Origin of the sequence: Actinomyces sp. AC-20-1 (genome assembly GCF_023369555.1) — a bacterium.
GTDB lineage: Bacteria > Actinomycetota > Actinomycetes > Actinomycetales > Actinomycetaceae > Actinomyces.
The window spans coordinates 1-57,671 of sequence record NZ_JACJVC010000010.1; the positions used below are offsets into that span (position 1 = coordinate 1).

Here is a 57,671-nt window from a genome sequence, read left to right on the forward strand (position 1 = left end):
CCACCCACCACGGGTGAACCGGCTCTCGCTCTACACCCACACACCAACAACACAACCCCACAACGGGGGCGCGCGCGAACAGACACGACACCACCACAGCCAGTCCACCAACGAACCACCACACACCCGAGCACATCCGCCGTCGAGTGCACTCAACACCACAGGCACCAGACCACCAGTCGGCCATCCGAGGTCGATAGTCTGTGGCCAGACGCCTGTTGACGGGCACCACCACACACGTGAATGAGAGATAAGCATGGCTGACGACAGGGGACAGGGCGCCCGTCGACCGAGGCAGAACGGGAACAGGGACCGCCACGGTTTCACTCCCCGTCGTTCCAGCGACTCCGGACAGGGACGTTCCTACGGCGAGCGTCGGTCCTACGGTGACCGCGACGGTCAGCGTCGCTCCTATGGTGACGGTGAGCGCCGGCCCTACGGCGGCGATGGCGGCCGGCGCCGCTCCTATGAGGACCGTGAGGGCCAGCATCGCTCGTACGGTGATCGCGACGGTCAGCGTCGCTCCTACGGCGACCGGGACCGAGGTCAGGAACGCCCATACGGTAACCGGGACGGCGGCCAGCGTCGGTCCTACGGCGACGGCGAGCGTCGCTCCTATGGTGACGGTGAGCGCCGGCCCTACGGCGGCGATGGCGGCCAGCGCCGTTCCTACGGCCGACGCGACGACCGCAAGGGCGGGCCGCGCGGAGGCCGCTTCAGCCGCGACGACCGCCGTGGCTCCCGTCCTCCCCAGCGTCAGCGAGTCCCGGAGCCCCGCGTCCCGGAGGACGTCGTGCCCCAGGACCTCGACCCCTCGGCACGGCGCGAGCTCCGCGCACTCGGACGCGCCAACGCCGAGAACGTCTCCCGGCACCTCGTCATGGTCCAGCGCCTGCTCGACACCGACCCCGAGCTTGCCTACCAGCACGCCCGCTACGCCGCCTCCCACGCCGGACGCATCGCCGTCGTCCGCGAGTCGGCAGGCATCGCGGCCTACCTCTCCGGCCACTACGTCGAGGCGCTGCGAGACATCCGCGCCGCGCGCCGCCTCTCCGGCCTCGACCTCCACAGGGCCATCGAGGCCGACTGCGAGCGCGCCCTCGGCCACCTCGGCCGGGCACTCAAGGCCGCAGCCGAGGCGGACCCCAGCCAGCTCGACGACGTCGAGGAGGCCGAGATCGCCATGGTCGTCTCGGGCGTCAGGCACGAGATGGGCGAGACCGAGCTCGGTCTCGTCGTCATCGAGGAGGCCATCATGATGTTCCGCGGAGACCGCGAGACCCTGCGCCGCCTCCACTCCGTGCGCGCCGACCGGCTCGAGGAGCTGGGGCGCGTCGAGGAGGCGCAGGCGGTGCGCGAGCGCATCGGCGAGGGCCCCGAGGCCCAGCCCGAGGACGTCGCCGTCTACGACATGGAGGACGAGTCCGACGACGAGACCCCGGACCCCGCCGGCACCGCTGAGGCCATGGCCCCCGAGACCGCCCCGGACGCACAGGCTGCCGAGCCCTCGGACGAGGACGCCGCCGCCACCGAGGCCGACTCCGACGAGGAGAGCAGCCTCCCCTCCGAGGAGGTCTCCGACGATGAGGACGAGGCCTGGACAGGCTCCTTCGCCCAGCGGGTCGAGGCGGAGATGGCCGAGCTGCTCGGCGAGGACGGTCCCGACGCCGAGGTCGCCGACGACCGCCCGCACGACGAGGACTGACCCGATGACCGGCGTCCAGTCCCTCAGCGCCCCCGGCGCACCCAGCGGGCCAGCCGTCCTGCTGGGCTCCGCACTGCCCCTCGCACAGGCCTACGACTGCGCCCTGCTCGACCTCGACGGCGTCTGCTTCGCCGGCGAGGCCGAGGTCCCCCACGCCGCCGACTCGGTCAACGGGGCACGAGCCTCAGGCATGCGGCTCACCTTCGTCACCAACAACGCCTCCCGCGCCCCGCAGACCGTCGTCGACAAGCTCGCCCGCAACCGCATCCAGGCCCAGACCACCGAGGTCTTCTCCGCCGCCATGGACGCCGCGGCGCTCCTGCGCGAGCACCTGGAGCCCGGCGCCAAGGTCCTCGTCGTCGGCGGCGAGGGCGTGCGCCAGGCACTGACCGACGAGGGCTTCGTCGTCGTCGGCTCCGCCACTGACGCACCCGCCGCCGTCGTCCAGGGCTGGGACCCCGCCGTGGACTGGGCCATGCTCTCCGAGGGCTGCTACGCCATCACCGCCGGAGCGCTCCACGTCGCCACCAACACGGACGCGACCCTGCCCACCGAGCGCGGCTTCGCCCTGGGCAACGGCAGCCTCGTGCGGGCCGTCGCCAACGCCACCGGCAAGGACTTCCTCTCCGCAGGCAAGCCCCACCCCGGCATCTACCAGCGCGCTCTGCGGCGCTCGGGCGGCACCCGGCCCCTCGCCGTCGGCGACCGCCTCAACACGGACCTCACGGGCGCACGCGCCTGCGCCATCCCCGGCATGCACGTGCTCACCGGAGTCAGCTCCGCCCGCGACGTCATCCTCGCCGACCCCGCCGAGCGCCCCTCCTACGTCCACACCGACCTCAGAGGCCTGCTTGAGCCCCACCCGCAGCCCAGCCGGGACCCCCAGGGCACCTGGCACTGCGCCGCCTCCACCGCACGCGTGACCGACGACGGCGTCCTCGAGGTCGACGGCACCCCCCTGACCGGTGCCAGCGCCACCCTCGGCCTCAACGCCTACCGCGCCCTCATCAGCGCCGCCTGGGAGCGCCAGGACACCGCCCGCGCCACGGGCTCCACCACCGGCGTCATCACGGTCCCCCGGATCACCGTCACCCACGAGGTCGGCCAGCCGTGAGCCCCACGGCGTCGGGCCCCCGCCCGGCTCCACCCACCGGAGCACCACGTCCCGTCCCCGCCCCACCGCGCGCGGCCGCGGCCCACGCGACCGCCTCCCGGCTCGACCAGGCGGGCGAGCGCCTGAGGCAACGGCTCGCCGAGATCAGCGACCTGCCCCTCGAGGAGCGGGCCGCCGTCCTCGCCTCCGTCCACGAGGACCTCACCGCCGTCCTGCGCGGGGCGGAGGACTGACATGGCCAGGCTCATCCGCATCGACTCCGAGCTCGTGCGCCGCGGCCTGGCGCGCTCACGCGCCCACGCCGCCCAGATGGTCACCGACGGCCATGTCACCCTCGACGGCGCAGTCGTCACCAAGCCCGCACGGCAGGTCGACCCCGCACAGGCCATCGAGGTCGTCACCCCCAGCGGGGACGACTACGTCTCACGCGGCGCCCACAAGCTCGCCGGCGCCCTCGACGCCCTCACCGAGCGCGGTACCGCCCCTCGCGTCGAGGGCCGCAGGTGCCTCGACGCCGGAGCCTCCACCGGAGGCTTCACCGACGTGCTCCTGCGCCGCGGCGCCGCCCACGTCGTCGCCGTCGACGTCGGCTACGGACAGCTCGCCTGGTCCCTGCAGTCCGACGCGCGCGTCACCGTCCTGGACCGCGCCAACGTCCGTACCCTCGACCCGGCCGCCGTCGCGCCCGCACCGGAGCTCGTCGTCGGCGACCTCTCCTTCATCTCCCTCACCCTCGTCCTGCCCGCCCTCGTGGCCGCCGCTGCCGATGACGCCGACCTCCTGCTCATGGTCAAGCCCCAGTTCGAGGTCGGCAAGGAGCGCCTGGGCCACGGGGGAGTCGTGCGCGACCCGGAGCTGCACGTCGAGACCGTCCTGACCGTCGCCGGGGCCGCCCACGGCCTCGGGCTGGGGGTTGAGGCCGTCGTCGCCTCCCCGCTGCCCGGCCCCGCAGGCAACGTCGAGTACTTCATCTCCATGCACGCCGGGCGCCTCGGCGGCGACGACGACCTCACCGGCGAGGCCCTGAGGGCCGAGGCCCGCCGCGCCGTGGAGCAGGGCCCAGCCGGGGGCGCCGGCCACCGTGCCCGTGACAGGAGGAACCCGTGACCGCCACCCCGACCCCCCGCCGCGTGCTCGTCCTCCAGCGCGAGCACAACGACCAGCCCGTCCCCGCCTCCCGCCGCACCGGCTCCACCGCCCTCGTCGGGGAGCGGGTGCGCCGGGCCCTGCGCTCCCACGGCGTCCAGCCCGTCGCCCCCGGGGACGGCGGCGCCGACCTCGTCCTCGTCCTCGGCGGTGACGGCACGATCCTGCGCGCCTGCGAGATCGCCCGCGACCTCGACGTCCCGCTCGTCGGCATCAACACAGGGCACGTCGGCTTCCTGGCGGAGGCGGACCCGGACGACGTCGAGCAGGTCGTCACCGACCTCGTCGCCGGCCGTTACACCGTCGACGAGCGCATGACTATCGAGGTCGAGGTCGAGACCCCCGACGGCAAGGTCACCCACGGCTGGGCGCTCAACGAGGCGGCCCTGGAGAAGCGCGACCGCGCCCGCATGCTCGAGATCGCCGTCGGCGTCGACGGCCAGGCCGTGTCCTCCTTCGGCTGCGACGGCCTGCTCCTGGCCACACCCACCGGCTCCACCGCCTACGCCTTCTCCGCCGGCGGCCCCGTCATCTGGCCCGAGGTCGAGGCCCTGCTGCTCGTGCCCATCGCCGCCCACGCCCTGTTCACCCGCCCCCTCGTCGTCGGGCCCCGCTCCTGCCTCGAGGTCAGGGTCCGGGAGACCGGCCTGCAGCAGGCGGAGATCTGGTGCGACGGGCGCCGGATGCTGCCCGTGCCGCCCCACAGCGTCATCCGCGTGCGCCGAGGCGAGCGCAACGTGCGCCTGGCCCGTCTCAACGACGCCCCCTTCTCCGAGCGCCTCGTGCGCAAGTTCTCCCTGCCGGTGGCCGGGTGGCGGGAGACCACCGGGGCCGTCCCCTCCCACGAGGACGGCGCCTCGTGATCGAGTCCCTGCACATCGAGGACCTCGGCGTCATCGAGCGGGCCGACCTGCGCCTGAGCCCCGGCCTGACCGCTCTCACCGGTGAGACCGGCGCGGGCAAGACCATGGTGCTCACCTCCCTGGGCCTGCTGCTCGGCCAGCGCGCCGAGAGCACCATCGTGCGCACCGGCACCGAGCGCACGCTCGTCGAGGGCACCTTCGCCCTCGACCCGGGCTCCCGCGCCGCCCAGCGCGCCCTCGACGCCGGCGCCGAGCTCGACGACGACCTCCTCATCGCCTCACGCACCGTCCCCGCCACCGGGCGCTCGCGCGCCCACCTCGGCGGACGCTCCGTGCCCTCCGGCATCCTGACGGAGGTCGGGGCCCAGCTCGTGAGCGTCCACGGCCAGGCCGACCAGCTGCGCCTGCGCTCGGCCTCCGCCCAGCGCGCCGCCCTCGACTCTCTCGGCGGCAGCGGCCACACCGCCCTGTGCCGCCGCTACGCCGAGGCCTACCGCGCCCTCCAGCGCTGCGAGCAGGACCTCGCCGACTGGCAGGCCGACGCCGAGGACCGGGCCGCCGAGGCCGCCCGCCTGCGCCACTGGCTCGAGGCCGTCGAGGAGACCGCCCCCCAGCCCGGGGAGGATGCCGCCCTCACCCTCGAGGCCGAGCGCCTGGACCACGCCGAGGACCTGCGCCTGGCCGCCGGGTCCGCCCGCACCGCGCTGGCCGGCGACGAGGACCTGCCCGGGGAGTCTCCCGACGTCCTCGCCCTCATCGCCCACGCCGAGCGGGCCCTGGCCCCCGTCGCCGACATCGACCCGGTCCTGGCCGAGTTGGCCGGGCGCGCCCGGCAGCTGTCCGTCCTCGCCGCCGACACCGCCTCCGACCTGGGCGAGTACCTCGCCTCCCTCGACGCCGACCCCGCCCGCCTTGCCTGGGTCCAGGACCGTCGCGGCGAGCTCGCCCGCCTGCTCAAGGAGGTCGGCGGCCCCGAGGACCAGGTCGACGACGTCGACACCCTCCTCGCCTTCTGCGAGCGCGCCGCCGAGCGCCTGGCGCGGATCGACGGGCCCGAGGACACCGCCACCGCGCTCACCGCCCAGCGCGACGCCGCCCGTGACGAGCTCGGTGCCATCGCCCGCGAGCTGACGGCCGCCCGCACCGCCCTGGCCGGCCGCCTCGAGGCGGCGGTCACCGCCGAGCTCGAGGGCCTGCAGATGAAGGGGGCGCGCCTCGTCGTCGCCCTCGAGGCCCTGGACGAGCCGGGCCCCACCGGCGCGGAGACCGTCGCCCTTCTGCTGTCCCCGCACCCCGGGGCCCCCGCCCTGCCGCTCGGCAAGGGCGCCTCCGGCGGTGAGCTCAGCCGCATCATGCTCGCCCTCGAGGTGGTGCTCGCCGAGACCTCGCGGGCCGCCCAGGGGCAGTCCGGTCAGTCCAGACAGTCCAGCGGGCCCGGTCAGTCCGGGCACGACGGGCACCAGCGCACCCTCGTCTTCGACGAGATCGACGCCGGGGTCGGGGGGCGCGCCGCACGCGAGATCGGGCGCCGCCTCGCCCGCCTCGCTCGCAGCCACCAGGTGGTGGTCGTCACCCACCTGGCCCAGGTCGCCGCCTGGGCCGACACCCAGCTCGTCGTCCACAAGGAGCAGGCACCCGGGGACCGTCAGGACGGCGCGCACCGCGACAGCCCCGCCACCGCGGGCCGGACCCGCACCCGGGTCCTCGACGTGCGTGGCGAGGACAGGGTGCGTGAGCTCGCCCGCATGCTCTCCGGCCACGAGGACTCCGACGCCGCCCTGCGCCACGCCGCTGAGCTGCTTGACGAGGCCCGCGTGGCACAATCCCAGGCGTGAGGAACCCGTTCCGCAAGCAGACGGCGTCGGACCCCGAGCGCCCCAGCGGCGTGGTCCGGGTGGACGCGCGCACCAAGAAGCTGACCAAGAGGATCCAGGTCGGTGAGGTCGCCGTCATCGACCACACCGACCTCGACCGGGTCGCCGCCGAGGCCCTGGTCGAGGCCGGGCCCGTCGCCGTCCTCAACGCCGCACCCTCCGTCTCCGGCCGCTACCCCAACCTCGGCCCCGGCATCCTCCTCGATGCCGGCATCCCCCTCGTCGACGACCTCGGCCCCGACGTCATGCGCCTGCGCGAGGGCCAGCGCGTCGTCGTCGACCTCAGTGACGGCGAGGCCCGCGGCGCCGTCCGCCTGCTCGGCTCCGACGACGTCCTCGCCCAGGGCACCGTCCAGACCGCCCAGAGCGTCGCCGACTCCATGGAGGCCGCCAAGGAGGGGCTGGCCGTCCAGCTCGAGGCCTTCGCCGCCAACACCATGGAGTACATGCGCGGCGAGAGGGACCTGCTGCTCAACGGCGTCGGCATGCCGGACGTGCGCACCCCCATGAGCGGGCGCCACGTCCTGGTCGTCGTGCGCGGCTACTCCTACAAGGAGGACCTGGCGGCCCTGCGCCCCTACATCCGCGAGTACAAGCCCGTCATCATCGGCGTCGACGGCGGCGCGGACGCCGTCCTCGAGGCCGGATTCACGCCCCACATGATCGTCGGCGACATGGACTCGGTCTCGGACAAGGCGCTGCGCTGCGGTGCCGAGGTCATCGTCCACGCCTACCGCGACGGGCACGCCCCCGGGCTCAAGCGCGTCGAGGAGCTGGGCGTGGAGCACCTCGTCTTCGCCGCCACGGGCACCAGCGAGGACATCGCCATGCTCCTGGCCGACGCCGCCGGCGCCGAGCTCATCGTCGCCCTGGGCACGCACGCGACCCTGCTCGAGTTCCTCGACAAGGGGCGCGCGGGCATGTCCTCCACCTTCCTCACCCGGCTCAAGGTCGGCGGGCGCCTCATCGACGCCAAGGGCGTCTCACGGCTCTACCGCACCCGCATCTCCGGCTGGCAGCTGCTGCTGCTGGCACTGTCCGGGCTCGTCGCCCTCTTCGTCGCCCTCGCCTTCACACCGGCCGGCCAGACCTTCCTCGGCCTGTCCGGCGCCGTGTGGGACGAGCTCCTGACCTTCCTCCGCTCGCTGGTCGGCCTCGCGCCGGACAGCCCCTCCGTCTGAGCAGACGCCGTCACGCACCCGAAGACCACGACAGGCACACAGATCATGATCGACTTCCGCTACCACCTCGTCTCGCTCATCTCCGTCTTCCTCGCCCTGGCCGTCGGCGTCGTGCTCGGCGCCGGCCCGCTGCAGAACTCGCTGGGCACCGCGCTCAACGACCAGGTCTCCTCCCTGCGCGAGGACCGCAACCAGACCCAGGCACGCCTCGAGGCCACCGAGAGCGCCGTCAACGAGCGCGACGAGTACATCATGTCCGCCGCCTCCTCCCTCCTGCCCGGCACGCTCCAGGGACGCGCCATCGCCCTCGTCATCCTGCCCGGGGCGCTGGGCGAGGACATCGACGCGACCTCCGCCGCCCTCGCGGAGGCCGGCGCCACCGTCGTCGGCCGCGTGAGCCTCACCAGCGCCTGGGTGCAGTCCTCCCGGGCCACCTACCGCTCCACCTACTCCGGCTCCGTCGCCGGGTACCTGGGCGGTGCCGCCTCCTCCGCCGAGGCCAACACCGTCCTGGGCCAGGCCCTGGCCGCCACCCTGACCGGCACGGACCAGAACGCCTCGACGCTCAGCGGCATGCTCACCGCCTCCGCCCAGGGGGCGGACCCGCTCATGACCGTCGACGCCGAGCTCACCGCACCGGCGGACGGCGTCGTCGTCATCGGCCCGCGTGCGAGCGAGACCGACGAGGACGGGGCCAGCGCCACCCCGACCGACGCCGAGGACCCCGCCGCCTGGACCGAGGCCATGGTGGGCCTCGCCTCGGCCGTGCCCACACTCGTCCTGGGCTCCGCGGAGGCGGGCACCGACCTCGTCGCCGGGCTGCGCACCGCCGCCGCACCCGTGTCCACCGTCGACTCCGTGGGCCAGGCCGCCGCCACGGTCTCCGTGCCCCTGGCCCTGGCCGAGGCCCTTGCCGGGGGGCGGGGCCACTACGGCTTCGACGACGGGGCCGACGCCGTCATGCCGGACGTCCCCGAGCCCACCGCCCAGGCGACGGGCCAGCCTGCTGAGCAGGCCCAGCCCGCTGCCGACCCGGCCCAGGCCCAGCCCTCCGAGGGGAGCGAGGGCTGAGGCCCGGCAGCGCCCGGCACCCGCAGGCACGGCCCTAGCCTGAGCCCATGAGCACCCGAGCCACCACGCTGCCCGGCCCCCGTGGGCCACGGGCCCCCGTCGCCCTCATGGCCCTGACCGCGACCCTCCTGGGCAGCCGGGCCCTGCGCGCGCCGCGCTGGACCAAGAAGCACCTGGAGCGCACGAACTACCACGGCCGCACCGTGAGCCTGCGCGGAGGGGTCGGTGTCGCCCTCGGCACGCTCACCGCCCCCTCCTGCGCCGGGGCCGTGCTCCACGACGCCGCCCGCCCTCGCACCGCGCTGCCCGCGGTCGCGGGCGTCGTCGCCGCCTCGGCCGGCGGGCTGGCCGGGCTGGTGGACGACCTCGACGCCGGGGCGCACGACGGCGACGCTCCCGCCAAGGGCCTGCGCGGCCACCTCGGCGCCCTGCGCGAGGGTCGGGTGACCACCGGGGCCCTCAAGATCGCCGTCATCGGTGCCGGTGCGGTGGTCGCCGGGGGCCTCCTGGCGGCCGGGCGCCGCCCCGAGGAGGGGGCGCGAGGCGCGCGTGCAGCGGTCGGTGGGGCGGCCTGGGCGGTGGACGCGGCGACGAGCGCCGTCGTCATCGCCTCCTGGGCGAATGTCCACAACCTCCTCGACCTGCGCCCGGGCCGGGCCCTCAAGGCCGCCGCCCTGCTGTCGGTGCCACTCGTCGTCGCCCCGGGGCCCCGGGCGGCCGCCTGCCGGGCGCTGGCCACGGGGGCCCTGGCCACCTCGGTGGCTGCGCTGCCCGAGGACCTGGGCGAGGACACGATGCTGGGCGACACCGGCTCCAACGCCCTCGGCGCCCTCGTGGGCACCGCCCTGGCGGCCCACCCGGCCGTCGGCCTGCGCACGGTCGCCGCCCTGGTCGGCACGGGTCTCGTGCTCGCCAGCGAGAAGGTGTCCTTCAGCGGGGTCATCGCCCGTACCCCGCTCCTCAACGCCCTCGACACCCTGGGACGCCGTGCGCGCTGAGACCAGCCCGGCACCGGCCGGTGACGAGGACAGCCGGCCGGCGGGCGGCCGGGCCGGCGGGGGACTTGCCGGAGCCGCGGGGGGCGTCGCCGGCCTCACCCTCGTCTCACGGGCCCTCGGCTTCCTGCGCTGGGTCGTGCAGGCCTCCACAGTCGGTGCCGGCACCGTCGCCGGCGCCTACGCCACCGCCAACCAGGTCCCCAACGTGCTCTACGAGGTCGTCGTCGGCGGCGCCCTGGCGGCCACGGTTGTCCCCCTGCTCGCGGCGGGGATCCAACGGGGTGAGACCGGGAGGACGAGCCGCACCGTCAACGGCCTGCTCGGCCTCGTGCTCGTGGTCCTCGTGCCCCTGGGCGCCCTGCTCGCCCTGGCCGCGGACCCGGTGGCGGGCCTCTTCCCCGTGTCCGTCGGCACCGACCCCGGGGCCCAGCGCGAGCTCGTCGCCTCCTTCCTGCGCATGTTCGCGCTCCAGGTGCCCCTCTACGGCATCGGCGTCGTCCTCACCGGGGCGCTGCAGGCCCACGGGTGCTTCACCTGGCCCGCGCTCACCCCCATCGCCTCCAGCCTCGTCGTCATGGCCGCCTACGGCGCCTACGGGGTGATGACGGGAGGAAGGGACAGCGCCGGTCCCGCCGCCCTGCAGGTGCTCGGCTGGGGCACCACCGCTGGGGTCGCCGCCCTGAGCCTGCCGCTGCTGTGGCCGGCCCGCAGGCTGGGTCTGACCCTGCGGCCGAGCCTGCGCCTGGACAGGGGGGTCCTGAGGCGGGTCCTGCAGCTGGGGGGCGCGGGCCTGCTCACCCTCCTGACGCAGCAGCTGAGCGTCCTCGTCGTCCTGGCCATGGCCCGCGCCGGCGGCGAGGCGGGCACCGTCGCCGTCTACCAGTACACCCAGGCCGTCTACCTCCTGCCGCACGCCGTGCTCGTCGTCCCGGTGGCCACCGTCCTCTACCCGCGTCTGTCGGCCGTCTTCGACGGCGCCGGGCCGGCTCCCACCGCGGCACGGGCGCTGGCCGGCACCTCCACCGCGCTCGTCGTCGCCGTGGCCACTGCGGGCGCGGGCGCGCTGCTGGCCGTCAGCCCGGCCGCTGAGCGGTTCTTCGGCCTGCTCACCGACGTCGACGGCATGTCCCGGGCGCTGGCGGCCCTCGCCCCTGCGCTGGTCGGCTACGCGCTGCTCCACCAGGTCACCCGCGTCCTGTTCGCGGCCGGTTGCGCCCGGGGCGCCGCCCTCGCTGCGAGCACGGGGTGGCTGAGCGTCACCATCGTCTCCGTGCTCGCCGTCCGCCTGGCCGCACCCGGCGGGGGCGACGGCGCCGCCACCCTCCTGGCCCTGTCGGCGGGGCTGAGCACCGGCATGTGCGTGGCCGGGACGGCGCTGCTCACGGCCCTGGCCCGCGCCCTGGGACCCTCCGTCCTGCGCCCGGTGCTCCGGTGCCTGGCGGCCGCGCTGCCCGTCGCCGCCGCCGGGGGCCTGGTCTGCCGCATACTCGTGGACAGGACGGCGAGCACCGCCTGGGCGCTCGTCCTCGCGCTGCTCACGGCGCTCCTCGTCGCGGCGGCGACGCTCGGAGCCGTCGCCGCTGTGGACCGGGACCTGCTGCCGGTGCTGCGGGGGCGGGCGCACGGCACCGGCACCCTCACCACACCGAGCCAGGAGAACGGATGAAGAGCACCGCCCATGACACGCCCGCCCGGCAGCTGAGGGTGCTGGAGCTGGCCGGCTCCGCCGCCGGGGGCGTGCGGGCCCACCTGGCCGACTGCGCCCGCCTCCTGAGCGCAGGAGGACATGACGTCGTCGTCGCCGCCCCGGCCGCGGTCACCACCGGGGCGGACCTGGGGGGCGCGCGCGCCCGTGACCTGGAGATCGGCCCCCGACCCAGCCCCGGGGACGCCGCCCTCGTCAGCCGTATCGCCTACCTCGCGCGGCACGCCGACGCCGTCCACGCCCACGGCCTGCGCGCCGGCGCCCTGGCCGCCCTCGCCCTGGGGCCGCGCCGTCGCCGTCGCCTCGTCGTCACCCTGCACAACCGGCCCGTCGGGGGACGGTCCACCACCGTCATCGGGGCCCGCCTGGAGGCGCTCGTGGCCGCCCGGGCCGACGCGGTGCTCGCCGTCAGCCCCGACCTCGCCGAGAACGTGCGCCGACGGGGGGCGCAGGACGTGGAGATCGCGGTCATCCCCGCCCCCACCCGGCTCAGTGGAGCCGCGGCCCCCGTCGCCTCCTCGATCGAGTCCGCCTGGCACGGCGCCGACCTCAGGCTCCTCACCGTGGCCCGGCTCGCACCCCAGAAGGGGCTCGACACGCTCCTGGACGCCGCCGCCCTGCTCGCCGAGCGCCTGCCCGCCTCCCAGGGCAGGCTCGTGTGGGCGGTGGCGGGCGCGGGCCCCCTCGAGGCCGTCCTGACCGGGCGGATCGCCTCCGAGAACCTGCCCGTGCGCCTGCTCGGGCGCCGCGAGGACGTCGCCGTGCTCATGCGGGCGGCGGACGTCGTCGTGCAGACCAGCCAGTGGGAGGGCCAGCCCCTCACCATCCAGGAGGCGCTGCGCGCCGGGGCCGCCGTCGTCGCCACGGACGTCGGCGGGACGGCCGTGACCGCGGGCGGGGGAGCGGTGCTCGTCGAGCCGAGCGCCGAGGCTCTGGCCCAGGCCGTCCACCACCTCCTGACGGACACCGCGGCGCTGGCCCGGGCGCGGGACGCCTCCCGGGAGGCTGCGGCCTCGCTGCCCGGTGAGCAGGCGCTCACCGCCCAGCTCGAGCGGGTCCTGCGGGGCGCCGGGGTCTGAGCGGACGACCGTAGACTCGACGCCGGACGCGCGCCGGCGGGGTGCGCCCCAGGTTGAGGAGGACGTATGGGCGGGTACCCGACCGGCAGCGCCGGGCAGCTGAGGGACGAGCGGGACGTGCGCCCGGTCTCCGGGACCGTGAGGGCGTGGACCGGGCCGATCTGCGCGGTCGACGACGAGCTCGTGCACCTGGCGCCCGAGGAGGCGCCCGTGCGGCGCCAGACCGTCCTGCACCACGACGCCGTCACGGTCGTCGCCCTGCGCGAGGGCCAGGAGTCCTCCCAGGAGGATGGCGCGGCCGAGATCCTCATGGTGCGCCAGTACCGTCATCCCGTGCGCGCCCGCCTGTGGGAGATCCCGGCGGGCCTGCTCGACGTCGAGGACGAGGAGCCCGTGGTGGCGGCTCAGCGCGAGCTGGCCGAGGAGACCGATCATGAGGCGGCGCGCTGGCACGTGCTCGCCGACTACTTCGCCTCCCCGGGCTTCACGACCGAGGGCGTGCGCTGCTTCCTCGCCCGGGACCTGAGCGTCCTGACCGCTGACCGGCGCACCGTGCGCGAGGCGGAGGAGGCCGAGTTCGTGCCCGCATGGTTCCGGCTGGACGACGTCGTGACGGCCGTCCTCGGCGGCGGTGTCCACAACCCGGCGACCGTCGTCGGGGCGCTGGCCGCGCAGCGCGCCCGGGACCTGGGGTGGCGGGGCCTGCGCGAGCCCGACGCCCCTCGGCTGAACAGCCCCGTGAGCCTGTAGGGGCACGGCGCCCCGGGCGCGCCCGGGAACCCGAGATGCGGTGCCCGCATGTCGGTCACCTCACGTTAAACGATTGACGAATCCGGGGGTCGCGTCCACACTGGGCTCACGAGTGAGCGCTCGGGACGTGAGGACGCGTGAGGAGGCGATGATGCCCAACCTGGCCGAGGTGGCGCAGCGCGCGAAGGTGTCCACCGCCACCGCCTCGCTCGTCCTGTCCGGAAAGGACGTCGGCCGGGTCTCGCGCGCGACGGCCAAGCGCGTGCTCAGGGCCGCCACGGAGATCGGCTACGTGCGCAACGCCCTCGCCGCCGGCATGCGCAGCGGCCGCACCTCGTGCCTGGGCGTCGTCGCCGAGGGCGTCCTGTCCACCCCCTACGCCGTCGACATGATCAAGGCGGTCCTCACCGCCGCCGCCGAGCACGGGTGGTCCGTCATCCTCAACGACACCGGCGACGAGGGGCAGCGGGCCCACGAGGCCGTCCAGGAGATGCTCTCGCGCCAGGTCGACCACGTCATCCAGGCGGCCATGTACCACCGGCGGGTCGACGTGCCCTCCGACCTGCCCGACGTCGTCGTCCTCAACGGCTTCGCCGACAGGCCGGGCGTGCCCTGCGTCGTGCCCGACGAGACCCGGGCGGCCTTCGAGGCGACCGAGCACCTCATCGCCCTCGGCCATACGCGCATCGCCCACATCACCGACACCTCGGGCGTGGTCGCCGTCGGGCTTCGCCTGCGCGGCTACCGCGACGCCCTGGAGGCCCACGCCATCGCCTACGACGAGCGCCGGGTCATCCGCGGCGGGGACGCGCCCGAGCAGGCCGACGCCTCGGCCCGCAGGCTGCTGGCCCTCAGACCGAGGCCGACGGCGGTCTTCTGCTTCAACGACGGCATGGCCGCCGGCGTCTACCGCCAGGCGTACCGCGCCGGCCTGCGCATCCCCGAGGACCTGTCCGTCGTCGGCTTCGACGACCTCACCCTCATCTCCACCAACCTCGACCCCGGCCTGACCACGATGCGGCTGCCGCACTACGAGATGGCCGACTGGCTCACCAGAGCCGTCATCAACGACGGCCCCGGCGGCCTGCACAGCGGCATCACCCGGATGCCGTGCCGCATGGTTCACCGCGGCTCGACGGCGCCACCGCTCACGGCGTGACGCCGACCCCACGGACTCCGTCCCGGCCGGGACGGCGATCACCGCGTCCGGGCGCGCGAGCCCGGCGCTCACCCACCAGGTGACACACAAAGGAGTGCCCCATGCTCACCAACCGTCGCACCTTCATCGGACTCAGCGCCGGCGCCGCCGTGGCCGCCACGCTCGCCGCCTGCTCCTCGCAGGCGGGCTCGGGGTCCTCCGGCTCCGGAGGCATCACCCTGTGGACCCACAACGGTGGCAACACCGAGGAGCTCGAGGTCGTCAATGCCGCGGTCACGGCCTTCAACGAGGCCAACCCCGACACCCCCGTGACACTCAAGTCCTTCCCCCAGGAGTCCTACAACGACTCCATCGCCGCCGCCGCCGTCAGCGGGGACCTGCCCGACATCCTCGACCTGGACGGCCCGATCATGCCCAACTGGGCGTGGGCCGGCTACCTCGCCCCGCTGAGCATCTCCGCCGATCTGGAGAGTTCCATCATGGACTCCGCCAAGGGCTACTGGAACGACACGCTCTACTCCGTCGGCCCCTACGACACCTCACTGTGCTTCCTCGCCCGCAAGTCGGCCATCGACGCCACCGGCCTGAGGATCCCCACGGTGGACGAGCCCTGGACCGGTGAGGAGTTCAACGACGCGCTGGCCAAGCTCGGCGCCCTGGAGCAGTACGACTTCGCCATCGACTTCTCCAACGCCGACGGCGCGGAGTGGTGGCCCTACGGCTACGCCCCCATGCTCCAGTCCTTCGGCGGCGACCTCATCGACCGTCGGACCTTCGAGACGGCCGACGGCTTCCTCAACAACGACAAGGCCATCGCCTGGGGCACGTGGTTCCAGTCCTGCTTCGCCCAGGGCTACGCCTCCCAGACGCCCAGCACCGACGGCCAGGACTTCCTCCAGGGCCGGGTGCCGCTGTACTACGCGGGAGGCTGGAAGGTCCTGCAGGCCCAGGAGGCCTTCGGCCAGGACGAGGTCCTCATCCTCCCGCCCGTGGACTTCGGCGAGGGCGCCCACGTCGGCGGCGGCTCCTGGCAGTGGGGCGTGTCCTCGACCTCCTCCAACCCCGAGGCCGCCAACAAGTTCATCGGGTTCCTCATGCAGGACGAGTACCTCGTGAGGTACTCCAACGCCATCGGCACCTTCCCCTCGGTTGAGTCCGCCACGCCCAAGACCGACTACTACGGCGAGGGCAAGCCGCTGGAGCCCGTCTACGAGATCGGCAAGAAGTACGCCCTGCTGCGCCCGGCCACCCCCGGCTACAAGGTCATCTCCTCCATCTTCGACAAGGCGGCCCGGGACATCGTCTCGGGGGCCGACGTCAAGACGACCCTCGACCAGGCCGTCAAGGACATCGACGCCGACATCACCTCCAACAACGGCTACAAGGCCTCCTGAGTTATGGCCGCCACGACACGGCCTCGCGCGCAGCGCTCCGCAACGCTGCGCAGGGAGGCTCGCACCGCCTGGCTGATGAGCTCGCCGGCGCTCATCCTGCTGCTCCTCTTCATGGGCGTCCCCATCCTCCTGACCTTCCTGCTGTCCTTCACCAACACCCGTCTCATCTCACCCAACCCCCCGGCCTTCATCGGGCTGGACAACTTCGTGCGCGCCTTCGCCCACGACCCGACCTTCATCCGCTCGCTGCTCAACACGGCCCTCTTTGCCCTCGTCGTCGTGCCCTGCCAGTCCGCTCTGGCGCTGGCGCTCGCCCTCCTGGTCAACCAGAAGGTCAAGGGCGTCACCGCCTTCCGCACCATGATCTTCATGCCGGTGGTGACCTCGATGGTGGTGGTCTCCATCCTGTGGAGCTTCTTCTACGAGGACGACGGCCTGTTCAACTCCGTGCTCAACACGCTCACCGGCGGGGGATGGACCGCCGTGGCGTGGCTCAACGAGCCCGGCACGGCCATGCCCGCCATCATCGTCCTGTCGATCTGGCAGGCGGTGGGGCTGCACATGATCATCTGGCTGTCCGGGCTCCAGGGCATCGACCCGGCCCTCTACGAGGCGGCCGACCTCGACGGCGTCAACGGCTGGCAGCGTTTCCGCTACGTCACCTGGCCGGGGCTCCACTCGACGATGGTCTTCATCCTCGTGACCATCACCATCGCGGCACTGGGGCTGTTCGTCCAGGTCGACGTCATGACCTCCGGCGGCCCCCAGGACGCTACCTCGACACTCGTCTACCACGCGGTGCGCAAGGGCTACCGGGAGCAGGACATGGGGTACGGAAGCGCGATCTCGCTCATCTTCTTCCTCGCCGTCCTGACCATCAGCCTCATCCAGCGCAGGCTCACACGGGAGAAGGACTGACATGAGCGCACACACCTCCGCCTCCCGGGACACCGCCCCCGGGCGCACCGGTCGCCGCCGGGGCCGCGCCGCCACCAGACGCCGCTTGGTGGTGCTGACCTACATCGGTCTGATCGTGGCCGCCGTGGTGGCGGTCTTCCCCCTGCTGTTCATGATCTTCTCGTCCTTGAAACCGGACCGGCAGATCTTCGCTGACCTGGGCACGCTGCGGGCCTTCCTGCCGGTGGGCGACCTGAGCCTGGACAACTACCAGGGCGTCTTCGTGCGGGTCCCGGCCGCCCAGTTCATCCGCAACAGCGTCATCGTCACGGTCTGCATCGTCCTGCTCGGGCTCGTCGTCAACTCCATGATCGGTTTCGCGATCTCCCGGATGCGCTGGCGGGGCAAGAACCTCGTGCTGTCGCTCGTGCTGGCCACGCTCATGGTGCCCTTCGAGACCATTGCCGTGCCCCTGGTCTTCTGGGTGGCGAAGCTGCCCTCCCTCCAGTGGGTCGTCGACGGCTTCCTGGTCAAGCAGGGGATGCTCAACACGTACCAGGTGCAGATCCTGCCGTACGTGGCCAACGCGCTGGCGATCTTCCTCTTCGCCCAGCACTTCGGGGACATCCCCAAGGAGATCGATGAGGCGGCCCGCGTCGACGGCGCCGGCTGGTTCACGATCTACCGCAGGATCATCGTGCCCCTGTCCGCACCGACCTTCGCCACCGTCGCGATCATCATGATGCTGCCCGCCTGGAACTCCTACCTGTGGCCGCTCATGGTGGTCCAGGAGGAGAGCCTGAGGCCGGTGTCGGTGGGCATGCAGTACTTCTTCCAGCTCAACCCCGTGTGGGGTCAGATCATGGCCTACGGAACCCTCATCACCGTGCCCATGCTCATCCTGTTCATCATCTTCCAGCGCTCCTTCGTCCAGTCCCTCGCGGGCACGGCGGTCAAGGGCTGAGGGGCGGGCCATGGCTCTGTCCCTGCCGGACCACTGGCTGTGGGACCACTGGGTCCTCGACGACGGGTCCCGCTACCACCTGTTCTTCCTGCGGGCCTCGCGGGCGCTGCACGACCCGGACAGGCGCCACCGGCGCGCCTCACTGGGGCACGCGGTCTCCGACGACGCCCGGCACTGGACGCTGCTTCCCGACGCCCTGGTGCACTCGGACCCGCCCGCCTGGGACGACCTGGCGGTGTGGACCGGCTCGACCGTCCTCGCGCCGGACGGCAGGATGCGGGTCTTCTACACCGGCATCAGCCGGGGCGAGGACGGCGCGGTGCAGCGCATCGGCTGGGCCGACAGCGATGACGGCCGGACCTTCCACCGCACCTGCGCCGAGCCCCTGGAGGCGGATCCGCGCTGGTACAGCACCCTGGGTGACGATGGTGCGACCGAGGAGCACTGGCGCGACCCCTTCGTCTTCGAGCACGAGGGGCAGTGGCACATGCTCATCACCGCGCGCGCCCGCGGGGTGCAGGTGCTGTGCTCGGGGGTCGTCGCTCATGCCGTCTCCGAGGACCTGGACCACTGGCGGGTGTGTGAGCCGCTGACGGCCCCGAGTGTCTTCGGTCAGCTGGAGGTGAGCCAGTCGCGGACCGTGGACGGCCACCACTACCTCGTGTTCTCGTGCGGTCGGGACGTCCAGGCGCAGCCGTGCCCCGGCACCGTGTGGGTCGCCGAGGGGCAGGGGCCGTTGGGCCCCTGGGACGTCGACGGCGCCCGGTACGTCGAGCCCACGCACCTGTACGGGGGGCAGCTCTTCGCCCTGCGCGACGGGGGCTGGGCGCTGACCGCCTTCGACGACCGCCGGGACGGCGTCTTCCAGGGCGTCGCCCCGGACCCGATCGCGTGGGAGGAGGTCGTGCTCACGGCGCGTCCGTGAGCGCTCCGCCCGGGACCGGTGGGTCCCAGGGCCGTGCGGGTGGGCCCGGCGCCTCGGCGTCGGGCCCACCCGTGCGTGGGGGAGGAGACCCGAGGGCCCCGAAACCCGTGATCAATCGATTGACCGACGGGGGAGGAGGAGTGTAGCCTTCTGATCAATCGATTGATCACGAGGGAGTGACCGTGCATCACGACATCTTCTTCAGGCCGGATCCCCACTGGGTGGGGGACGTCATCCCATGGACCGACGGCAATGAGATCCGCCTGTACTACCTGCTCGAGCGGCGCCAGGAGCCGCGCCCCGGCACCCCGTGGCACCTGGCGGTGACCCGCGACCTCGTCCACTACGAGGACTGCGGCGAGGCGCTGCCGTCAGGAGGGGCCGAGGCCGAGGACCTCAACGCCTACACCGGCAGCGTCGTCCAGGACGACTCGGGCCTCTACCACCTCTTCTACACCGCCAACAACCCCTCGCGCCTGAGCGCCGACGGCCGCTCCGTCCAGCTCGTCGCCCACGCGACGAGCACCGACATGCGGACCTGGACCAAGCGCCCCGAGGACACCTTCGGGGCGCCGACCGGGTACGACCCCGCCGACTGGCGCGACCCGCACGTCTACCGCGTGCCCGGCGAGGACCACTGGAGCCTCGTGCTCGCCGCCCGCCACCTTGAGGGCCCCGAGCGTCGACGCGGCGTCGTCGCCCGGCTCGTCAGCAGCGACCTCAGGCAGTGGCGCCCCGTCGAGCCGCTGTGGGACCCGCACCGCTTCGTCACCCAGGAGTGCCCCGAGGTCTTCCGCATCGGCCAGTGGTGGTACCTCGTGTACTCGGAGTTCACCGACCGCTTCGTCACGCGCTACCGGATCTCGCGCAGCCCGCAGGGCCCCTGGCAGGCGCCGGAGCGCGACACCCTCGACGGTCGCGGCTTCTACGCCGCCAAGTCGGTCGACTGGCACGGGCGGCGCCTCTTCTTCGGCTGGATCGCCTCCCGCCGGGGAGCCAAGGACGACGGCCCATGGCTGTGGGCGGGCACCATGGCCTGCCTCGAGGCGGTGCAGGCTCCGGACGGAACCCTCGACATGAGGATCCCCGAGGAGGTTCTGCGCTCCTACAGCGAGCCGCTGAGCGAGGCGGACGCACCGGTGAGCGTGCAGGCGCCCACGTCATACGCCTGCCGGGTCCTGACCCCCGACACCGGCGAGGACGTGCGCATCAGCGCCGACCTGGAGTGGACGCCCGGCACCCGCGAGATCTCGCTGCTGCTGCGCACGGACGCCAGCGGGGAGACCGGCTACGTGCTCCGGCTCGAACCGGCGCAGCGCCGCATGGTGCTCGACCGGTGGCCGCGCCGTGAGCCGGGCCCCGAGCAGTGGCACCTCGCCGGCGACGTGCCGCACTTCATCGAGCTGGAGAGACCGGTGCCCCTCGACGGCGGACGCGTCCACCTCGACGTCATCTCCAGCAAGGAGCTGCTGCAGTGCTGCGTGGACAGGGCCGTCGTCCTGTCGACCAGCGCCTACGCACGTACCACCGGACGCGTGGGCATCGCCGCGCTGGACGGCACAGTCACACTCACCTCTCTCCGAACCTACACACGTCCCTAACACCTGCTGTCTTTCAAAGGAGAACAGACATGGACATCAAGCGCTCCCACTTCCTCGCCCTGGCGGCCATGGCCATGGCCGCCCCCGCCCTGGCGGCCTGCACCGCGGGCAGCACACCCTCCGGTGAGCCGGCCGTCATCGACCCCGAGGGCGAGATCAAGCCGCGGGAGATCACGTGGCTGCTGTCACGTGCCGCCGATGGCGCCGTCATCACCACGATGCAGGAGATCGCGCAGGAGTACGCCGAGGAGCACCCCGGCTTCAAGCTGATGCTCATCACCACTCCCGACCGCCCCTCCTACATCCAGAAGTACGAGACCCTGGCGGCGGCGAACAAGCTGCCCGAGCTCTTCGACACGGATGCCACCCCCTTCGCCCAGCGGCTCGCCAAGCAGAACCGGATGGTGGATGTGGCGGCGCTGCTCGACAGCTTCGGGATCACGGCCGACTACCGCCCCTCGGCTCTCGACTACCAGCGTTTCGACGACGGGTCGCTCTACATGATCCCGCTGGAGTACGGCATCGAGGTGTTCTGGTACAACAAGGTGCTCTTCGCGGCCGCCGGGGTCGAGGTGCCCACCTCCCTCGACGACTTCCCCGAGCTGTGCAAGAAGCTCGCCGCCTCCGGCGTCACCCCCATCGCCCTCGACGGGCTCGACGGCTGGCCGCTGGAGAGGTGGGTGGCGTACCAGCCCTTCCGGGTCGCCGGCGAGGACTACATCAAGAGCCTGAAGAAGGCCCAGGCCTCCTTCAGCGACGACCCCGGGCGGAAGATGGCGCAGTGGCTCCATGACCTGGGGACCGCCGGCGCCTTCCAGCAGGGATTCTCCTCCGTCGGCTACACCGACGCGCAGAACCTCTTCACGTCGGGCAAGGCGGCGATCTACAACATGGGCACCTGGGAGCTGCCGAGCCTGGCCACCACACAGCTGCCCGAGGAGCTCCAGGAGAACATCGGGTTCTTCACCCTGCCGACCGTGGTCGGAGGCAAGACCGAGGCGAACGAGTACGTGGCGCCGTCGGGAATCGGTGTGGCCGTCAACGCCGCCACCTACGACCCCCTCATCCACGACTTCCTCAAGTTCGCCCTGGGGCGCTACCCCGAGAAGTACGCCGCCACCGGTCTCATGGGACCGACGACGGTGGAGCCCGTCATCCCGGACAATGCGCTGCCCATCTACCAGGAGGCCATCGACGAGGCGGCGAAGGTCACGGGGACCGCACTCATGCCGTGGGACACCCAGCTCGACCCCACCACCAACACCAAGCTCGTCCAGGAGCAGGTGCTGCTCGTCCAGGGCGACATCAGTGTCGACGAGTTCATCTCAACGATGGACGCGGCCCTGTCCGAGAACGCCCCCGCCTACTTCGGCGAGTAACGGCACCGCACAGCCCGTCTCGGTGGGGGCGGCTCGCCGTCCCCACCGAGCCCCTGCCCCACGACGGAACCAGAAGGCACTCATGCTTCCTCACCGCTCACGGATGTCCGTGCTCATCTTCCTCCTGCCGCCCGTCCTCCTGTTCGGAGGAGGCGTGCTCATGCCCATCGGCCAGTCCCTGGTCCTCAGCTTCTTCAAGTGGGACGGCATCACGGCGATGCAGTTCGTCGGCCTCGACAACTACACGAGAATGCTCACCGGCGACCCGACCTTCTGGAAGGCCTTCGTCAACCAGCTGGTCTACCTCGCGATCTGCGTGGTCATCCAGATGGGCGCCGGGCTGGGCATCGCCTGCCTGCTGCTGACGGTCACACGGGGCCGCGAGGTCCTCAAGGTCATGTACCTCATGCCGGCCGTCATCTCGACAACCGCCATCGCGCTGCTCTTCCAGCGGATCTACTCCTACGACCCGACGGGTCTCGTCAACGGCCTGCTGTCCGCGGTCGGCCTGGACGCGCTCGCGCGCCCCTGGCTCTCGGACGTGCACACGGTGCTGGCAGCCGTGTCGGTGCCCGAGGGATGGCGGTTCCTGGGGCTCTACACGATCATCCTCTACGCCGCGCTGCTGTCGGTGCCCAAGGAGCTCGAGGAGGCCGCGCGCCTGGACGGCGCCAACGCCTGGCAGGTGTTCACCAAGATCCGCTTCCCGCACATCCGTCCGGTATGGGCCACCACGCTCGTCATGGTCGTCACCTACGGCCTGCGCGGCTTCGACATCCCGTACCTCCTGACCAACGGGGGCCCCGGGCAGTCCTCCGAGCTGGTCACCACCTACATGTACAAGACGGCCTTCGTGAGCACGAACTACGGCTACGCCTCCGCGATCTCGGTGTTCATCGTCATCGAGTGCCTCGTCGCCGTCGCCGTCATCTTCGGACTCATCCGGAAGGGGAACGACTGATATGGCCGACTCCACGACCCGCACGGCCGCACGGGTGCTGCCCCTGCGCACCGACCTTCCCGCCCCGGTGCGCACCAAGCGCCTGCGCACCGCGCAGATCATCCACCGGCTGCTGCTGGGGCTGGTCCTCATCATCCAGGTCTACCCCTTCCTGTGGCTCATCCTCACCTCCGTGAGAGCCCCGGAGGACTTCGCGTCGAGCAGCCCCTTCGGTCTGCCGCAGTCCTTCACGCTCGACAACTTCGCGCGCGCCTTCGAGCAGGGGGCGGTAGCGACGTACATCGCCAACAGCGCCATCGTGACGATCGGCTCCTGCGCCCTCATCGTCATCTGCGGGATGACGGGGGCCTACGCCATCCAGGTGCTCGGCTTCACCGGTGCCGGCCTCGTGCGCGGCGTGTTCCTCACCGGCATCGTCGTGCCCGTCCAGATCGCGCTCGTCCCCTTGTTCATCGACTACTCCAGGATCGGCCTGCTCGACACGCACCTGGCGATCATCCTCCCGCTGGCCGGCTTCGCCCTGCCGATGTCCCTGTTCCTCTTCATGTCCTTCTTCAGCTACATCCCCCGGGAGATCTATGAGGCGGCCTCCATCGACGGGGCCGGCCCCTACCGCATCTTCGCCCGGATCACGCTGCCGATGTCGCTCAACACCGTCATCACGGTGGTCATGGTCAACGCGATCTTCATCTGGAACGAGTTCGTCTTCGCCAACACCTTCGTGCTGTCCGAGGGCCTCAAGACCATCCCCCTGGGGCTGCAGAACTACATCGGTAACATGGGCAAGACCGACTGGACGGCGACTTTCGCAGCGGTGTCTGTGACGGTCACGCCGCTGCTGCTCGCCTTCCTCGTGCTCAACAAGGCGATGATCTACGGGCTTGAGAGCGGTTCCACGAAGGGGTGAGTGAGCATGCGCATGGAGGTCGGCGGGGAGCCGAGGGTCACGATGAAGCAGGTGGCGCTTGAGGCGGGCGTCTCGGTCACCACCGTGTCGCACGTGGTCAACAACAAGCGCGGGGTGAGGATCGGCCCGGACGCCAGACGGCGCGTGCTCGAAGCGGTGGACCGCCTGGGATACCGGACCAACGCCCTGGCCAAGACGCTGGTGAAGGGGAGCAGCCCGTTCATCGGGCTCCTGTCCGACTCGATCGCCTCGACACCCTTCGCGGGCCAGATCGTCCGGGGCGCTCAGGACGCCGCGTGGCAGCACGGGCACATCCTGCTGGTCGCCAACACCGAGGGCAACGCCGAGGCCGAGGAGCGCGCCATCTCCATGATGCTCCAGTACAAGGTGCGCGGCATCCTGTTCTCCCGCTGGTACCACCGCGATGTCACGCCTCCGACGTCTCTGCGGGAGACGAGCACCGTCCTCGTCAACTGCTACGACGACGCCGGTGACCACACCTGCGTCGTGCCCGACGAGGTCGGTGGCGGGCGCCGGGCCGCGCAGACGCTCATCCGCGCGGGGCACCGGCGCATCGCGCTCATCAACACGACATCGCCGTCGCCGGCCCGCACCGGGCGCCTCGAGGGCTACCGCCGGGCCCTGGAGGCGGCGGGCATCGTCTTCCGCCAGGAGCTCGTCTGGGACGCCCAGCCCGACCAGGAGGGCGGATACGCCTCCGCCGAGCGCCTGCTCGCCACGGGCGCCACGGCGGTGTGCTGCCACAACGACCGCGTCGCGATGGGGCTCTACGACGCACTGCGCGAGCGCGGTCTGTCCGTGCCCACCGACATGTCCGTCGTGGGCTTCGACAACCAGGAGGTCATCGCCGGTCATCTCCACCCTCCCCTGTCCACCGTGGCACTGCCGCACTACAAGCTGGGCGTGGCCGGCGTGCGGATCCTGCTCGGACTCGACGACGTCCCCGCCGACGGCCGCGTCGAGATCGAGTGCCCCAGCGTTGTGAGGAGCTCCGTGCTCACCCTGTGACCCTCAACCCTCAGCCCCGGGGGCACACGCCCCGGGGTGCGTCTCGAAGGAGAGAACCGTGTCCCTGCCCATGCACAATGACCGTCCCCTCGCCGCCCCCGTGGTGTCACGACGCACGGTGCTCGAGCTCGCCGGGGTCTGCTCGGTGGCGGCAGCGGGCGCCGGCGCCACCGCCTACGCGGCGCCGGCGTCGCAGCGCGCCGTGTTCCACATGACCCCGCCACGGGGATGGCTCTGCGACCCCCAGCGTCCGATCCAGTACCGCGGACGCACATGGCTGTACTACCTCCACTCCGACACCAACTACGGCGACGGCGGCTGGGACGTCGCGACGACGACGGACCTCGTCCACTTCTGCGACAACTCGGTGGCGATCCCCCTGCAGCCCGGGTTCCCGGTGTGGACAGGGTCGGCCGTCGTCGACGAGCGGAACACCGCGGGCTTCGGGGCGGGCGCCGTCGTCGTGCTTGCCACCCAGCCGACCGGGGGCGTGCGCCGCAAGCAGGAGCAGTACCTGTACTGGTCCCACGACGGCCGCACCTTCACCCGCCACGACGCGCCGGTCATCGTCAACCTCGACGGCGACGCCGCGCAGTCGCCCGAGGAGATCGAGAACGCCGAGTGGTTCCGCGATCCCAAGGTCGTGTGGGACGAGGACCGGTCCCAGTGGGTCTGCGTCATCGGACGCCGCAAGTACGCCTCGATCTACACCTCGACCGATCTGCGCTCCTGGCGGTGGAGCTCCAACTTCGACTACCTCGACGGCACCGTCGCCGACCTCGGCGGGATGGAGTGCCCCGACATCTTCCGCATGACCGCCGACGACGGCACGCGGCACTGGGTCCTGGCGGCCAGCATGGACGCCTACGGCGCGGGCCTGCCCATGACCTACGCGTACTGGGTCGGCGACTGGGACGGCACCCGCTTCACGACGGCGACGCGCAACCCGCAGTGGCTCGACTGGGGGTGGGACTGGTACGCGGCCGTCACCTGGCCCGACCCCGCGGACCCCGAGCGCAGGAGGCTCGCGCTGGGGTGGATGAACAACTGGAAGTACGCGGCGCGCGACGTGCCGACCGACACGAGCGACGGGTACAACGGGCAGAACTCCGTGGTGCGGTCGCTGACCCTCGCACGACAGCCCGGAGGCTGGTACACGCTGCTGAGCGCACCTGCCGCGGCCCTCGACGAGGCCGCCTTCGGTGGTGCGGTGCGCATCGCGGACCAGGACGTCACCGGCAGGATCGCGCTGCCGCGCACCGGTCGCGCGTACTCGCTCGAGCTCGACATCGACTGGGACGAGGCGACGAATGTCGGGGTGGCGGTCGGCAGCAACGCCGACGACTCCCGGCACACGAATGTCGGCGTGTTCAACGGGCGGGTGTACGTGGACCGCGGTCCCAGCGACATCCCGGAGTGCTCCTTCCTGCCCTACCGCCAGGCCGAGGCTCCGATCGACCCGGCGGCCAGGCACGTGCGGCTGAGGATCCTGGTCGACCGTCAGAGCGTGGAGGTCTTCGTCAACGCGGGCTTCACCGTGCTGTCGCAGCAGGTGTACTTCCGTCAGGGCGATGAGCACGTGCGCCTGTACGCGTACGGGGGCACCGCACGATTCAGCAACATCGTGTGGAAGGACCCCAGGTGACGCCCGCGCTCGCGGGCGAGCACCTCGGGTGACACGGGCGGGTCCGACAGGTCGGTGTCGGACCCGCTCGCACGTGTGAGGGGGCGGACGGGTGCGCCACACCCCTATTGGTAAGGCAAACCTGCATAAGTCGACCTTCTCATTGGTAAGCGTGCTGGACACCACGTCACTTCCCGGGGCGGATTCCGCCTGGTGTGAATATCGGCAGGCTCTTCTTGGCTAAAGTGGGATTCGCTAAGGGACGTCCGCAACCGGCCGTCCCGCCACCGCAGCACGACACCAGGGAGGAGCGGCCATGAGGCAGACCGACGACGAGTCCACCCGGGCCAAGGTCCTCGACCTCATCGTCGAGAAGGGGCCGGTCTCCGCCGCCCAGCTCGCCAAGGTCCTCTCCCTCACGCCCGCTGCCGTGCGCCGGCACATCACCGCCCTCGAGGAGACCGGCGACATCCAGGTCCGCGCCCCCGCCGCCCTCGGCAAGCGCGGCCGCGGCCGGCCCGCACGCCACTACGTCGCCACCCCGGGCGCCCACGCCTCCTTCGCCGAGGGCTACTCCGACATCGCCAACCGCGCCCTGTCCTACCTCGAGCAGGTCGCCGGGGAGAAGGCCGTCGACTCCTTCGCCGCCGTGCGCGGACGCGACCTCGAGCGCCGCTACATGCCCGTCGTCGAGGCCGCGGGCAAGGACCCCTCCGACCGCGCCAAGGCGCTGGCCGACGCCCTCACCCTCGACGGCTACGCCGCCTCCATCCGCGACGTCGGCGACGGCTCCTTCGCCGTCCAGCTCTGCCAGGGACACTGCCCCGTGCGAGAGGTCGCCGGCCAGTTCACCGCCCTGTGCGACGCCGAGACCCAGGCCTTCGCCCGCCTGCTCGGCGTGCCCGTCCAGCGCCTGGCCACCCTCGCCGGCGGCGCGCACGTGTGCACCACCCACGTCCCCATCGCCATGCCCGCACTGCGCAAGCGCGCCGTGAGGGCAGCCGCATCTGACACGCGGGGCCACCGGCCCCAGCGAACGGAAGGAACCCGATGACCGCACCCACGACCGACAAGCCGCGTCCCACTGACGACGAGATCATCGACTCGATCTCGACGCAGTACGACTTCGGCTGGCACGACTCCGACGAGGCCGGCGCCAACGCCAGGCGCGGGCTCGACGAGCAGGTTGTGAGGGAGATCTCCGCCATCAAGGGTGAGCCCGAGTGGATGCTCGCCAAGCGCCTCAAGGCCTACGAGATCTTCGAGCGCAAGCCCATGCCCACCTGGGGCGTGGACCTGTCCGACCTCGACATGGACTCGGTCAAGTACTACGTGCGCGCCACGGACCGCCCCGCCACCTCCTGGGACGACCTGCCCGAGGACATCAAGAACACCTACGACCGCATCGGCATCCCCGAGGCCGAGCGCGAGCGCCTGGTCGCAGGCGTCGCCGCCCAGTACGAGTCCGAGGTCGTCTACCACCAGATCCGCGAGGACCTGGAGAAGCAGGGCGTCATCTTCGTCGACACCGACACCGCGGTGAAGGAGTACCCCGAGCTCGTCCAGGAGTACTTCGGCACCGTCATCCCCGCCGGCGACAACAAGTTCGCCGCCCTCAACACGGCCGTGTGGTCCGGCGGCTCCTTCATCTACGTCCCCAAGGGCGTCCACGTCGAGATCCCGCTGCAGGCCTACTTCCGCATCAACACGGAGAACATGGGCCAGTTCGAGCGCACCCTCATCATCGCCGACGAGGACTCCTACGTGCACTACGTCGAGGGCTGCACCGCGCCGATCTACTCCACGGACTCCCTGCACTCGGCCATCGTCGAGATCATCGTCAAGAAGAACGCCCGCGTGCGCTACACGACGATCCAGAACTGGTCCACCAACGTGTGGAACCTCGTCACCCAGCGCGCCACCTGCGCCGAGGGCGCCACCATGGAGTGGATCGACGGCAACATGGGCTCCAAGCGCAACATGAAGTACCCGGCCGTCTACCTCATGGGACCCCACTCGCGCGGCGAGGCCCTGTCCATCGCCTTCGCCGGCGCCGGCCAGCACCAGGACACCGGAGCCAAGATGGTCCACATGGCCCCCCACACCTCGAGCCACATCGTCTCGAAGTCCGTGGCCCGCCACGGAGGGCGCTCCGGCTACCGCGGCCTCGTCCAGGTGATGAGGAACGCCCGCCACTCCAAGTCCAACGTCCTGTGCGACGCCCTGCTCGTGGACGAGATCTCCCGCTCCGACACCTACCCCTACGTCGACGTGCGCACCGACGACGTCGAGATGGGCCACGAGGCCACCGTGTCGAAGGTGAGCGCGGACCAGCTTTTCTACCTCATGCAGCGCGGGCTGACCGAGACCGAGGCCATGGCCACCATCGTGCGCGGCTTCGTCGAGCCGATCGCCCGGGAGCTGCCCATGGAGTACGCCCTCGAGCTCAACCGGCTCATCGAGCTCCAGATGGAGAACTCGGTCGGCTGACGCCACCGGCCCTCCCACAGTCTCACCCCACCGACCTGCCAGCCACCCTGGCCAAGGAGCACACTCCATGCCACTGTCCACCGACCACTCCCGGGCGGCCCTCGACGGAGCCCACTCCCACGGCGCCCCGCAGGCCCGCTACGTCTCCTCCCGGGCTGAGCGCCCCACCTCCTTCGACCCGGCCGAGATCCCGGTCCCGCGCGGGCGCGAGGAGGAGTGGCGCTTCACCCCCATGCGGCGCTTCAGGCCCCTGTTCGACCTCGAGGCCGTCACCGCCGGCACCACCACCGGCTCCGTGAGCGTCGACGTCGATGCCCCCGTCGGCGTCACCGTCGAGCAGGTCGCCCGCGACGACGCCCGGCTGGGCACCGTCGGGGCCCCCTCCGACCGCGCCGGCGTCGTCGCCTGGGCCGCCTTCCAGACGGCGACCTGCGTCAGCCTCGACGAGGGTGCCGAGCTCGAGCGCGCCGTGCGCGTGACCACCACCGGCCACGAGGAGCCCGGTGACGAGGGCCTGGCCCGCCCCGCCGCCTCCCACCTGCTCGTCAGCGCCCGCAAGGGCTCGCGCGGCACCGTCGTGCTGTCCCACACCGGCACCGCCGCCCTGACCCAGACCGTCGAGGTCGTCGTCGAGCCCACGGCCGAGCTCACCCTCGTGACCGTGCAGGACTGGCAGGACGACGCCGTCCACGCCTCCAACCACCGCGTGCGCGTCCACGGCGGCGGCAGCCTCAAGCACGTCGTCGTCTCCCTGGGCGGCGACGTGCGCATCAGCTCTGACCTCGGCTTCTCCGGCGAGGGCGGGCGCATCGAGGCCTTCGGCGTCTACTTCACCGACGCCGGCCAGCACCAGGAGCACCGCCCCTACGTCGCCCACACCGAGCCCCACTGCTACTCGCGCGTGACCTACAAGGGCGCCCTCCAGGGGGACAACGCCCACGCCGTGTGGGTCGGCGACTGCCTCATCGGCGCCGCCGCCCGGGGGACGGACACCTACGAGCTCAACCGCAACCTCGTCCTCACCGAGGGCGCGAAGGCCGACTCCATCCCCAACCTCGAGATCGAGAACGGCCAGATCGAGGGGGCCGGCCACGCCAGCGCCACCGGCCGCTTCGACGACGAGCAGCTGTTCTACCTGTGCGCCCGCGGCATCCCCGAGGTCGAGGCCCGCCGCCTCGTCGTCCTGGGCTTCTTCAACGAGATCGTCACCGAGATCGGCGTGCCCGAGGTCGAGGAGACCCTCATGGCCGCCATCGAGAAGGAGCTCGAGCTCTCCGGCCTCATCGAGGCCCGTGAGCAGGCCTGAGCCCGCCCCACCAGACGTCACCCTTAGCACCGAAAGCGAACAATGAGCACCCTCGAGATCAAGAACCTCCACGTCCAGGTCGCCACCAACGACGGCCCCAAGCCGATCCTCAAGGGCGTGGACCTCACCGTCGACTCCCGTGAGGTCCACGCCATCATGGGCCCCAACGGCTCCGGCAAGTCCACCCTGGCCTACTCCATCGCCGGCCACCCCGACTACGAGGTCACCGACGGCCAGGTCCTGCTCGACGGCGTCGACCTGCTCGAGATGAGCGTCGACGAGCGCGCCCGCGCCGGCCTCTTCCTCGCCATGCAGTACCCCGTCGAGGTCCCGGGCGTCACCGTCTCCAGCTTCCTGCGCACCGCCAAGACGGCCATCGACGGCCAGGCCCCCAAGGTCCGCTCCTGGGTCGGCGAGGTCAAGGGCGCCATGGAGCGCCTGCGCATGGACGAGTCCTTCTCCCAGCGCGACGTCAACGCCGGCTTCTCCGGCGGTGAGAAGAAGCGCTTCGAGATCCTCCAGATGGAGCTGCTGGCACCCCGCTTCGCCGTGCTGGACGAGACCGACTCGGGTCTCGACGTCGACGCCCTGCGCATCGTCGCCGAGGGTGTCAACCGCCTGCACGAGGCCTCCGACGCCGGCTTCCTCCTCATCACCCACTACACGCGCATCCTGCGCTACATCAAGCCCAGCCACGTGCACGTCTTCGTTGACGGCCGTGTCGCCGAGCAGGGCGGCCCCGAGCTCGCCGACCGCCTGGAGGAGGAGGGCTACGACCGCTTCCTCAAGTGAGGCCCGGGCCGGCAGACGACCGTCCTCCCGGCCCGGTCCCACCCGAGCCAGCCCGCCAGGCCCTCCCCGTGCGGGGCCGCCACCGGCCCCGCACACCCTCGGCCCCACCACCAGTGAAGGCACCACGCCCATGAGCCAGCAGAGCGCAGCCCAGCCCCTCACCGAGGACGAGGTCGCCGCCGTGCGCGCCGACTTCCCCTACCTCGACCGCCCCGCGCGCGGTGGGCTCGAGCTCGCCTACCTCGACTGGGGCGCCACCAGCCAGAAGCCGGCCTGCGTCATCGAGCGCGAGGCCGAGTTCTACCGGATGAGCAACGGGGCCGCGGGCCGCTCCACCTACCAGATCGCCGACGAGGCGACGGCCGCCTGGGACGACGCCCACGAGGACGTCGCCGCCCTCGTGGGAGCGCGTGCGAGCCAGGTCGTCTTCACCAAGAACGCCACCGAGGCCGTCAACCTCGTGGCACTGGCCATCGGCCACGCCAGCGCGGGGCGCCCCGCCGCCCGCGGAGGCGCCGGCGCCGGTGACGGGGACCCCTCGCGCCGCCTGGTCCTGGCCGAGGGCGACGAGGTGCTCGTCTCCCGCGCTGAGCACCACGCCAACCTCGTGCCCTGGCAGGAGCTGTGCGCGCGCACCGGCGCGCGCCTGCGCTGGCTCGACCTCACCGAGGACGGCCGCGTCGACGCCGGCGCCGAGGCGGTGGCCCGCGTGGTCACCGAGCGCACCCGCGTCATCGCCCTCACCCACGCCTCCAACGTCACCGGCGCGCTCACCCCGCTGGGGGCCGTCCTCGCGGCCGCGCGCGCCGTCGGCGCCCTCGTCCTGCTCGACACCTGCCAGTCCGGCGCGCACGTCCCCCTCGACTTCGCCGCGCTGGCCGCTGCCGGGGTCGACGCCATGGTCCTGTCCAGCCACAAGATGCTGGGCCCCACCGGCATCGGCGCCCTCGTGGCCACTGAGGAGCTGATCGAGGCCATGCCCCCGGTCCTCACCGGAGGCTCCATGATCGAGGTCGTCACCATGGAGTCCTCCACCTACATGCCCGGCCCCGCCCGCTTCGAGGCCGGCTCCCAGCCCCTGGCCCAGGCCGCCGGCTGGGCCACCGCCGCCGGCTACCTCGCCTCGCTGGGGCTGGACCGCCTGCACGCGGGGGAGAGGGTGCTCACGCAGCGGGCCCTGGACGGGCTCTCCATCGTGGAGGGGGTGCGGGTCCTGGGCCCCACGGCCACCACCGACCGGCTGGGCGTCATTGCCTTCAGCGTCGAGGGCGTCCACCCGCACGACGTCGGGCAGGTGCTCGACGCCGCCGGCGTGGCCGTGCGCACCGGGCACCACTGCGCCCAGCCGATCCACGCCGCCTTCGGGGTCCACTCCTCCTCGCGCGTATCCTTCGGCCCGACGACGACCCCCCAGGAGGTTGACCGCTTCCTGCGGGCCGTCGACTCCGTCCGCCCCTACTTCGGAAGGTGAGCATGAACGACCTCGACCAGCTCTACCAGCAGGTCATCCTCGACCACTCGCGCGAGCGCCACGGCGCCGGAGCGCTCACCGACCCGCACGCCCAGTCCCACCAGGTCAACCCGACCTGCGGGGACGAGGTCACCCTCGGTGTGCGGGTCGTGGACGGGCGCGTCGAGGCCGTCGGCTGGGAGGGCGAGGGCTGCTCCATCTCCCAGGCCTCGATCTCCATCATGCACGACCTCGTCGACGGCGCCGACCTGGCCACGGTCGCACGCCTGGAGCGGGAGTTCGACGCGCTCATGCACTCGCGCGGCAAGGGCGTGGACGAGGCGGTCCTGGACGACCTGGAGGACGCCGCCGCCTTCGAGGGCACCTCGAAGTACCCCAACCGCGTCAAGTGCGCCCTGCTGGGCTGGATGGCCCTCAAGGACGCGCTCGCGCAGGCCGGCGCCGCCCTGCCGGAGCCCGACGGCCTGTGAGCGACCCTGACCCTGGGCGGCCGGCCTGCGCCATACTGTGCACAGACCACCACCGTGAGGAGAACCCATGAGCGAGACCACCGCCCCGGACCCCGCCGGGACCGACAACCCGATGGCCGCCCAGCACGTGCCCGCCGCCCCCGCTGACGTCGACGTCGCCGCGGTCGAGGAGGCCCTGCGCGACGTCATCGACCCCGAGCTCGGCATCAACGTCGTCGACCTCGGCCTGCTCTACGGAGTCAACATCGAGCCGGACGGCACCGTCGTCCTCGACATGACGCTGACGACGGCGGCCTGCCCGCTCACGGACGTCATCGAGGAGCAGGCCTCCCAGGCCCTGGCCCTCATCGCGGACAACGTGCGCATCCAGTGGGTGTGGCTGCCGCCGTGGGGCCCGGACAAGATCACCCCCGAGGGCCGCGAGCAGCTGCGCGCCCTGGGCTTCAACGTCTGAGTGACGCGGGGCGCCGTCCGCGGTGACGGCGCCCCGCTGCGCTCCGGCTCACAGCCCGGAGCCGGCCACCGCGAAGGTGTCGCAGGCTTGCACCGAGCCCTGCTCCATGCCGACGGTGAACCAGCGCACGCGCTGCTCGGAGGAGCCGTGGGTCCACGAGTCCGCGTCGACCTGGCTGCCCGAGCGCTCCTGGATGTGGTCGTCACCGACCGCCTCGGCGGCGTCGAGCGCGGTGCGCACCTCCTCCCGGGTGGGCTCGACCAGGAAGGGCACCCCCGTGTCCGGGTCGACGGTGGAGGCCGCGTAGTGCACCCACACGCCGGCGTAGCAGTCCGCCTGCAGCTCCAGGCGCACCGAGTCGCTGGTGGCTCCGGTGCCGGAGCGGTCGGCGGCGCGCATCGTGCCCAGCAGGTTCTGGATGTGGTGCCCGAACTCGTGGGCGACGATGTACTCCTGTGCCAGCGGGGTGTCAGCGGCCCCGAGCACGGACTCCATCTGGCTGAAGAAGCTCATGTCGAGGTAGACGGTGGAGTCGCCCGGGCAGTAGAAGGGCCGGGCCCGACGGCGGAGGAGGCCGTCCCGCAGGCCGAGCTGATCCGGGTGCCGTCCCACAGGTGGAAGTCGGGGGCGGCGTAGGCGGTGCCCGTCTGGGCGGCCAGCTGCTCGCCCCACACCGCGTCCAGCGACTCGGCGGTCGAGACCATTCGGCACTGGGTGTGGTCGTTGGCCGCCTGGCCGGAGGTGCACATGGGGCCTCGCGTCGGGGAGAGGGGCGGCACCTGGGCCGTCGGTCCCGCCCAGCATAGGCGCGGGTACCCTGGTGCCGTGCTCTACCACCTGCTGTACTCGACCGTGCTCACTCGCATCGACCCCGAGGTCATCCACGACGTCGTCGTGCGCGGCCTCGGCGTCGCCCAGCGGGTCCCCTTCGCCCGCGACGTCATCCGCCAGGCCTTCGGGCGCCGCCCGGCCTTCCCCGTCCCCAGCAGCAACCAGGGCGGCCCCCTCGCCCGGCCCGTGCCCGGGGTCCTCGGCCTGGCCGCGGGCATGGACAAGGAGGGCGAGGTCGTCGAGGCCATGGACATGCTCGGCTTCGGCTTCGTCGAGGTCGGTACCTTCACCGCCCAGCCGCAGCCCGGCAACGACAAGCCCCGCATGTGGCGCTACCCGCACATGCGCGCCATCCGCAACCGCATGGGCTTCAACAACCACGGTGCGGACGCCGCCGCCCGCCGCCTGCGCGAGCTGCGCTCGAGCGTGCGCGGGCGCAGCATCGTCGTCGGGGCCAATATCGGCAAGACCAAGGCCGTCGCCCTCGCCGACGCGGTGGAGGACTACCGCTACTCCGCCTCCCGCGTGGCCCGCTGGGTGGACTACCTCGTGGTCAACGTCTCCAGCCCCAACACCCCGGGACTGCGCACCCTGCAGGACGTCGAGACGCTGCGCCCCATCCTCGCCGCCGTGCGCGAGGCGGCGGACGCCGCCGCGCACCGCCACGTGCCGCTCCTGGTCAAGATCGCCCCGGACCTCGCCGACGAGGACGTCGACGCCGTCGCCGACCTCGTGCTCGACATGGGGCTCGACGGCGTGGTCGCCACGAACACGACCATCGACCACGACCTCGGTGAAGGGGGTCTGTCCGGCGCCCCGCTGCTGCCACGCTCCCTGGAGGTCGTGCGCCGCCTGCGCGCCCGGCTGGGGGAGGAGCCGGCCATCATCGGTGTCGGCGGCATCTCCTCCGTCATGGACGCCGAGCTCATGCTCGACGCCGGGGCGGACCTGCTCCAGGCCTACACGGCCTTCATCTACAACGGCCCCGCCTGGCCGGGCCGCCTCAACCGGGCGCTGGCCACCACCCGCCGCGCCCGGTGAGCGCCCGGGGGACGGCCACCGGGCTGCGCACCCTGGTGACGGCCGCGGGAGCCTCCTTCCTCCTGGCCGGTTTCCTCGGCAGGCTGCCCGCGGCCATGAACCAGCTCGGGCTGCTGCTCATCGTCTCCGCCTCGGGCCGGGGGCTCGCCCTCGCCGGGGCGACGGTGGCCGCCGTCGGGCTCGGCACCGCCCTGTCCGCCCCCGTCATCGGTCGTCTCGTCGACCGCTACGGGCCCGTGCCCGTCCTGGCCGGCGCCGTGCTCCTGCAGGTGGCGGGGCTGGCGGGGGTGCTCGTGTGCCTCGATCGGCCTCTTCCCGGCACGGTGGTGCTCGCCTGCGCGGGGCTCGTCGGGCTCGCCAACCCGCAGGCCGGGTCCATCACCCGGGCCACGTGGTCCGCCCTCTCACGGCGTGAGGAGGACCCCTCCCGCTCCCTCGGGATCATCCGCTCCGGCCTCGGCCTCGAGTCGGCCGCTGACGAGGTGAGCTTCGTCGTCGGGCCCGTGAGCGTGGGCGCCCTGGTCGCCCTGCTCGGTGCCCAGGGGGCGATGGCGGGCCTCATGGTGAGCACCGCGGTGGGCGAGGGGCTGCTCATCGCCTGGCTGCTGAGCCGCCCCGGCCTGCTCGGCCCTGCACGGCGCACCCCTCCCACCGGCCCGGGTGGCGGACCCGCCGACGGCAGGGGCCCTGGCAGCACTGTCAGCCCTGCCAGCCCTGATGGGGCCGCCACCACCGGCACGCCCTGGCGGTCGCTGGCCCCCGTGCTGCTGGCCATCACCGCCGTCGGCGTCGTCTTCGGCACCACGCAGACCGCGCTCACCGCCGTCCACACCGCCCACGGCACCCCCGGGCTCACCGGCCCCGTCTACGGCAGCATGGGACTGACCAGCGCCCTGGCCGGACTGCTCACCCCGTCATGGCCCCGCAGCCCCGCGACGAAGATGGTCACCGGCGGCCTGCTCGTCGCCGTCGGCTCCGCCGCCCTCATGACGGTCCCCGCAACAGCGGCCACCGTCGCGGTCATCCTCCTCATGGGCGCCGGCGTCGGCACCACGCTGGTGACCGCCTACACCCTCCTCGAGGCGCAGGCGGCGGGCGGGCGGGTCACCAGCCTCATGACCCTCGGGGCGACCGCCAACATCCTCGGCGTCTCCGCCGCCAGCGTCGTCACCGGGCTGCTCGGGCACAACCTCCACGCGGGCAACGCCCCGGCCGTGGCCGCCGGGCTCGTGCTCGTCGTCGTCGGCGCCCGGGCCCTGCCGCTCAGGCGCGGCTCGCGGCCTCCTGCTCCGCCCTGCGCGACGGCGAGCGCGTGAGGGCCGGGTCCCGCTCGACGACCTCGCCGAGCACCGTGTCAATGGCGTCCATGACGTCCTGACCCAGCACGGCGCCCGAGGCCTTGACGTTCTCCACCAGCTGCTCCGGGCGCGAGGCTCCCACGAGCGCTGCCGAGACGTTCGGGTTCTGCAGCACCCACGCCACCGCCAGCTGCGCCATGGTGAGGCCCGCCTCCTGGGCCACCGGACGCAGGCCCTGCACCGCGGTGAGCACACGCTCCTGGAGCCAGTGGGCGATCATCCGCCTGCCGCCCTTGTCATCCGTCGCGCGCGAGCCGGCCGGCGGCTGCGCACCCGGAAGGTACTTGCCGGAGAGCACGCCCTCCGCCATCGGCGACCACACGACCTGGCCCATCCCCAGCTCGGCGCAGGCCGGCACCACCTCGGCCTCGATGACGCGCCACAGCATCGAGTACTGCGGCTGGTTCGACACGAGGCGGAAGCCCATCTGCGTCGCCAGCTCCTGGCCCGCACGGATCTGCTGCGCCGTCCACTCCGAGACCCCCACGTACAGGGCCTTGCCCGAGCGCACCACGTCCGCGAAGGCGCTGATCGTCTCCTCCAGCGGGGTGGAGTCGTCGAAGCGGTGCGCCTGGAGCAGGTCCACGTAGTCCGTGCCCAGACGGCGCAGCGAGCCCTCCAGGCCCCGCAGGATGTGCTTGCGCGAGAGCCCCGAGTCGTTGGCGCCCTTGGCGTCGATCGGGAAGTACACCTTGGTGAAGATCTCCAGGCCGTCGCGCCGCTGCCCCTTGAGCGCCCGCCCCAGGACCTCCTCCGCCTTGGTGTTGGCGTAGGTGTCCGCCGTGTCGAAGCTCGTGATGCCCAGGTCCAGGGCCGTGCGCACGCACTCGATGGCGGTGTCGGCCTCCACCTGGGAGCCGTGGGTGAGCCAGTTGCCGTAGGTGATCTCCGTGACGCGCAGGCCGGAGCTGCCGAGATTGCGGTAAGCGACCATACGGCCACCCTAGACGGTGCGCGCGTCGGGCCACGAGGGTTTCCGTGCGGTGAGGAGCCCCTCGAGGGCACCGGTACGACGACGGGCCCGCCCACCGGGGTGGACGGGCCCGTGACACGGGCGGACCTGCCGCTCAGGACGGGAACTGCCCCCGCCCGACCTGCGGCTTGGGCTGGCGCCAGCGGCGGGTCGTGAAGCAGCGGCCGAACACGTACCAGGCGATCATGCCCTTGGCGCGCACCTCCTCACGCCCGAACTTCTTGTACAGCTGGCCGCGCACGCGGTACCAGCACCACACGGCGTCCACCAGCGCCAGGGCCAGCAGCCCGTAGATCGCGGTGAGCACCCAGAAGGAGATCGTCGCCATCATCGTCGTCGAGCGGATCGACAGGCCCACGATGACGAGCAGCATGAGCAGCGAGGCCGGCAGGAACAGCTCGCCCAGGGACCAGCGCGCGTCGATGTAGTCACGGACGTAGCGACGCACCGGTCCTTTGTCCCGCACGGGCAGGTAGCGGTCGTCGCCGGTGATCATCGCGATGCGCTGGCGCTCCCAGGCGGCGTCCTCCCGGGCGCGCTGCTCGCGCTTGGCGGCCTTGCGGTCCGCGGGCACCACCGGGTGCAGGCCACGCGCCTGCGCCTCCTTGCGCTTGGGCGTCGGGCGTCCCTTGCCGACGCTCCTCGTGCTCTCGACGGCTGCGGACGACGGGGCGGGCGCCTGGCCCTTGTCCTTCTTGAACAGGTTCACCCGCACAGGCTACCGGCTCGGGAGCGCTACCCTGCACACCATGCTGACCGTCGACACCGTGCGCTCCCTCGTCCGCTCCTCCTTCGAGGACATCGTCCACGACCTCACCGAGCTCGTCGCCATCCCCTCGGTGTCCGCCCCCACCCACGACCAGGACCAGGTCCGCCGCAGCGCCGAGCACGTGGCCGGCCTGCTGCGCGGTGCCGGCCTGGACGCCGAGGTCCTCAGCGTCACCGGCCCCGACGGCGTGCCCGGCCGCCCGGCCGTCCTGGCCCACCGCGAGGGCCCCGACGGCGCCCCCCGCGTCCTGCTCTACGCCCACCACGACGTCCAGCCCGTCGGCGACCCCGCTCTGTGGCAGCAGGCGGACCCCTTCACCGCCGAGCGCCGCGGGCAGCGCCTCTTCGGTCGCGGCACCGCCGACGACGGCGCCGGCGTCATCGCCCACGTCCACGCCCTGCGCCTGCTGGACGAGCTGGGCGACGGCGAGCTGCCCTGCACCGTCACCGTCTTCATCGAGGGTGAGGAGGAGATCGGCTCACCGTCCTTCGAGAGCTTCCTGCGCACCCACCGCGAGCGGCTCGAGGCCGACGTCATCGTCGTCGCCGACTCCTCCAACTGGAAGGTCGGCGTGCCCGCGCTCACCACCTCCCTGCGCGGCGTCGTGGGTGTGGACGTGCGCCTGGACGTGCTCGACCACGCCCTGCACTCCGGCCAGTACGGCGGCCCCGTCCTCGACGCCGTCACCAGCATGTGCCGCCTGGTCGCCACCCTGCACGACGAGGCCGGCGACGTCGCTGTCGCGGGCCTCGTCTCGCGCCCCCGCGCCGGAGCCGACTTCCCCGGCTACCCGGAGGAGGACTTCCGCGCGGACGCCGGCGTGCTCGACGGCGTGCGGCTGGCGGGCACCGGGGACCTCACCGCCTGCCTGTGGACCAAGCCCGCCCTGAGCGTCACCGGCATGGACGTCACCCCCCTGAGCGTGGCCGGCAACGTCCTGGCCCCCTCCTGCACCGCCCGCCTGTCCATGCGCATCGCCCCCGGACAGGACCCGCAGGCCGCCCTGGCGGCCCTGGCCGCGCACCTCGAGGCGCACGTGCCCTTCGGCGCCCGCCTGACCCTGTCCTCGGGTGAGGCCGGACCGGCCTTCGACGGCTCCTCCGACAGCCCCGCGGGCCGGGCCGCCCGCTGGGCGCTCACCGAGGCCTTCGGTGAGGACTGCGTGGACATCGGCCAGGGTGGCTCCATCCCCTTCATCGCCACCCTGAAGGAGACCTTCCCCCAGGCGCAGGTCCTCGTCACCGGTATCGAGGACCCCGACACCCGCGCCCACAGCGAGGACGAGTCCATGCACCTGGGCGACCTCGAGCGCGTCGTCACCGCCGAGGCCCTGCTGCTGGCGCGCCTGGGCGGCGCCCTCGAGGGCCAGGACGGCCTGGGGGCCTGAGCGGTGCGGGTCCTGCTCGCCTGCGGGCCCATGCACCCCGAGCCCCGGGGCGTGCCCCTGCCCGCCCTCGGGCTCGGTGCCGGAGCCGTCGCCCGGGCCCTGGCCACCGGGTGGGCCCGCGCGCGCCCGGACGACCTGCTCACCCTCCTGCCACTGCCCGACGGCGGACCCGGCAGCGCCCGGGCCGTGGCGCCGGCGCGGGTGCGCTCGCACCGGGTCCTCGCTGCGCCCGGTCCCCTCGGGGACCCCCGCGAGGCCGACCTCATCCGCCTGGAGCCCGCAGCGGGCCCGGGCGCTCCTGAGCGCCGGCCCGCCGCCCGCGCCTGGTTCCTCGACGCCGCCCGGCTCGCGGGCCTGCCCGAGGACCGGGCCGTGGCCGCCCGTGAGGTGCTGGAGGGCACCACCGGCGGGCTCGGCCTCGCCACCGCCCAGGCGCTGCGGCTCACGCGGCCGGGGGACAGCCTCGTCATCGGGCTGGCCCGCAGCGCCGTCCACGACGGCGGTGCCGGGCTCCTCGACGCCCTCGGCGGTGCATCGGCCGCACGCGGTCTCATGGAGGGGCGCGACGTCGTCCTTGCCCTCGCCGACGGGGTCTCCCTGGGTGGCATGTCCGGTGCCGGGCAGGCCCTGAGCGGGCTCACGGGCCTGGCCCCCGAGCAGGCCCAGGAGACCGACCGCGCCGTCTGCGCCACCGCCTCCCGGCTGGTGACCGGGCTCGACGGGCCGCGTCCGGGGGCGCCTGCCCTCCTGGCCGGGCAGCAGCCGCGGGAGCGCAGGCTCGCCGTCTCCTCCTGGGGGACTGGCGCCGGCGGCGGAGCGGCGATGGTGCTGCGGGCCCTGGGTGCCCGCGCCCTGCCCGGTGCCCGGGTCATGGCCCGTCTCCTGGGGGTCGAGGCTGAGGCCGGTGCCCAGGACCTGCTGGTGACCGCCCAGGGGGAGGCCTACGACGTGCTGGCGGACAGCGTGCCGGTCGTCGTCGGGCAGGCCGCCGTGCGCAGCGCGCTGCCCGCCGTGCTCGTCACCGGCCGGTCCCTCGTCCCGCGCGGCGAGCTGGCCGAGGCCGGAATCGTCTCCCTCGCGCCGCTGCAGGCGGCCGCGGCGGACCCCGCCTGGGACGAGGGCGGGCCGCAGGCCCTCGTCGGACGGCTGGAGGCGATGGGGGAGCGGCTGGCCCGCACCTGGTCGCGCTGACAGCGCCCGGCCGCGTGCCCTGCCCCTGAGACCAGGGTCCGCAGGGTCCCGAGGAGCCTCAGCGCCCGGCCGGGGCGGGCGCGGCCGAGCCGCGCACGATGAGGTCGGGGAGGAAGAGCATCTCCGCGTCCGGCACCTCCTCGCCTGCGATGGCGTTGAGCAGGCTGGTGACCGCCGCCCGGCTGATGGCCGTCACCGGCTGGCGCACGGTGGTCAGCGGCGGGTCCGTCATGGGGATGAGCGGGGAGTCGTCGTAGCCGATGACCGACAGGTCCTGCGGAACCTCAAGGCCCGCGGCGCGCGCCCCCTGGATGGCCCCCAGTGCCATGAGGTCCGAGCCGCAGACCACGGCCGTGCACCCCTGCTCCAGCAGCGCCCGGACCGCGCTCGCCCCGCCCTCGTAGGTGTAGAGGCGCTCGACGACCCGCAGCGGCTCCTCGGGCAGGTGGGCGCGCATGGCGTCCTGGTAGCCGGCGCGCTTGCGCTGGGCGGGCACCATGCGGGTGGGGCCCGTCGCCAGCCCGATGCGCCGGTGCCCCAGGCTCACGAGGTGCTCCACGGCGATGCGCGAGGACACGCGGTCGTCGGTGGTGAAGCCCGGCGCCTTGATGGTCGGGGCGTTGCCGTTGATCGTCACCAGGGGCACGCCGCGCTCACGCAGCCGCTGGTAGCGGGTGACGTCACCGGTGGTGTCGGAGTGCCGCCCGGACACGAAGACGATCCCGGCCACGCCACGGTCCACCAGCATCTCGATGTACTCGTCCTCACTGGTGCCGCCCGGCGTCTGCGTGCACAGCAGGGGGATGTGCCCGCTGGCGGCGAGCAGCTGCTCGATCTCCTGGGCGTACATGGGGAAGATCGGGTTGCTCAGCTCCGGCACGACGAGGCCGACCAGGCCGCGGGAGGCCTGGTGAAGGGTCTCGGGACGCTCATAGCCGAGAAGGTCGAGGGCCACGAGCACCTGCCTGCGGGTGACGTCGGCGACGTTGGCCTTGCCGTTGAGGACCCGGGAGACGGTCGCCGTCGAGACACCGGCCTGCTCGGCGATGTCAGTCAGGGTGATGCGCTGAGGCACGTGAGTCTCCGTTCTCGGTGGGTGGGGCCGGGCGCGCTGGCACGGCCGGCTCGAGCACGACGACCGCGGAGCCGGGGCCCCGGACGGACAGGTCGAGCGCTCCACTCTCACCGTAGACGATAGCGACCCCGTCGAAGGCCGTCGCCGCGCCCGTGCCGCGGGCGTGCAGCGCTGCCAGGGGCAGCCGCAGGGGCGCGGTGGCGCAGCGGGCCAGGACGACGAGGACGTCACCGGCCGGGTGGGTGCGCACCCAGGCGACGACGTCGTCGCCGGCGTGGACCCAGCGCAGCCCGCCCCGTCGCAGGGCCGGCAGCGACCGGCGCAGGGCCGACAGCTGCCGGTAGCGCTCGAGGACGACGCGGTCCACCGGGCCCCATGAGCCGTGGTCGGCCAGCTCGGTGGGGTGGTGGCTGCCCGTGGGCGCCGGCGACCACGGGATGGTGGTGCGCGAGTGCTCACCGGTGCGCCCGGTGGCGCCTAGCTCGTCCCCGGCGAAGACGGTGGGCACGCCCGGGGCGGTGAACAGGGCCGTGGCCGCCACCAGGTGGGCGTCGCGGGAGCCGACGACGGTGCGCACGCGCGGGGTGTCGTGGGAGGACAGCAGGTTCATGGAGCGGGCCACCGAGGTGGCGGGCATGTGCGCGTGGTAGGAGCGCACCCCGCGGACCACCGCGTTGCCGGGCCGGTGGGGGATCGCGGTGGGGATGCCGAGCCAGGTGAGGGCGTCGGCGGGGTCGGGGTCGGACAGCCAGGACCACAGGGGGCGGGTGAAGCCGACGTAGCTCATGGTGCCGTGCCAGCCGGTGCCCTCCAGGTCGCGGCTGGCGTCGTGCCCGTGCTCGGCGACGAGCCACAGCGGGCGCCCTGTGTCCGCCTCGACCTCGGCCATGGTGGCGCGCATGTCGGCCGCCACCTGGTGGTTGAGGTCGACCGGGCCGTGGCGGCCGGTCATGTTGGCCACGTCGGTGCGCCAGCCGTCGGCGTTGAAGGGCTCGGTGAGCCAGTGCGCGGTCACGGAGCCCGGGCCGCGCAGGAGCCGGTCGCGCAGCAGCCCGGAGCGGTGGTCGAGCTTGGGCAGGCTGGGCACGTCCAGCCAGGCGGCGTAGTCGTCGGGGTGGTGACGGAAGGAGTAGAAGGAGGCCTCGGGGGCGTGGGGGTCGGCGACGGCGCTGCGGAACCACTCGTGGGCGTCACCGGTGTGGTTGGTGGTCAGGTCCAGCAGCAGGCGCATGCCGCGCGTGTGAAGGGCGCGGGACAGGCGCTCCAGGGCCTCGTCGCCGCCCAGCAGCGGGTCGACGTGCGCGAAGCTCACCGAGTCGTAGCGGTGCACGGAGCGGGCCTGGAAGACGGGGGTGAGGTAGACGGTGTCGACGCCGAGCCCCTGGAGGTAGTCGAGGTGGTCGACCACCCCGTCCAGGTCCCCGCCGTACCAGGCGGTGCCGGTCGCGTCGCCGGCGACGGGCGGCTCGTCGAGCCAGCCGCGGGGCTCCGCCCAGGCAGGGGCCCGGCGTGAGCGAGGGTCGGTGTGCCGGGCGAAGCGGTCGGGGAAGACCTGGTACACGACGGCGTCGAGCACCCAGTCGGGGCCGGTGTCCTGCGACAGGACGGCGAAGTCGGTGGCGTCGGCGGGGTCGTGGTCGACCGTGCCCGCGGCCGTGACCCACAGGTAGGGCTCGGCGGCCCCCGGCTCCAGCAGCAGGAAGCGGTAGCGGTTGAGCGGGTTGACCAGGCGGACCGGACCGTGCCACCAGGTGCCGGCACCATCGTCGGCGACCCGCTCCATGAGGGTGATGGCGGGCTCGCCGTCGACGACCTGGCGCAGCACCACCTGCTCGGGGTCCAGCCCGGCCGGCACCCACAGGCGGGCGGTGAGCACGGCACCGGGCTCGCGGTGGCCCACCAGGTAGGAGGGTCCGGTGTCGTGGTGCGGCTCGGCCAGGCAGGACCCGGCCACCACCCCCGAAGGGGCGGCGCCGGGACGTGCCTGGCCGAGCCTGCTGGCCACGGGGCTCAGCCCTTGACAGCGCCGGCGGTGGCGCCGCCGACAATGTACTTCTGCAGGTACTGGAACAGGGCGATGACCGGGATCATCGTCATGACGGCGCCGGCGGCGAACAGGCCCAGGTTGTTGGAGCGGTCGCCCGAGAGCATGCCGTACAGACCCACGGCGAGGGTCTTCTTGGAGTCGTCGGTCAGGAAGATCGAGCCCAGGAGGAACTCGGAGATGATGCCGACGAAGGCCAGCAGGAAGGTGGTGGCCAGGATCGGCTTGAGTGAGGGCAGCAGGATCTTGGAGAAGACCTGCCAGTGGGTGCAGCCGTCGAGGATGGCCGCCTCGTCCAGGGACTTCGGGATGGTGTCGAAGGTCCCCTTGATGAGCCACACCTGGCCCAGCGCCCCGCCCATGAGGGCCAGGCAGTAGCCGGTGAGGGTGTTGAGGCCGATGCCCGGGATGATCGTGCCGATGTCGGAGATCATGTTGTAGATGGCGATCATCGACAGTGTCGCCGGGAACATCATGATGAGCAGCAGGGCCAGCAGGCCGCCGCGACGGCCCTTGAAGCGGAAGCGGCTGAAGGCGTAGGCGGCCAGCACCGACAGGAAGATCTGCACGGCGGCCACGACGGCGCACACCACGAGGGTGTTGGCGTACCAGCGGACGAAGGGGCCCTTGCCGCCGGACAGCAGCGTCTCGTAGTGCACGAAGGACACCTGCGTGGGGATGAGGCTCGTCGAGGCGACGGTGCCCACGGGGTTGAGCGAGGCGCTGATGACGTACAGCACCGGGAAGGCGGCGAAGGCCAGGGCGAGGACGCCCACCAGGTGGCGCCATCCGACCTCGGCGAACCACCGTCCGAAGGACATGTGGTTCTGCTGGGGCTTGTCTGCCTTGGATGAGGCCGATGTCGTGTTCTGAGTGGTCATGGTCGTACTTCCTTCCGGGCCTCAGTTGACGTCCTCGAGCGCGCGGGTCGCCCGGAACTGGATGGCGGCGAGCACGCCGGTGATGACGAACAGGATGACGGAGACCGCAGAGGCGAAGCCGTAGTCGGCGCCGGCACCGCCGAAGGCGATGCGGTAGACCACGGAGATGAGGATGTCCGTGCCGCCGCGGATGTACTCGCCCTCGCCGAAGGGGCCACCGCGCGTGAGCAGCTGGATGGCGTTGAAGTTGTTGAAGTTGAAGGCGAAGGTGCTCACCAGCAGCGGGGCGACGGAGACCAGCAGCAGGGGGGTGGTGATCCGCGTGGTGGTCTGCCAGCCGTTGGCGCCGTCGATCCTGGCGGCCTCCTTCAGGTCCCCGGAGATCGACTGCAGGGCGCCGGTGCACACGATGAACATGTAGGGGAAGCCCATCCAGGTGTTGGTCAGCAGCACGGCCACCTTCGCCCAGGTCGGGTCGCCCAGCCAGTTGATGCTCAGGTGCAGGGCGTCGTTGATGAGGCCGAAGTCCTTGTTGTAGAAGTTCGACCAGATGAGCAGGGAGATGAAGCCGGGCACCGCGTAGGGCAGCAGGAGGAAGGAGCGGTAGAGCTTCTTGCCGCGCACGCGGTCGTCGTTGAGGGTCAGGGCCAGGAAGTAGCCGACGAGGAAGGTCAGGAGCATCGAGCCGCCGGCGAAGACCAGGGTCCACACGAAGGCGCCGCCGAGCTGCTTGATGAGGGAGGTGTTGGTGAACAGGTCCCTGAAGTTGGCCAGGCCGACGTTCTGCAGCCAGGACTGGGCGAGCCGGTTGCCGTTGGCGTCCACGAAGTACTCGGACTTGCCGACCTTCTGGACGCTGTAGGTGCTTCCCGAGAGCATGTCGGTGATGGTGTCGGTGGCCTCGTCGTAGACCATCGTCTTGGTGCCCTCGAAGGCGTTGCGCACGCCCTGGACCTTGATGGCCGAGTCCTCGGAGACGGACAGGGTCAGGGCGCTGATCGCCTCGTAGTTGTCGTTGATCTCCTGGGGGGTCAGGACGCTGTAGCCCTCGGCCTCGGTGACGAAGCCGTCCGTGACGGTGACGTCACCGGCCTTGGCCTGGCGCACGGTCTCGCCGTCGGCCCCGAAGAGGACCTCGTTGGTGTCCGGGTCGACCAGGAAGAGTGAGTAGGGGCCCTCGTCGGCGCTGCCGGTGGTGGCCACGGTGAGGTTGTAGATGGGGGAGTCGGCCGTCTGCTGGACCGAGTTGTTGGTGATCGCGGTGATCGCCTCCTCCTTGGTCCCCCGGAAGCCGTCACCGAAGTTCGTGAAGGCGGTCTGCACCGTGAGCACGATCGGGATGATGAGGAAGACGGCCAGGAAGAACGTGCCCGGGAAGACGTACTTGGCGGGGACGAAGCGCTTGGTGGAGTACAGGGCGAAGATCGCCAGGGTGGCCAGGACGACGACCGTGAGCCACATCCACATCTGGAACTGGATGAGCAGGGGGACGAGGTAGATCGCCACGGAGAGGGCGGCCCCGAGGAGGAGGACACGACCGAGCAGCGACCGAATCGTCGAGGTCCTCTCCTTCGGGCCGCTCGCGTTGGTGAGGGCGGACGACATTGTCTGTTCCTTTCCGTGCCGTCGGCGCGGGCACGCAGCGGCATCGATGGGCAGGGAGGGGTGCCCGCTCACGGGCACGGGGGAGAGACCGGACCACTGGTACGGCTCGGTTGGGGTGAAGGGGGCGTCGGGGGCCGGCGCGTGTCTGCGCCGGCCCCCGACGGTGCGGGACTCAGCCCGCGATGGCCGACTTGATCTCCTCGCCGGCGCTCGTCATGGTGCTCGCGGGGTCGGAGCCGCCGATGATGTTGGCCTGCGCCTTGCCCAGCGGGGACCAGATCTCCGACATCTCGGGGATGGAGGGCATCGGGTCGGCGTTGTCACTGGCCAGGGTGGCGAAGGTGACCATGTCCGGGTACTCGGCCTTGAGCTCCTCGGCCAGGTCCTTCTGGACCGGCGGGAGCTGGTTGAGGTCGAACATCGCGCGGGTGATGGTGGTGTCCTTGACGACATCGGTGACGAAGGTCTGGGCGAAGGCGGCGTTCTTGCCCTTGGAGGCGACGTAGAAGGCGTTGACGCCGGCGAAGGGGCGGGCCTCGTTCATCCCCTCGAAGCCGGGGATCTGGGTGACCGCGTAGTCGATGCCGGCGTTGACGACGTCGGCCAGGGCCCAGGGGCCGGACACCAGGTACGGGGCCTTGCCCTCGGTGAACAGCGAGATCGCGTTGTCGCCGGTGATGGAGGTCCTCAGGACGCCCGCGGCGCCGAGCTCGCCGATCTTGGCGGCGGCCGCCAGGGAGCCCTCGCCGCCGACACCCAGGTCCTGCGGGTTGAGGGAGCCGTCGGCGTTCTTGCCGAACAGGTAGCCGCCACCGGAGGTGTAGAGGGGCTGCATGTGGTAGGCGTCGCCGGCCTCGCCGACGGGCAGCGACAGGACCGCGTCGGTGCCCGCGGCCTGACCGGCGGCCACGAGCTCCTCGATCGTGGTGGGGGCGGTCACGGAGGTCAGGGCCTTGTTGACGAACAGGGCCAGGGTCTCGACGGCGTAGGGGACCGCGTAGGTCTGGCCGTCGTAGGTGACGGCGTTGAGGCCGACCTCGGCGATGTTGGACTTGGCCGCCTCGGACAGCGTGACCGGGGAGATGGAGCTGTTCTGGACGAGGTTGCCGATCCAGTCGTGGGCGCCCAGCACGACGTCGGGGCCGTTGCCGGCCTGGTTGGCCGTGACGAAGGTCGACTGGATCTCGTTGGCCACGGTCTGCACGGCCACGGTGATGCCCTGCGCCTCGCCCCACTTGGTGGCGGCCTCCCTCAGGGAGTTCGCCTTCTTCTCGTCGGCCCAGATGACCAGGTCGGCGTTGGGGTCGCGCACGAGGGCGTCGTCGGAGGGGGCGGCCTCGGCGGAGTCGGCCCCTCCGGAGGGGGTGGGGCTGTCGGAGCCGCCGGAGCAGGCGGCTGCGGCGGTGAGGGTGGCGGCGATGGCCGTGAGGGACAGGAAAGACCTGCGGTTAAGAGACACCGTGATTCTCCTTCGAATCAGAGTAGGGGAAGGCCCTGCAGTGAAAACAATGTAACGTCCCCGTGCAAGCCTTGCAAGCGTGTGGACAGCCTACAGCCAAGAGTGGCGGCTGTCACACGCTTGGCTCGCCCCGGATCAGGCGACGGTCGCCGCGTGCAGCCACACCGTCGTCGTCGGCGGCACCACGACCCTGCCGTCCGCCTGGCCGAGCAGCTGGGAGGACAGCAGCACCTCGGCGTGCTCCGGCAGGGACACCGGCTCCGCCGTCGTGTTGACCAGCACGAGCACGTCACGCACGAGCAGCGTGAGGACCTCCCGGGCGCACCAGTCCAGGCCCGTGACGAAGGCGAGGGGGGCCGAGGCCAGGCGGCGCTCCTCGCGAAGCCACGTCGCGTGACGCACCGTCGCCAACGGCGAGCCGAACAGGGCCCCCTGCTCGGCCGCGTGCTCGTTGACGAGGTCCTGGACCTCCCGGGGCGAGGAGGGCCTGAGCACGTCCGGCAGCGAGACCTCGTCGCCCTGACGCAGGTACACCGAGCCCGGCAGCGCCAGCATGAGCGCCTGGAGGGCCAGGGCCCGCTGCTCGCGCACCTCCGGCTGGGTGAACCAGCGCCGGCCGTCCCCGGGGTCCGTGGTGGCGTCAAGGACGTGGCTGGGCAGGCAGCGCCACACGGGAGGGGCGCCGTAACGGTCGTGCTCGGCCAGTGAGCGGGTGAGGTGGCGCGTCATCGAGCCGGCGTCCCAGCGCACGAGCATGAGAGCGTCGTCGCGCAGGTGGTGCAGCCAGTCCTCCTGGAAGTGGCGCCGCCACGTCTCGGGGTAGTCCGCGGAGACGTCCGCCCCCAGCACCCCGTCCTCCGCGTAGGAGGCCAGTAGGCCGTGCAGGAGGTTGAGGTACTCGGTCAGCTGGGCCAGGTCCGTGGCCTCGGTGACCTCCGGGGGGATGATGGTGCCCAGGTCGATCCCGTCCGCCCCCGCCGCGAGGAAAGCCTCCGCACGCTCGAGCAGGCCGTCGCCCTCACGCTCACGACCGACGACGATGCGCCGGTCCTCGCCCGCGTGCGGGCCCGTCACCGGCCCCAGCGCCCCCGAGATGCGCAGCAGCAGGCGCAGCCCGCGCTCGTGCGCCGCCTCGGCCAGGGCCGCGACCGCCGCTGACTCGGCGGGCACGTCGACCAGGCCAGGGCGCATGAGGACGGTGTTGAGGCCGAGGGAGCGCACGTGGTCGAGCACGCCGTGCATCTGCGCCAGGTCCTCGGCACCGAGCTCGGAGGAGGCGATCTCGTACACGAGGGCCTTGCGCCACCACTCCAGCGGACTGTTCTGCACTCGGTGCACGAGAGTCGTCGTGGTCGTCACGCGAGCCGCTCCCTTCTCTCCGGGCCGTAGCCCGCAGCCGGGTCCCCTAGCCGCCAGCCCGGACACCGACGGGACCGGGTGCCTGACGGCCCCGGGGAACCCTGCGGTCATAGTAGCGTGCCCCTGCGTAGGCTTGGCCCATGTCAAGACCCGAGCACGCAGGTGCTGCCGCCAGCAGCGAGGACACCGGCGACCTCATCGGCTACCGGGGCCACGACGTCGAGCGCTACGTCCCCGAGCCCGCCAAGAACCCGCAGCGCACCCCCTTCGAGCGCGACCGCGCCCGCGTGCTGCACTCCTCGGGCCTGCGCCGCCTGGGCGCCAAGACCCAGGTGCTGGGCCCCTCCAGCGACGACTTCGTGCGCACCCGCCTGACCCACTCCCTCGAGGTGGCCCAGGTGGGCCGCTCGATCGGCCAGGCGCTGGGCTGCGACCCCGACGTCGTCGACACCGCCTGCCTCGCCCACGACCTGGGCCACCCGCCCTACGGGCACAACGGGGAGAAGGCCCTGGACGTCGTCGCCGCCTCCATCGGCGGCTTCGAGGGCAACGCCCAGACCATGCGGCTGGTCACCCGCCTCGAGCCCAAGAGCCTCGACGCCGCCGGCCGTAGCGTCGGCCTCAACCTCACCCGGGCGAGCCTGGACGCCATCGCGAAGTACCCGTGGGCCAGGGGCGAGGGCCCCGGCGGGCCCGAGGGCAGGAGCGCGCGCAAGTACGGCTGCTACGACGACGACCTGGCCGTCTTCACCTGGATGCGCCAGGGCGCCCCCGTCCACCGCCGCTGCCTCGAGGCGCAGGTGATGGACCTGTCCGACGACGTCGGCTACTCCGTCCACGACGTCGAGGACGCCATCGCCCTGGGGCGCATGGACCCCGCCGCCGTCACGGCCGACGCCGAGGCCCAGGCCATCGTCGACGCCACCCGGGACTGGTACGGGCCGGGCACCAGCGCCGACCGCCTCGGCGCGGCCTGGCAGCGCCTGACCGGCGCCGGCTTCTGGATCCACGGCTACACCGGCTCGCCCCGGGACGCGGCGGGCCTGAAGAACCTCACGAGCCAGCTCATCGGCCGCTTCGTGTCCGCCGTCGCCGCCGCCACACGTGAGGTCTTCGGCGACGGGCCCCTGTCGCGCTACGAGGCGGACCTCGTCATCCCCGAGGACACGGCCGACGAGATCCTGGTGCTCAAGGGCGCGGCCGTGCGCTACGTCATGGCGCCGCGCGAGCACGAGCCCGTCTACCTGCGCCAGCGCACCGAGCTCTTCGACCTCGCCGACGTCCTCACCGAGTCGGGCGACCGCCACCTCGAGCCCGTCTTCGCCCACGCCTGGCGCGAGGCCGGTGACGAGGCCGGGCGCCTGCGCGCCGTCGTCGACCAGCTCGCCTCCCTCACCGACACCTCCGCGCGCCAGTGGCACGCCCGCCTGTGCGGGATGCTCTCCGAGGTCTGAGCGCTGTCCACAGCCCCCGGGGCCCGACGTCGTCGCCCGCGCCCGCCCGTCTAGGATGAGGCCATGGCGGGACTCATCAAGCGCGAGGACATCGAGGCCGTGCGCGAGCGCGCCAGGATCGAGGACGTCGTCGGAGAGCACGTCACCCTCAAGAGCGGCGGCGTCGGCTCCATGAAGGGGCTGTGCCCCTTCCACGACGAGCGCACCCCCTCCTTCAACGTCCGCCCGCAGCTGGGACTGTGGCACTGCTTCGGCTGCGGCGAGGGCGGCGACGTCATCGCCTTCGTCCAGAAGGTCAACCACCTCGGCTTCACCGAGGCCGTCGAGTACCTGGCCGGGCGCGTCGGCGTCCAGCTGCGCTACGAGGACGGCGGCGGCCAGGTGCGCCGCGGCGTCGAGCCCGGCACCCGCCAGCGCCTGCTCGAGGCCAACCGCGTCGCCGAGGAGTGGTTCCGCGCCCAGCTCAGCCCCACCAACCCCGCGGCCGCCGGCGCCGGCAGGTTCCTGTTCGGGCGCGGCTTCGACGCCGCCGCCCTGGCGCACTTCGGGGTCGGCTACGCCCCGGCCGGCTGGGACAACCTCGCCCAGCACCTGCGCTCCAAGGGCTTCACCGAGAAGGAGCTCGTCGACTCCGGCCTGTGCGGCCAGGGGGGTGCCGGCGGCGGCCGCGTCTACGACCGCTTCCGCGACCGCGTCATGTGGCCCATCCGCGACGTCACCGGCGCCACCGTCGGCTTCGGCGGCCGGCGCCTGTCCGATGAGGACCCGAGCGTGCCCAAGTACCTCAACACCCCCGAGACCGCCATCTACCACAAGGGCCAGGTCCTCTACGGCCTCGACCTGGCCAAGAGGAGCATCGCCCGGGACCGGCGCGTCGTCGTCGTCGAGGGCTACACCGACGTCATGGCCGCCCACCTGTCCGGAGTCGAGTGCGCCGTCGCCACCTGCGGCACCGCCTTCGGCGAGGACCACGTGCGCATCGTGAGGCGACTGCTGGGCGACGCCGCCGACCCCTCCGCCGGGGTCCTCATGGGCAACCGGGTGCGCGGCGGGGAGGTCGTCTTCACCTTCGACGGCGACGCCGCCGGGCGCAAGGCCGCCCTGCGCGCCTACGGCGAGGACCAGCACTTCGCCGCCCAGACCTTCGTCGCCGTCGACCCCAACGGCCTGGACCCCTGCGACCTGCGCCTGCAGGAGGGGGCCGACGGCATCCCGCGCCTGCTCGAGCGCCGCAAGCCCCTCTTCGAGTTCGTCATCCGCACCTCGCTGGCCTCCTTCGACCTCGACACGGCCGAGGGGCGCGTGCGGGGCCTGCGCACCGCGGCCCCGGTGGTCGCCGGCATCCGCGACCGGGCGCTGCGCCGCGAGTACACGCGCAGGCTCGCCGGCTGGCTCGCCCTGCCCGAGCGGGAGGTCCTGGGCGCCGTCCAGGCCGCCGAGCGGCGCGGCGGCGGCGACCTCGCGCCCCAGGACGAGGCCCTGCCCGGCGGTGGGGCGCGCCCCGCCCTCTCGCCCGCCCAGGACAGGGTCACGGCCCTCGAGCGGCAGGTCCTGGCCGTCATGGTCCAGATGCCGCTGGTCGCCTCGCGCGCCGGCGCAGACGCCATCGAGCCCGCGGCCTTCGTCGACCCGGTCCACCGCGCGGCCTTCGAGGCCCTTGAGGCCGCCGGGGGCGTCGACCGCGCCGAGCAGGAGGTCCAGTCGCTGACCGCGGGCGGGGCCGGCCGCGAGGCCGTCGAGCGCACGGCCGTCGGCCGCTGGGTCGAGCAGGTGCGGCTGGGGGCGGCCCCCGAGGTGGACAACGCCCTGACCGCGCTGGCCGTCGTCGAGCTGCCCCTGGCGCTGCGCCGTGACGCCAACGGCGTGGTGGACGAGGCCTCCGTCGAGCGCTACGCGCGCGAGGTCATCACCTCCCTGGCCCGTATGGGCGTCAACCGGCGCCTGACCGAGCTGAGGGGGCGCCAGCGGCGCATGTCGCCCGAGGACGAGGGCTACCGGGAGGTCTTCGAGGAGATCATCGGCCTGGAGAACCGGCGCATCCAGCTGAGCCAGCCGGTCTGAGCCCGCCGCCCAGGGGGCGGACGGTGCCTGCGGGCCGGAGCCGGCAGCCGGTGCCGGGGACGCCCGGGGACGACGGAGGCCCGGTCCTCAGGACCGGGCCTCCGGGTGGCTCCCGCGGCTGGACTCGAACCAGCAACCGTTCGATTAACAGTCGAGTGCTCTGCCATTGAGCTACGCGGGAATCGCGCTGGGCGCGGGTAGAACTCTAGCAACCGCGCCCGAGGGCGTCGAATCGGCCTCATTCAGGGGATCGGCGGAATCCCGGGAGAATCGGTGCGTGTGGGCAGCCCCACACCGTCGTGGACCCGGCGCAGGAGCGCCTGGACCTCATCCGGGAAGCCCGCCACGCCCTCGGAGCGCGCCCCGGGCTCCAGGACGGTGTACAGCCCGCCGTCCTCCGCCCGGCGCACCGAGGCGGTCAACCGCACCCCGCTGGGCAGGGTGGTCGAGACGTGGTGGACGATCATGGCCTCCACCCGCTCGCGCAGGCAGCGCAGGAAGGGTGCCTCGTCCACCTCGCGAACCTCCTCGAGGGGCCCCCGCGCGTCCGCGCCCACCTCGTAGCGCAGCACCGGCGGCACGTGCACCCGCCTCTCGGCGCTCTCGCCGAGCAGCCGGAGCGTGAGCACGCGCTCCTCGGCGTCCCAGGACGCCCGGGTCAGGCGGTCCCAGCTCAGGCGCTCGGGCAGCGGCAGCGCCATCGCGTCGCCCGCAGTGCTGAGCGCCAGCAGCGCGGCCGGGGTGGACACGAGCCAGCAGGCCCCCTCCGAGCCGACGGGCACCGCCCCCAGCACACGCGTGCCCCGGCCGAGGTCGCGCAGGAGGGCCTGCGGTGGGACGGCGGTGGCGCGGGCCCTGCGGGAGGGGCGCAGACGGGGCAGGCGGGGCAGCGGCATACGCGCAGGCTACCGGCGCCCCGCCGCGTGCCCAGCGCGCACGTGCGAGGATGTCCCCATGGCACATCGCGACATCCGCATCATCGGCGACCCCGTCCTGCGCACGGAGTGCGACTGGATCACCGACATCGACGACTCCGTCAAGCAGCTCGTCGAGGACCTGCTCGAGAACGTCGACGCCGAGGGTCGTGCGGGCCTGGCCGCCAACCAGATCGGCGTCGGCCTGCGCGCCTTCTCCTGGAACATCGACGGCGAGATCGGCTACATCCTCAACCCCCGGATCCAGGAGCTCGACTTCGACGAGTACCAGGACGGCGATGAGGGCTGCCTGTCCGTGCCGGACCTGTGGTACCCCACCAAGCGGGCCTGGTACGCGCGCGCCGTCGGCATGGACCTGGACGGCAAGGAGGTCGTCGTCGAGGGGGAGGAGCTCATGGGCCGCTGCATCCAGCACGAGTGCGACCACCTGGACGGGCACCTCTACCTCGACCGCCTGGACCGCCGCACCCGCGCCAAGGCGATGAGGGACCTGCGGGCCAAGGGGCTCTGAGGGGCTGCGGACGAGTCGCTGCTCGAAGCCCGTCGGCTGGCGGGCGCGTGGGCGGGCGCGCCGGGTGGACCGGCGCGCCCGCCCACGTCATACTGGTGGGGCACGCCGCGTGCGTCATGAGGACCGCTGGTTCCGGCTCGAGAACGTTGGGGAAGACGACTCTCGAACCACAGGAGGCGATCCGTCGTGAACGGTGCTTACACCCGCGGTGTACTTTTCGTGCACTCTGCGCCCCGCGCGCTGTGCCCGCACATCGAGTGGGCCGCCGCCGAGGCCCTGGGCGCCCGCGCGCACCTGGACTGGACCGAGCAGCCCGCGGCCCCCGGCATGATGCGGGCCGAGACCAGCTGGGTCGGCCCGGTCGGCACCGGCGCCCGTCTCACCAGCGCCCTGCGCGGCTGGGCGAACCTGCGCTACGAGGTGACCGAGGAGGCCTCGCCCGGCACCGACGGCGGACGCTGGTCCCACACGCCCGACCTCGGCATCTTCCACGCCCAGACGGACGCGCACGGCAACGTCGTCGTCCCCGAGGACCGTGTGCGGGCCGCGCTCCTGCACGCCGACGAGCCCGCGGTCATGCGCCGCGAGCTCGACCTCGCCCTCGGCCAGGCCTGGGACGACGAGCTCGAGCCCTTCCGCTACGCCGGGGCCGGGGCCCCCGTGCGCTGGCTCCACCGGGTCGGCTGAGCCTCCCGGCCCCACCGCCCAGCGGGCCGGCTCTCTCAGGCCGTGAAGGCCAGGGCCACGTCGTGCCCGCCGAAGCCGAAGGACGTGCTCACCGCCACCCGCAGCCCGGGTGCCCGGCGCCCCCCGGGGCCCACGACGTCCAGGCCCGTCGCCGAGACCTCCGTGTCGATCCCAGCCGGCAGCAGCGTCGGCGGCAGCCACCCCTCGACGAGCGCCATGACGGCCAGCACCGCCTCAAGACCGCCCGCGCCGCCCAGAAGGTGGCCGGTGGAGGACTTCGTCGCCGAGACCGCGGCGACCGGGACCGTGCGTGCCAGGACCCGCGCCTCGACGACGTCGCCGGCCGGCGTCGAGGTCGCGTGGGCGTTGACGTGCCCCACCTCGGCCGGGTCGATCCCCCCGCGCCCCAGGGCCAGGCGCAGGGCCCGCTCCTGCTCGGCGCCACTGGGCTCCGGCCGGGCCACGTCGTAGCCGTCAGCCGTCACCCCGGCGCCCGCCAGCACCGCCAGGACCGCGGCGCCGCGCGCCGCCGCGTGCTCGGCCGCCTCGAGGACGAGCACGCCCGCGCCCTCACCCAGGACGAAGCCGTCACGGTCCGGCGCGAAGGGCCGCGAGGCCGTTGCCGGCTCCTCGTTGCGGGTGGACAGGGCCCTCATCGCCGCGAAGGCCGCCACCGTCATCGGGTGCAGGGCCGCGTCCGTGCCGCCGGCGACGACGACGTCGGCCCGGTCCAGGGCGATGAGGTCCGCCGCGTGGGCGATCGCCTCCGCGCCCGAGGCGCAGGCCGAGACGGGCGCGTGGACGCCGGCCCTGGCCCCCAGCTCGATGCCGACCGTGGCCGCGGGGGCGTTGGGCATGAGGGCGGGCACCGCCGTCGGCAGGACCCGCCGCGGGCCCCGCTCCCTCAAGGCGTCCCAGGCCTGGATGACGGAGAGCACCGGCCCCATGCCGGGGGAGAGGGACACCGCCAGGCGCTCACCGCTCACCCGCGAGGCCAGGGCCTCGCCACCGGCCTGGGCCCAGGCCTCACGGGCGGCCAGCAGCGCGCACTGGCTGGCGCGGTCCAGACGGCGCAGCTCGCGGGGCGTGAGCAGCGCGGACGGGGCGACGGCGAGCGGCGCCGCGATCCTCACGGGCAGGCCGAGCTCCTCGGCCCAGCCCGCGTCGATGGCGCGCACAGCCGTGCGCGAGGCGCGCAGCGCCTGCCAGGTCCCGGCGACGTCGCCCGCGAGCGGGTTCGTGGTCCCCAGGCCGGTGACGACCGCGGCGCGCGGTGGCAGCGAGGCGGCGTCGAGCACGCCGGCCTCAGCCCTTCTGGGAGGACACGAGCGCGACGAGGGAGCCGACCGTCGGCAGTGTCGGGATGAGGGAGTCGTCCAGCGCGACGCCGAAGCGCTCCTCCACCTGGGTGGCGATGGTGAGCAGGCCCAGCGAGTCGATGTCGAGGTCGTCGGCGAAGCGGGAGGCCTCGCTCACCGCGCTCACGTCCACGCCGGCCTCCTCCGCGGTGATCTCGAGGACGGCGGTGAGGACGTCGGTGCTGGTCTCATCGGCCATGGTGGCTCCTTCGGCTGGGACGGGCCCGCGAGGGCCCGGCAGGGGCTGGACGCCGTGCCCGGGGGCTCGGCGCGTCGGGCGGTCCGCCCGGTCCGGGACGATTGTCCCTCATCGGCGGTGGTGCGCGTGACCGGCTACGCCCTCAGCCCAGGGCAGTGAGCCCGACCCCCGGCAGGCCGCGCCGGGCCAGGCCCGCCAGTGCCCGGGAGGGAGCCAGCACCACGGCCTCCACGGTGCCCAGGGCGAGCAGCCGCTCCTGGGCGAGGTCCCAGCGCACCGGCGCCGTCAGCTTGCCCGCCAGTGCCTCGAGAAGCACCCGCGACGAGGCGCCGACCGGGTGGAGACCACCGGTCGCGTCATCGACCACGGGGCGCATCAGGGGCCGCTCGGGCAGGGTGCTGACCTCCTGCGCCAGCGCCGGGGCCGCCCCCGCCATCGCGGGGCAGTGGAAGGGGCCGGCGACCTCGAGGGGCACGAGCCGGGCCCGGGTGGGAGGAACCAGTCGTGCCATGGCCTCGAAGGTCCCGGAGGCCACGACCTGCTGCGCGCCGTTGACGTTCGCCACGGTCAGCCCCGCGGCCCTGATCCCCGCGAGCACGGCCTCACGGTCCCCGCCGACGACGGCGGTCATCCCTCCCAGGCGGGTTCCGTCGTCGGCCGTGCAGCAGGGCTCCATGGCCCGGCCGCGCACCGCTGCCAGCCGCACCGCCTCGAGCGGGGTGAGCGCGCCCGCGAGGGCCAGCGCGGTGACGGAGCCCAGCGAGTGGCCGGCGACGACGGTGCCCGGCTGCGGGCCGGCCACGGCCACCTGCGCGTCCTCGGCCGGGACGAGCAGCTCCGCGCGCAGCGCGCTCAGCAACGAGACGAGCACCGTGAGCGGCTGGGCCGCGTGCGTGCCGAGCGGGTCGCCGTCGGGGCTCTCGGCGGACTGCCTCACCAGCTCCGGCAGGTCGAGGCCGCAGACCCCGCTCGCCTGCGCCACGAGCCGCCCGACGGCCCGGGAGACCTCATCCGACCGGGTGGGCTCCCGCCCCGGGAAATCCGTCTCGGTGCCGGGCAGCAGTGCCTGCGGCCGTGAGCCCTGCCCCGGGCACAGGACGGCGCGCACCCTCAGTCCTCCCGCCCAGCCGCCAGCCGGGCGACGATGACCGCCATGTGGAGCATGAGGCCGTCGCGGGCGTCGG

The 57,671-nt window shown here is 72.8% G+C and carries 51 protein-coding genes, 1 tRNA gene and 1 pseudogene (1 of these 53 running past the window's edge); 38 read left to right on the forward strand and 15 right to left on the reverse strand.

Annotated elements, in window-relative coordinates; all coding sequences use genetic code 11:
- Positions 1-880 precede the first annotated feature (880 nt).
- The 30 genes from H6X67_RS07090 to H6X67_RS07235 all read left to right on the forward strand — a co-directional run bounded on the left by H6X67_RS07090 (position 881) and on the right by H6X67_RS07235 (position 33,309).
- Positions 881-1,705, forward strand: coding sequence for a midas domain-containing protein (locus tag H6X67_RS07090; protein WP_249367296.1), 825 nt, complete (start codon positions 881-883; stop codon positions 1,703-1,705).
- Between the two features lie 4 nt (positions 1,706-1,709).
- Positions 1,710-2,819: an HAD-IIA family hydrolase gene (locus tag H6X67_RS07095; RefSeq protein ID WP_249367237.1), complete on the forward strand. Its 1,110-nt coding sequence runs from the start codon at positions 1,710-1,712 to the stop codon at positions 2,817-2,819.
- Complete coding sequence (locus tag H6X67_RS07100) at positions 2,816-3,052, forward strand: hypothetical protein (RefSeq protein WP_249367238.1); 237 nt, start codon at positions 2,816-2,818, stop codon at positions 3,050-3,052. The genes H6X67_RS07095 and H6X67_RS07100 overlap by 4 nt, the downstream gene beginning before the upstream one ends.
- A gap of 1 nt (position 3,053) precedes the next feature.
- Entirely contained in the window at positions 3,054-3,926 is an 873-nt protein-coding gene (locus tag H6X67_RS07105; RefSeq protein ID WP_249375649.1) for a TlyA family RNA methyltransferase, read from the forward strand.
- A complete protein-coding gene (locus tag H6X67_RS07110; RefSeq protein ID WP_249376286.1) occupies positions 3,923-4,828 on the forward strand; it encodes an NAD kinase in 906 nt (301 codons plus the stop codon). Before H6X67_RS07105 ends, H6X67_RS07110 begins: the two co-directional genes overlap by 4 nt.
- Positions 4,825-6,663, forward strand: coding sequence for a DNA repair protein RecN (locus H6X67_RS07115; protein WP_249367239.1), 1,839 nt, complete (start codon positions 4,825-4,827; stop codon positions 6,661-6,663). The genes H6X67_RS07110 and H6X67_RS07115 overlap by 4 nt, the downstream gene beginning before the upstream one ends.
- Positions 6,660-7,883: a putative cytokinetic ring protein SteA gene (gene steA, locus H6X67_RS07120; RefSeq protein WP_249367240.1), complete on the forward strand. Its 1,224-nt coding sequence runs from the start codon at positions 6,660-6,662 to the stop codon at positions 7,881-7,883. The genes H6X67_RS07115 and steA overlap by 4 nt, the downstream gene beginning before the upstream one ends.
- A gap of 45 nt (positions 7,884-7,928) precedes the next feature.
- Positions 7,929-8,954 (forward strand): copper transporter, encoded by a 1,026-nt coding sequence (locus tag H6X67_RS07125; RefSeq protein ID WP_249367241.1) that lies wholly within the window; start codon positions 7,929-7,931, stop codon positions 8,952-8,954.
- A gap of 47 nt (positions 8,955-9,001) precedes the next feature.
- On the forward strand, positions 9,002-9,952 hold the full coding sequence (locus H6X67_RS07130; protein WP_396121317.1) for a hypothetical protein: 951 nt from the start codon (positions 9,002-9,004) through the stop codon (positions 9,950-9,952).
- A complete protein-coding gene (gene murJ, locus H6X67_RS07135; protein WP_249367242.1) occupies positions 9,942-11,618 on the forward strand; it encodes a murein biosynthesis integral membrane protein MurJ in 1,677 nt (558 codons plus the stop codon). Before H6X67_RS07130 ends, murJ begins: the two co-directional genes overlap by 11 nt.
- The gene (locus H6X67_RS07140; protein WP_249367243.1) at positions 11,615-12,736 is read left to right on the forward strand and encodes a glycosyltransferase family 4 protein; all 1,122 of its coding nucleotides are present in this window, start codon (positions 11,615-11,617) and stop codon (positions 12,734-12,736) included. The genes murJ and H6X67_RS07140 overlap by 4 nt, the downstream gene beginning before the upstream one ends.
- A gap of 66 nt (positions 12,737-12,802) precedes the next feature.
- Positions 12,803-13,486, forward strand: a complete 684-nt coding sequence (locus H6X67_RS07145; protein ID WP_249367244.1) for an NUDIX domain-containing protein — start codon at positions 12,803-12,805, stop codon at positions 13,484-13,486.
- 151 nt (positions 13,487-13,637) lie between these two features.
- Entirely contained in the window at positions 13,638-14,645 is a 1,008-nt protein-coding gene (locus tag H6X67_RS07150) for a LacI family DNA-binding transcriptional regulator (protein WP_249375231.1), read from the forward strand.
- A gap of 101 nt (positions 14,646-14,746) precedes the next feature.
- Positions 14,747-16,039 (forward strand): extracellular solute-binding protein, encoded by a 1,293-nt coding sequence (locus tag H6X67_RS07155; protein ID WP_249367246.1) that lies wholly within the window; start codon positions 14,747-14,749, stop codon positions 16,037-16,039.
- Between the two features lie 75 nt (positions 16,040-16,114).
- A complete protein-coding gene (locus H6X67_RS07160; protein WP_249367247.1) occupies positions 16,115-16,957 on the forward strand; it encodes a carbohydrate ABC transporter permease in 843 nt (280 codons plus the stop codon).
- Between the two features lies 1 nt (position 16,958).
- Positions 16,959-17,900 carry a carbohydrate ABC transporter permease gene (locus H6X67_RS07165; protein WP_249367248.1) on the forward strand — a complete coding sequence of 314 codons (942 nt, stop codon included), beginning with the start codon at positions 16,959-16,961 and terminating at the stop codon, positions 17,898-17,900.
- A 10-nt stretch (positions 17,901-17,910) separates the two neighbouring features.
- Positions 17,911-18,825 carry a glycoside hydrolase family protein gene (locus H6X67_RS07170; protein WP_249367249.1) on the forward strand — a complete coding sequence of 305 codons (915 nt, stop codon included), beginning with the start codon at positions 17,911-17,913 and terminating at the stop codon, positions 18,823-18,825.
- Positions 18,826-19,007: 182 nt separating this feature from the next.
- The gene (locus H6X67_RS07175; protein ID WP_249367250.1) at positions 19,008-20,426 is read left to right on the forward strand and encodes a glycoside hydrolase family protein; all 1,419 of its coding nucleotides are present in this window, start codon (positions 19,008-19,010) and stop codon (positions 20,424-20,426) included.
- Positions 20,427-20,455: 29 nt separating this feature from the next.
- Positions 20,456-21,805: an ABC transporter substrate-binding protein gene (locus H6X67_RS07180; protein WP_249367251.1), complete on the forward strand. Its 1,350-nt coding sequence runs from the start codon at positions 20,456-20,458 to the stop codon at positions 21,803-21,805.
- Between the two features lie 82 nt (positions 21,806-21,887).
- Entirely contained in the window at positions 21,888-22,766 is an 879-nt protein-coding gene (locus H6X67_RS07185) for a carbohydrate ABC transporter permease (protein ID WP_249367252.1), read from the forward strand.
- 1 nt (position 22,767) lies between these two features.
- Entirely contained in the window at positions 22,768-23,673 is a 906-nt protein-coding gene (locus H6X67_RS07190; protein WP_249367253.1) for a carbohydrate ABC transporter permease, read from the forward strand.
- A gap of 6 nt (positions 23,674-23,679) precedes the next feature.
- A complete protein-coding gene (locus H6X67_RS07195; protein WP_249367298.1) occupies positions 23,680-24,702 on the forward strand; it encodes a LacI family DNA-binding transcriptional regulator in 1,023 nt (340 codons plus the stop codon).
- A gap of 58 nt (positions 24,703-24,760) precedes the next feature.
- Positions 24,761-26,347 carry a glycoside hydrolase family 32 protein gene (locus H6X67_RS07200; protein ID WP_249375233.1) on the forward strand — a complete coding sequence of 529 codons (1,587 nt, stop codon included), beginning with the start codon at positions 24,761-24,763 and terminating at the stop codon, positions 26,345-26,347.
- Between the two features lie 295 nt (positions 26,348-26,642).
- Positions 26,643-27,380 carry a helix-turn-helix transcriptional regulator gene (locus H6X67_RS07205; protein ID WP_249367255.1) on the forward strand — a complete coding sequence of 246 codons (738 nt, stop codon included), beginning with the start codon at positions 26,643-26,645 and terminating at the stop codon, positions 27,378-27,380.
- Positions 27,377-28,816, forward strand: coding sequence for a Fe-S cluster assembly protein SufB (sufB, locus tag H6X67_RS07210; RefSeq protein ID WP_249367256.1), 1,440 nt, complete (start codon positions 27,377-27,379; stop codon positions 28,814-28,816). The genes H6X67_RS07205 and sufB overlap by 4 nt, the downstream gene beginning before the upstream one ends.
- 67 nt (positions 28,817-28,883) lie before the next feature.
- The gene (gene sufD, locus H6X67_RS07215) at positions 28,884-30,122 is read left to right on the forward strand and encodes a Fe-S cluster assembly protein SufD (RefSeq protein WP_249367257.1); all 1,239 of its coding nucleotides are present in this window, start codon (positions 28,884-28,886) and stop codon (positions 30,120-30,122) included.
- 42 nt (positions 30,123-30,164) lie between these two features.
- Positions 30,165-30,914 carry a Fe-S cluster assembly ATPase SufC gene (gene sufC, locus H6X67_RS07220; RefSeq protein WP_249367258.1) on the forward strand — a complete coding sequence of 250 codons (750 nt, stop codon included), beginning with the start codon at positions 30,165-30,167 and terminating at the stop codon, positions 30,912-30,914.
- Positions 30,915-31,044: 130 nt separating this feature from the next.
- Positions 31,045-32,385 (forward strand): aminotransferase class V-fold PLP-dependent enzyme, encoded by a 1,341-nt coding sequence (locus H6X67_RS07225; RefSeq protein WP_249367259.1) that lies wholly within the window; start codon positions 31,045-31,047, stop codon positions 32,383-32,385.
- A gap of 2 nt (positions 32,386-32,387) precedes the next feature.
- On the forward strand, positions 32,388-32,855 hold the full coding sequence (sufU, locus tag H6X67_RS07230) for a Fe-S cluster assembly sulfur transfer protein SufU (protein WP_249367260.1): 468 nt from the start codon (positions 32,388-32,390) through the stop codon (positions 32,853-32,855).
- A 67-nt stretch (positions 32,856-32,922) separates the two neighbouring features.
- Complete coding sequence (locus H6X67_RS07235; RefSeq protein ID WP_249367261.1) at positions 32,923-33,309, forward strand: metal-sulfur cluster assembly factor; 387 nt, start codon at positions 32,923-32,925, stop codon at positions 33,307-33,309.
- A 48-nt stretch (positions 33,310-33,357) separates the two neighbouring features.
- Here H6X67_RS07235 and ypfJ read toward each other — a convergent pair.
- Positions 33,358-34,058 (reverse strand): annotated as a pseudogene (ypfJ, locus tag H6X67_RS07240) (KPN_02809 family neutral zinc metallopeptidase); the annotation flags it as partial.
- Between the two features lie 76 nt (positions 34,059-34,134).
- Here ypfJ and H6X67_RS07250 point away from each other — a divergent pair.
- Positions 34,135-35,181 (forward strand): quinone-dependent dihydroorotate dehydrogenase, encoded by a 1,047-nt coding sequence (locus H6X67_RS07250; RefSeq protein WP_249367264.1) that lies wholly within the window; start codon positions 34,135-34,137, stop codon positions 35,179-35,181.
- Entirely contained in the window at positions 35,178-36,497 is a 1,320-nt protein-coding gene (locus tag H6X67_RS07255) for an MFS transporter (RefSeq protein ID WP_249375235.1), read from the forward strand. The genes H6X67_RS07250 and H6X67_RS07255 overlap by 4 nt, the downstream gene beginning before the upstream one ends.
- Here H6X67_RS07255 and H6X67_RS07260 read toward each other — a convergent pair.
- Both H6X67_RS07260 and H6X67_RS07265 read right to left on the reverse strand, forming a co-directional pair.
- Positions 36,445-37,473 carry an aldo/keto reductase family protein gene (locus H6X67_RS07260; RefSeq protein WP_249367266.1) on the reverse strand — a complete coding sequence of 343 codons (1,029 nt, stop codon included), beginning with the start codon at positions 37,471-37,473 and terminating at the stop codon, positions 36,445-36,447. The two genes, H6X67_RS07255 and H6X67_RS07260, sit on opposite strands and share 53 nt — an antisense overlap.
- Positions 37,474-37,606: 133 nt before the next feature.
- A complete protein-coding gene (locus H6X67_RS07265; protein WP_249367267.1) occupies positions 37,607-38,221 on the reverse strand; it encodes a DUF3043 domain-containing protein in 615 nt (204 codons plus the stop codon).
- Between the two features lie 40 nt (positions 38,222-38,261).
- Between H6X67_RS07265 and H6X67_RS07270 the strand changes: the two genes are divergently transcribed.
- A complete protein-coding gene (locus H6X67_RS07270; RefSeq protein WP_249367268.1) occupies positions 38,262-39,668 on the forward strand; it encodes a M20/M25/M40 family metallo-hydrolase in 1,407 nt (468 codons plus the stop codon).
- 30 nt (positions 39,669-39,698) lie between these two features.
- A complete protein-coding gene (locus H6X67_RS07275) occupies positions 39,699-40,859 on the forward strand; it encodes a glycerate kinase (RefSeq protein WP_249367269.1) in 1,161 nt (386 codons plus the stop codon).
- A 58-nt stretch (positions 40,860-40,917) separates the two neighbouring features.
- Here the strand turns inward: H6X67_RS07275 and H6X67_RS07280 are convergent, their stop codons facing one another.
- The 6 genes from H6X67_RS07280 to H6X67_RS07305 form a co-directional block, all read right to left on the reverse strand.
- Positions 40,918-41,934: a LacI family DNA-binding transcriptional regulator gene (locus H6X67_RS07280; protein WP_249367270.1), complete on the reverse strand. Its 1,017-nt coding sequence runs from the start codon at positions 41,932-41,934 to the stop codon at positions 40,918-40,920.
- On the reverse strand, positions 41,909-43,939 hold the full coding sequence (locus H6X67_RS07285; protein ID WP_249367271.1) for a glycoside hydrolase family 13 protein: 2,031 nt from the start codon (positions 43,937-43,939) through the stop codon (positions 41,909-41,911). The genes H6X67_RS07280 and H6X67_RS07285 overlap by 26 nt, the downstream gene beginning before the upstream one ends.
- Positions 43,940-43,944: 5 nt before the next feature.
- The gene (locus H6X67_RS07290; RefSeq protein ID WP_249367272.1) at positions 43,945-44,859 is read right to left on the reverse strand and encodes a sugar ABC transporter permease; all 915 of its coding nucleotides are present in this window, start codon (positions 44,857-44,859) and stop codon (positions 43,945-43,947) included.
- 21 nt (positions 44,860-44,880) lie between these two features.
- On the reverse strand, positions 44,881-46,464 hold the full coding sequence (locus H6X67_RS07295; protein WP_249367273.1) for an ABC transporter permease subunit: 1,584 nt from the start codon (positions 46,462-46,464) through the stop codon (positions 44,881-44,883).
- Positions 46,465-46,636: 172 nt separating this feature from the next.
- On the reverse strand, positions 46,637-47,923 hold the full coding sequence (locus H6X67_RS07300) for a sugar ABC transporter substrate-binding protein (protein WP_249367274.1): 1,287 nt from the start codon (positions 47,921-47,923) through the stop codon (positions 46,637-46,639).
- A gap of 135 nt (positions 47,924-48,058) precedes the next feature.
- Positions 48,059-49,282, reverse strand: a complete 1,224-nt coding sequence (locus tag H6X67_RS07305; RefSeq protein WP_249367275.1) for an alpha-amylase family protein — start codon at positions 49,280-49,282, stop codon at positions 48,059-48,061.
- Positions 49,283-49,422: 140 nt separating this feature from the next.
- On the opposite strand from H6X67_RS07305, the gene H6X67_RS07310 reads away from it, so the two are divergent.
- Together H6X67_RS07310 and dnaG are read left to right on the forward strand one after the other, a co-directional pair.
- Positions 49,423-50,736 carry a deoxyguanosinetriphosphate triphosphohydrolase gene (locus H6X67_RS07310; RefSeq protein WP_249367276.1) on the forward strand — a complete coding sequence of 438 codons (1,314 nt, stop codon included), beginning with the start codon at positions 49,423-49,425 and terminating at the stop codon, positions 50,734-50,736.
- 63 nt (positions 50,737-50,799) lie between these two features.
- Positions 50,800-52,797 carry a DNA primase gene (dnaG, locus tag H6X67_RS07315; protein ID WP_249367277.1) on the forward strand — a complete coding sequence of 666 codons (1,998 nt, stop codon included), beginning with the start codon at positions 50,800-50,802 and terminating at the stop codon, positions 52,795-52,797.
- Positions 52,798-52,903: 106 nt separating this feature from the next.
- Here dnaG and H6X67_RS07320 read toward each other — a convergent pair.
- Together H6X67_RS07320 and H6X67_RS07325 are read right to left on the reverse strand one after the other, a co-directional pair.
- Positions 52,904-52,978, reverse strand: a tRNA-Asn gene (locus H6X67_RS07320).
- A gap of 61 nt (positions 52,979-53,039) precedes the next feature.
- Positions 53,040-53,693 carry a hypothetical protein gene (locus H6X67_RS07325; RefSeq protein ID WP_249367278.1) on the reverse strand — a complete coding sequence of 218 codons (654 nt, stop codon included), beginning with the start codon at positions 53,691-53,693 and terminating at the stop codon, positions 53,040-53,042.
- 58 nt (positions 53,694-53,751) lie between these two features.
- Here H6X67_RS07325 and H6X67_RS07330 point away from each other — a divergent pair, with 58 nt between their 5' ends.
- Both H6X67_RS07330 and H6X67_RS07335 read left to right on the forward strand, forming a co-directional pair.
- Positions 53,752-54,243 carry a peptide deformylase gene (locus H6X67_RS07330; protein WP_249367279.1) on the forward strand — a complete coding sequence of 164 codons (492 nt, stop codon included), beginning with the start codon at positions 53,752-53,754 and terminating at the stop codon, positions 54,241-54,243.
- 186 nt (positions 54,244-54,429) lie between these two features.
- Positions 54,430-54,930 (forward strand): DUF3145 domain-containing protein, encoded by a 501-nt coding sequence (locus H6X67_RS07335; protein ID WP_249367280.1) that lies wholly within the window; start codon positions 54,430-54,432, stop codon positions 54,928-54,930.
- A gap of 35 nt (positions 54,931-54,965) precedes the next feature.
- Here H6X67_RS07335 and H6X67_RS07340 read toward each other — a convergent pair whose 3' ends face one another.
- The 4 genes from H6X67_RS07340 to H6X67_RS07355 all read right to left on the reverse strand — a co-directional run.
- Complete coding sequence (locus tag H6X67_RS07340) at positions 54,966-56,228, reverse strand: beta-ketoacyl-[acyl-carrier-protein] synthase family protein (protein ID WP_249367281.1); 1,263 nt, start codon at positions 56,226-56,228, stop codon at positions 54,966-54,968.
- A gap of 7 nt (positions 56,229-56,235) precedes the next feature.
- Positions 56,236-56,487, reverse strand: coding sequence for an acyl carrier protein (locus tag H6X67_RS07345; protein ID WP_249367282.1), 252 nt, complete (start codon positions 56,485-56,487; stop codon positions 56,236-56,238).
- A 142-nt stretch (positions 56,488-56,629) separates the two neighbouring features.
- The gene (locus H6X67_RS07350; RefSeq protein WP_249367283.1) at positions 56,630-57,595 is read right to left on the reverse strand and encodes an ACP S-malonyltransferase; all 966 of its coding nucleotides are present in this window, start codon (positions 57,593-57,595) and stop codon (positions 56,630-56,632) included.
- 2 nt (positions 57,596-57,597) lie between these two features.
- A protein-coding gene (locus H6X67_RS07355; protein ID WP_249367284.1) for a PucR family transcriptional regulator crosses the window boundary here: on the reverse strand, positions 57,598-57,671 show its end. 1,105 nt of this gene lie beyond the right edge of the window; only the last 74 of its 1,179 coding nucleotides appear in the window; its start codon lies off the right edge, out of view; the stop codon is at positions 57,598-57,600.

Bases quoted from the DNA above. Each gene is read 5' to 3' on its own strand.
- H6X67_RS07310 (WP_249367276.1), top strand. From the start codon at position 49,423: ATGTCAAGACCCGAGCACGCAGGTGCTGCCGCCAGCAGCGAGGACACC.
- H6X67_RS07170 (WP_249367249.1), top strand. From the start codon at position 17,911: ATGGCTCTGTCCCTGCCGGACCACTGGCTGTGGGACCACTGGGTCCTC.
- H6X67_RS07140 (WP_249367243.1), top strand. From the start codon at position 11,615: ATGAAGAGCACCGCCCATGACACGCCCGCCCGGCAGCTGAGGGTGCTG.
- H6X67_RS07130 (WP_396121317.1), top strand. From the start codon at position 9,002: ATGAGCACCCGAGCCACCACGCTGCCCGGCCCCCGTGGGCCACGGGCC.
- H6X67_RS07105 (WP_249375649.1), top strand. From the start codon at position 3,054: ATGGCCAGGCTCATCCGCATCGACTCCGAGCTCGTGCGCCGCGGCCTG.
- H6X67_RS07225 (WP_249367259.1), top strand. From the start codon at position 31,045: ATGAGCCAGCAGAGCGCAGCCCAGCCCCTCACCGAGGACGAGGTCGCC.
- H6X67_RS07090 (WP_249367296.1), top strand. From the start codon at position 881: ATGGTCCAGCGCCTGCTCGACACCGACCCCGAGCTTGCCTACCAGCAC.
- H6X67_RS07150 (WP_249375231.1), top strand. From the start codon at position 13,638: ATGCCCAACCTGGCCGAGGTGGCGCAGCGCGCGAAGGTGTCCACCGCC.
- sufD (WP_249367257.1), top strand. From the start codon at position 28,884: ATGCCACTGTCCACCGACCACTCCCGGGCGGCCCTCGACGGAGCCCAC.
- H6X67_RS07195 (WP_249367298.1), top strand. From the start codon at position 23,680: ATGCGCATGGAGGTCGGCGGGGAGCCGAGGGTCACGATGAAGCAGGTG.
- H6X67_RS07160 (WP_249367247.1), top strand. From the start codon at position 16,115: ATGAGCTCGCCGGCGCTCATCCTGCTGCTCCTCTTCATGGGCGTCCCC.
- dnaG (WP_249367277.1), top strand. From the start codon at position 50,800: ATGGCGGGACTCATCAAGCGCGAGGACATCGAGGCCGTGCGCGAGCGC.
- H6X67_RS07165 (WP_249367248.1), top strand. From the start codon at position 16,959: ATGAGCGCACACACCTCCGCCTCCCGGGACACCGCCCCCGGGCGCACC.
- H6X67_RS07125 (WP_249367241.1), top strand. From the start codon at position 7,929: ATGATCGACTTCCGCTACCACCTCGTCTCGCTCATCTCCGTCTTCCTC.
- sufC (WP_249367258.1), top strand. From the start codon at position 30,165: ATGAGCACCCTCGAGATCAAGAACCTCCACGTCCAGGTCGCCACCAAC.
- H6X67_RS07145 (WP_249367244.1), top strand. From the start codon at position 12,803: ATGGGCGGGTACCCGACCGGCAGCGCCGGGCAGCTGAGGGACGAGCGG.
- sufB (WP_249367256.1), top strand. From the start codon at position 27,377: ATGACCGCACCCACGACCGACAAGCCGCGTCCCACTGACGACGAGATC.
- sufU (WP_249367260.1), top strand. From the start codon at position 32,388: ATGAACGACCTCGACCAGCTCTACCAGCAGGTCATCCTCGACCACTCG.
- H6X67_RS07095 (WP_249367237.1), top strand. From the start codon at position 1,710: ATGACCGGCGTCCAGTCCCTCAGCGCCCCCGGCGCACCCAGCGGGCCA.
- H6X67_RS07155 (WP_249367246.1), top strand. From the start codon at position 14,747: ATGCTCACCAACCGTCGCACCTTCATCGGACTCAGCGCCGGCGCCGCC.
- H6X67_RS07290 (WP_249367272.1), bottom strand. From the start codon at position 44,859: ATGACCACTCAGAACACGACATCGGCCTCATCCAAGGCAGACAAGCCC.
- H6X67_RS07345 (WP_249367282.1), bottom strand. From the start codon at position 56,487: ATGGCCGATGAGACCAGCACCGACGTCCTCACCGCCGTCCTCGAGATC.
- H6X67_RS07185 (WP_249367252.1), top strand. From the start codon at position 21,888: ATGCTTCCTCACCGCTCACGGATGTCCGTGCTCATCTTCCTCCTGCCG.
- H6X67_RS07205 (WP_249367255.1), top strand. From the start codon at position 26,643: ATGAGGCAGACCGACGACGAGTCCACCCGGGCCAAGGTCCTCGACCTC.
- H6X67_RS07190 (WP_249367253.1), top strand. From the start codon at position 22,768: ATGGCCGACTCCACGACCCGCACGGCCGCACGGGTGCTGCCCCTGCGC.
- H6X67_RS07270 (WP_249367268.1), top strand. From the start codon at position 38,262: ATGCTGACCGTCGACACCGTGCGCTCCCTCGTCCGCTCCTCCTTCGAG.
- H6X67_RS07235 (WP_249367261.1), top strand. From the start codon at position 32,923: ATGAGCGAGACCACCGCCCCGGACCCCGCCGGGACCGACAACCCGATG.
- H6X67_RS07325 (WP_249367278.1), bottom strand. From the start codon at position 53,693: ATGCCGCTGCCCCGCCTGCCCCGTCTGCGCCCCTCCCGCAGGGCCCGC.
- H6X67_RS07330 (WP_249367279.1), top strand. From the start codon at position 53,752: ATGGCACATCGCGACATCCGCATCATCGGCGACCCCGTCCTGCGCACG.
- H6X67_RS07295 (WP_249367273.1), bottom strand. From the start codon at position 46,464: ATGTCGTCCGCCCTCACCAACGCGAGCGGCCCGAAGGAGAGGACCTCG.
- H6X67_RS07260 (WP_249367266.1), bottom strand. From the start codon at position 37,473: ATGGTCGCTTACCGCAATCTCGGCAGCTCCGGCCTGCGCGTCACGGAG.
- H6X67_RS07275 (WP_249367269.1), top strand. From the start codon at position 39,699: ATGCACCCCGAGCCCCGGGGCGTGCCCCTGCCCGCCCTCGGGCTCGGT.
- H6X67_RS07180 (WP_249367251.1), top strand. From the start codon at position 20,456: ATGGACATCAAGCGCTCCCACTTCCTCGCCCTGGCGGCCATGGCCATG.